The sequence below is a fragment of the Microbacterium sp. FG3 genome, assembly GCF_057809335.1.
Window position 1 is genome coordinate 1 of record NZ_JBMDJT010000018.1, and the last position, 49,696, is coordinate 49,696.

Sequence of the window (49,696 nt, forward strand, 5' to 3'; positions counted from 1 at the left end):
CGCGGCGCGAAGCGCCGCCTCGCTCTCGCGGGACGCGAGAGCGCGAGCACGCGAGGGTACCCGCGAAGCGGGTGCCCGAGCGGCGCAGTCTCAAAAAAGAGAGCTCAATCCTCGATCTTGCGCTTGCGCCAGCGGATGCCGGCGTTGATGAGGCCGTCGAGGTCGCCATCGAAGACGCTGGCGGGGTTGCCCACCTCGTAGCCGGTGCGCAGGTCCTTCACGAGCTGCTGGCCGTAGAGGAAGTACGAGCGCATCTGGTCGCCCCAGCTCGCCGTGATCGTGCCGGCCAGCTCCTTCTTCTTCGCGGCCTCCTCCTCCTTCTGCAGCAGCAGCAGGCGGGTCTGCAGCACGCGCATGGCGGCGGCGCGGTTCTGGATCTGCGACTTCTCGTTCTGCATCGACACGACGATCCCGGTGGGAAGGTGCGTGATGCGCACGGCGGAGTCGGTCGTGTTGACCGACTGGCCGCCGGGTCCGGACGAGCGGAACACGTCGACGCGGATGTCGCCCTCGGGGATGTCGACCTCCTTGGCCTCCTCCATGACGGGGATGACCTCGACGGCGGCGAACGACGTCTGGCGCTTGTCGGCGGATCCGAACGGGCTGATACGGGCGAGACGGTGGGTGCCGGCCTCGACGGAGAGCGTGCCGTAGGCGTAGGGGGCGTCGACCTCGAAGGTGGTCGACTTGATGCCCGCGCCCTCCGCGTAGGAGGTGTCCATGACCTTCACGGGGTAGCCGCGGCGCTCGGCCCAGCGCAGGTACATGCGCATGAGCATCTCGGCGAAGTCGGTGGCGTCGTCGCCGCCGGCGCCGGAGCGGATGGTCACGACAGCCGCGCGGTCGTCGTACTCGCCGTCGAGCAGGGTCTGCACCTCGAGGTCGCCGATGGCCTTCTCGAGCGCGGCGAGCTCGGCGCGCGCCTCCTGGGCGGCGTCGTCGTCCTCCATCTCGTTGGCGAGCTCGACCATCACCTCGAGGTCGTCGAGGCGGCTCTCGAACTTCGAGACCTTCGACAGCTGCGCCTTGGCGTGACTGAGGGCGCTCGTCACCTTCTGCGCGTTGGCCTGGTCGTTCCAGAGTTCCGGATCGGCGGCCTCCTGCTCGAGGCGATCCACGTCCGCGCGCAGCGCGTCGACGTCGACCACCTCTCGGATGTTCGCGAACGTGGTGCGCAGCGCCTGGATGTCGGCGGAGAGATCGAGCTCAATCATGTCCTCACCAGCCTATCGCGCGGCCGCTGTGAGCCCGGCGGCGCGCGTGCGGCCGCGCGCCGGGGCGGGAGTAACGTGGAGCGGGTGACCTCCTCCGCCTTCGACGACGGCGAGAGCGTCCGGCGCACCCTGCTGCGGTTCGCGCCGATGATCTACGGCCCCACCGCCCTGTACTCGGTCGGCCAGGGCGCCATCGTGCCGCTGCTCCCCGTCATCGCCGCGGAGGCCGGCGCGTCCCTCGCGCTGGCGGCGCTCGTCCCCGCGGCGCTCGTGGTGGGTCAGCTGTGCGGCAACATCCCGGCCGGCTGGCTCGTGGATCGGATCGGCGAGCGGCTCACGATGACGGCGGCGGCGATCGGCTCGATCGGCGGGGCGGCCGTCATGCTCTTCGCCGACTCGGTGCCGCTGCTGGCACTCGCGGCGCTGGTCGTCGGCTTCTTCGCCGCCGCGTTCGCCGTGGCCCGGCACACGTTCATGACCACCCGCGTGCCGTACGCGTACCGCGCGCGCTCGCTGTCGCTGCTCGGCGGATCCTTCCGACTCGGCGCGTTCACGGGGCCGTTCGTGGCCGCGGCGCTGCTGGCGGTGTTCGGATCGGAGCGCGCCAGCATCTGGTTCTTCGGCGTCGTGCTCGTCGGCGTGGCCCTGCTCGTGGGCCTCGGGCCCGATCCCGAGGCGCGTCTGACGCGGCCCGCTCCCCCGCGGGCCGACGCCGGCATGGCGGAGGACACGGGCGAGCCCGTGACGGGATCGATCCCCACGTCAGAGCGCGCGGGCGTGTTCCGCACCATGTGGCAGAACCGGGCGGTGCTCTCGCGGCTCGGCGCGGCGGCGGCGTCGCTCGCGGCCGTGCGCGGCGCGCGCCAGACGGTGCTGCCGCTGTGGGGCGTCTCGCTCGGGCTCGACTCGTCGACGATCGCGCTCGTCGTGGGCGTGGCCGGCGCCCTGGACTTCGCGCTGTTCTACGTGAGCGGCCAGGTGATGGACCGCCTCGGCCGCATCTGGGCGGCCGTGCCGTCGACGCTGCTCATGGGCGGCGCGCTCGTGGCGCTCGCCTTCACGCACGACGCGTCGCACGCCACGCTGTGGTTCGGCGTGTTCGCCATCGTGATCGGCGTGGGCAACGGGCTCTCGAGCGGCATCCTGCTCACCGTCGGCGCCGACGTGGCACCCAAGGAGGAGCCGGCGTCGTTCCTCGGCTCGTGGCGCACGCTCACCGACGCGGGCGGCGCCGCCACTCCCCTGGTGTTCTCGGGCCTCACGGCGGCGTTCTCGCTCTCGGTCGCGACGGGAGCGGTCGGGCTCATCGGCCTGCTCGGCGCGCTCGCGTTCCTGCGCTGGCTGCCGCGGTACGCCCCGGATCGCTGATCCGCGCCATCGGCCTCAGTTGAGCGCCGATCAGTTCAGCGCCGTGCGGCTCGTCGCCGTCGCCTCGAGCGGCACCCCGCCGGGGACGAACGGGGAGGTCAGCGGCGGATGCCACGTGTCGGCGACGGTGACGCGCGCCGAGAGGCCGTCGGGCGTGCCGGCCGAGACGAGCGTCGCTCCCCCGCCGGTCAGCTCGATGACGGCCGCGGCCTGCTCGCGCACGTCCTCACCCGTCAGCACCGCCTCCGGCTCGCCCTCGGCCGCGACGATCGCGAAGCCGTCGGCGCCCGCGAGCGCCGCCGCATCGGCGAGGGCGTCGAGGCGCTTCTGCGCCAGGTACAGCGCGGTCGCGTCGACGCACACGACGATCACGGCGAGCCCGAGCAGGGCGTAGCCGAGCGTGAGCAGGAGGGTGCTGCCCTCCTCGTCCCTCGCGAGGCGGCGGCCGCGGAGGAGTGGGGTCAGAGCGCGGATCATCCGGCGCTCCAGAACCGCGAGACCTTCTGCCCGGAGGTGGCCTCGACCGGCACCGTCGCGATGCGATCGAGACCGAGGATCGGCGGGACGAGCGGCAGCGACACCTCGGATCGGACGGTGACGAGCACCGTGGATCCGGCCGCCGGGCAGCCGTCGCCGGCGGGCACGCACTCGATCCGCACGTCCGTGCGTCCGCGGTCCATGCCGTACTCCGCCGAGATCGCCGCGAGCGTGGCGTCCGCGGCGCCCGCCGCGGCACCGTCCCCCTCGGACTGCGCGATGGCCCTGGCCGTGAAGCGCGCCGCGGCCTCCGCGCCGAGCGCGTGGTTCTGCACCGCGCCCGCCGCCACGACGAGGTAGACCAGCGGCACGAGCATGAGCAGGCCGACCGTGATGAACTCGAGCGCCGCCGATCCGCGCTCGTCGCCCGCCAGCCCGCCGCCAGCGCCAGAACTGGCGTCCGCCTCAGTCCAGCGACTCGAGCGGCGCATGCGCGCTCACCTCCAGGGCGCGCGGCAGGCCGAGCAGACCCGCCAGCGGCAGCGTGGCGCGCACCGTGACGACGGCCGATTCCGTGCCTCCGACCACCGCGGTCGTCACTCTCGCCTCGTGGCCGTACGCGTCCCCCACGGCCCGGGCGATCAGCTCGCCGGCGCGGGCGGCGCCCTCGGCCTCAGGCACGTCGGCGAGTGCCGCGTGGTAGGCGCCCTCCACGGCGGCGTCATGCACGACGTTGCGCACGTAGATGGCGAAGCCCAGCTGCAGCACGCCGAGGGTGAGCATCGTGAGCAGCGCGCCGACGAGCACGAACTCGACGACGGCGGACCCCCGCTCGTCGCCGGTCAGCTCGCGCGCGCCGTTCACAGCCCGGAGACGCGCGAGATCGCCTGCTCGAACAGCCCCGACAGGGCCGGACCCGCGAGGGCCCAGATCGCGACGACCAATCCGGCGGTCATCAGCGTGACGAGCACCCAGCCGGGCACGTCCCCCGTCTCGTCCTCGGCGAGCGATCGCCCCGGCGGCGCGATGATGTCGCTCGCCCCGGTCCGGATCCGCTCCTTCCAGACCTTCCAATCCATCCGGTCCTCCCACATGACGTCTCTCCTCTCCCCGCGCGTGGCGGGTCTCACAGTCCGATCCGCAGCATGACGATCCCGGGGAAAACGGCGAAGATGACCGACAGAGGCAGAAGCCCGAACACGAGCGGCACGAGCATGCCGATCTCGCGCCGCCCCGCCTGCTCGATGAGCTGGCGCTTGGCCTCCTCGCGTGCGTCCACCGCCTGCGCCTCCAGCGTCTGCGCCAGCGGCGCCCCGCGGTCGATCGCGGCCACGAGGTGGTCGATCGCCCGGCTCACGGCGGGCACGTCCATGCGCCGCGCCGCCGCCGTGAGCGCGTCGGCCAGGCTCGATCCGGTTCCCGCCTCGACGACGACCCGGCGCAGCTCGGCCGTGAGCTCCCCGGCGCCGACCGACGAGACGCGCCGCACGCTGTCGAGGATCCCCTCACCGGCCGCCAGGCACAGGGCGAGGAACTCCAGCACCGTCGGCAGCTCCTCCGCGATGCGGGCGCCCCGCGCCCTGGCCCTGGCGGTGAGCAGCGCGTCGCAGCCCACGCCGCCCGCGACGCCCGCGAGGAGCGGCAGCAGGGCCGCGGCGGCCGAGAACCGCCCGGCCAGGGCGAGCGCGACCGCGAGCAACCCGCCGCCGGCCGCCCCGCCCAGCGCCCACGCGAGCTGCCGGCCTCGGAAGGCGGTGACGTCCGGTGAGAGGCCCGCACGCACGAGCCGCCGCGCGACGCTCTCGCCGCCGCCCAGCGCGCGGGCGACCGCGGTCCGCACTCGGTCCCACACCGCCGCCGCTCCCCCGGCGAGCGCGGCGCCGGGATCGACGGCACCGTCGTGCAGCGACGTGCCGCCGGGATCGGTCACGTCGCGGATGTACGGGGCGATGCGCCGCGCGAGCGGCACCGCGCCCCACCGCGGCACGAGCGCGAGCAGCGTCCACACCCCGGCGCCGAAGGCCCCGCCGAGGAGCAGGGCGAGGGCCGCGTCCGTCAGCACGGTCACGCGAACCACCTCCTCGGCTCGGGAAGGCGCCCGATCCGCAGCATGAGCCGGTACGCCACCGCCGACACGATCGCACCGGCGAGGATGAGCGCCACGCCCTCGGGGCTCGAGTACGCCGTGGCCCCCTCGGGCCGCATCGCCAGCAGCGCGACGATGACCCACGGCGCCACGACCCCGAGCACGGCCGCGCCCCGCGTCCACGACTGCCGCGACTCCACCTCGCCGCGCAGCGCCGCCTCGGCCCGCACCGAGGCAGACAGCGCGCGCAGCACCGGCACGAGCTCGGTGCCGCCCACCTGGCGCGCCATCCGCAGCGTCTCGACGATCCGGTCGGCCAGCGGATCCGCGAGCGCATGTTTGAGCCGGTCGGCGCTGGAGTCGAAGTGACCCGACGCCGCCATGTCGCGGCCGAACGCGGCGAACGCGCCGCGCAGCGGTGCCGGCGCGGAGTCGGCCAGCGCCGCGACGGCGTCCGGGAGCGACATGCCGGCGCGCACCGACGCGATGAGCAGGTCGCACACATCGGGCCACAGTCCGCGGCGCTCGCGCGCGAGCCGCAGGCGGCGGGAGCGCAGCCACGCCACGGGTGCGAACGCCCCCGCGGCGAGCGCGGCCACCGCCAGCGCGGGCACGCCCGTCACGAGCCAGGCCACGGCCCCGGCGAGAAGCCCCGCACACGCGCACCCGGCGACGAGCACGCGCGGCGGCACGTGGGCGAAGCCGCCGGCCTCCAGCAGGCGCGTCGCCATCCCCTCCGTCGGCACCCGCTCGGCGCGCTCGCCCGCGGGCCACAGCCACGGCGAGACGACGAGCAGGATGCCGGCGGCCAGCACGAGCCCGAGCAGCACGATCATCGCGCCACCGCCGTCTCCGCCGCGGGCCATGCCGGCTCGCGGACGCGCTCGGGCACGCGCCGCGCTCGGTAGACCGGCTCGGTGGCGATCGTCCCGTCCTGGACCTCTCCCGTCACCCGCGCGATCTCACCGATCCGCCGCGATCCGTCGGGCAGCCGCTCGCAGTGCACGACGAGGTCGACGCCGCCGGCGATGGCGGGCAGCAGGAAGTCGCGGTCGATGTTGCGCCCCGCGAGCAGCGGCAGCATCGCCAGCTTCGCGAGGGCATCGGCGGCCGAGTTCGCGTGGATCGTCGCGGCGCACGGCACGCCCGTGTTCAGCGCGAGCACGAGGTCGAGCGCCTCGGCGTCGCGCACCTCGCCGATCACGAGGCGGTCGGGGCGCATGCGCAGCGCCTCCTTCACGAGCCGCCGCAGCGTGATCTCGCCCGTGCCCTCCAGGCTCGGCTGCCGCCCCTGCAGCGCTACGAGGTCGGCGGCTTCCACGCCGAGCTCGAACGTCTCCTCCACCGTCACGATCCGCTGCCCGCGGGCGGCCTCACCCAGCAGGGCCGCGAGCAGCGTCGTCTTGCCCGTGTGCGTGGCGCCCGAGACGAGCACGCTGCGCCCCTCCCGCATGGCCTGCCGCAGCAGCGCGGCGCCGCGCCCGTCGATCGACCCGAGCGCCGCGAGGTCGTCGAGCGTGCGGTGCCCGCCCAGGAAGCGCCGGATGTTCACGGCCCAGTGCCGCCGCGTCACGTCGGGAATCACGACGTGCAGCCGCGACCCGTCGGGCAGCGACGCGTCGACGAGCGGCTGGCTCAGGTCCACGCGGCGCCCAGCCGCATGCAGCATCCGCTCGACGAGATCGCGCACCTGTCCATCCGTGAGGCGCAGCGGCACGCGCTCCGCGATCCCTGCCCTGGCGATGAAGATCCGGTCCGGGGCATTGATCCAGAGCTCCTCCACCCGCGGATCCCGCAGGTACGGATCCAGCGGCCCCCACCCGCTCATCGACGCCAGCACCGCGCGTGTCGCGGCCGCCTCATCGTCGACGGCCGGAAGGCCCCGCGCGATCGCGAGGTCGCTGTGCCGCCGCACCTCGGCGCGCACGGCCCGCTCGGCGGCGACGGCGTCGCGCGACGGATCGATCCCCTCCTCGCGCAGCCGCCGCCGCACGCGATCCATCAGCTCGACGTGCACGGCTTCCACGCCGGCATCCTCGCAAGGACCGGCCAGCGGCGTCGGAAGTTATCCACAACGGCGGGAAGGACCCCGGATCCTCGGGAGAAGCCCCGGAGAGATGTCGCCGCCGCTCAGTAGACTGGGCGGACGGCACGCGGGAGTGGTGAAACCGGTAGACACGCAGGATTTAGGTTCCTGTGCCTTCGGGCGTGTGGGTTCAAGTCCCACCTTCCGCACGGGCGGTCGGGGCAGTCGCCCCGCCGTCGAGATTCCTTCGGACAGGAACGCCTTGCACCCGACAGCACTCATCCCCTGGCTCGACCCCGAGACCATCATCGCCGCGGCGGGACCGTGGGCGCTGCTCGTCGTGTGCCTCATCGTGTTCGCCGAGACGGGCCTGCTGTTCGGGTTCATCCTGCCCGGCGACACCCTGCTCATCATCTCGGGCCTGCTCACGCACACGAATCAGGTGTTCGGCGCGAACATCTGGGTCGTGTCTCTGCTCATCGGCCTGGCCGCGTTCGTCGGCGGCGAGGTCGGGTACGTCATCGGACACAAGGGCGGTCCGGCGCTGTTCGAGCGGCGCGACTCCGGCCTGTTCAGCCGCAAGAACGTGGCGCGTACCAACGCATTCTTCCAGCGCTTCGGCGGGCTCACGATCATCGTGGCGCGCTTCGTGCCGATCGTGCGCACGTTCGCGCCCGTCGCCGCCGGCATCGGACACATGCCGTGGCGGCTGTACACGCTGTACAACTTCATCGGCGCCGTCATCTGGGGCGTGGGCCTCACGCTGCTCGGCTACGTGATCGCCTACATCCCGTGGGTGCGCGACTTCGTCACCGACTACATCGACCTCATCCTGCTCGCCGCCGTCGCCGGCACGGGCCTGTTCGTGCTGTGGCACTACCTCAAGGAGCGCCGCACCGCCAAGCGCGAGGCCGCGCTGGCCGAGACCGGGCCCGAGCCCGAGCTGCTCACCGGCTGATCAGCCGGCCTCGCGCTTCTGGCGCGACTTCTCCACGCTCGCGCGCAGCGCCTCCATGAGGTCGATGACCTCGCCGCCCTCCTCCTCGGCCGTCTCGCCGAACGTCGCCTCCGTGTCGATCGCGTCGCCCTTCTCGAGCTTGGCGTCGATGAGCGTGCGCAGCTCCTTCTGGTACTCGTCGACGAACTCGTCCGGATCGAAGTCGCCCGAGTAGCTCTCGACGAGGCTGGCCGACATGTCCAGCTCCTTCTTGCTCACCTTGGGCGCGTCCTCGAGCGAGGGGAACGACACGTCGCGCACCTCGTCGGCCCACAGCAGCGTCTGCACCATCAGCACGTCGCCGCGCACCCGCAGCGCCGCCAGCCGCGTCTTCTGCCGCAGCGAGAACCGCACGATCGCCGTGCGGTCGGTGCGCTGCAGCGTCTCGCGCAGCAGCACGTACGCCTTGGGCGACTTCGAGTCGGGCTCGAGGAAGTACGCCTTGTCGAAGGTGATCGGATCGACCTGCTCGGTCGGCACGAACTCGACCACGTCGATCTCGCGGCTGCGCTCCGAGGGCAGCGACTTGAGGTCCTCGTCCGTGAGTACCACCGTGCGGTCGCCGTCGTCGTACGCCCGGTCGATGTCGGCGTAGGCCACCACCTCGCCGCACACCTCGCACTTGCGCTGGTAGCGGATGCGCCCGCCGTCCTTGTTGTGCACCTGGTGCAGGGGCACGTCGTGATCCTCGGTCGCGGCATATACCTTGACCGGCACATTGACGAGCCCGAAGGTGAGCGCGCCCTTCCAGATGGATCGCATGACCCCAGTGAACACCCCGCGCCGCGGGCGCACCAGACCTTGACACCCGCCCGTACGCTGGTCGCATGGCGGCGAGCGACGGTGCGGCGCAGACGGTGCGCGTGGGCTCGCGCCGCGTGCGGCTGACCAACCTCGGCAAGATCATCTATCCCGAGACGGGCACGACCAAGGGCGACGTCATCGGCTACTACTCGCGCATCGCGCCGCTGCTGCTGCCGCACGTCGCCGGGCGCCCCGTCACCCGCAAGCGCTGGGTGGACGGCGTCGGCACGGCGGACGATCCGCTGCCGTCGTTCTTCGCGAAGGACCTCGAGGCGGGCGCGCCCGACTGGATGCCGCGCCAGGCGATCGCGCACTCCAGCGGCGCCAAGGAGTATCCCCTCGTCGAGGAGACCGCCGCGCTCGTCTACCTCGCGCAGGTCGCGAGCCTCGAGCTGCACGTGCCGCAGTGGCGGTTCGACGACCGCGGCGAGCGCCGGCACCCCGACCGGCTCGTGCTCGACCTCGACCCCGGCCCCGGCGTGGGGCTGGCCGAGTGCGCCGAGGTCGCCCGCCACGCGCGGGCGATCCTGTCGGGCATGGGGCTCGATCCCCTCCCCGTCACGAGCGGCAGCAAGGGCATCCACCTCTACGCCGCCCTGCCCGGCGAGCAGTCCAGCGACGCGATCTCGGCCGTGGCCCGCGAGCTCGCACGGGCGCTGGAGGCGGATCATCCGGATCTCGTCGTCAGCACCATGAGCAAGGCGGCCCGCCCCGGCAAGGTGTTCGTCGACTGGAGCCAGAACAACGGCAAGAAGACGACGATCGCGCCCTACTCGCTGCGCGGCCGGGAGCGGCCCTGGGTGGCCGCGCCGCGCACGTGGGAGGAGCTGGACGACCCCGACCTGCGTCACCTGCTGCTCGACGAGGTGCTCGAGCGCGCGGAGCGGATCGGCGATCCCCTCGCCGCGCTCGCGCCGCGCGACGGGGGGCCGCTCGCCTCGTACATCGCCAAGCGCCGCGCCGAGCACACGCCCGAGCCCGTGCCGGGCTCGCCGCACCCGGACGAGCCCGGTGGCGGCAACCGCTTCGTCATCCAGGAGCACCACGCCACCCGCCTTCACTGGGACGTGCGCCTGGAGCACGACGGCGTGCTCGTGAACTGGGCCGTGCCCAAGGGCATCCCGGCCACGACGTCGAAGAACAACCTCGCGGTGCAGACCGAGAACCACCCGATCGAGTACCTCGACTTCCACGGCGTGATCCCGAAGGGCCAGTACGGCGCGGGCATCATGACGATCTGGGATGCCGGCACCTACGAGACCCACAAGTGGCGCGACGACGAGATCATCGTCACGCTCACGGGTCGCGAGGGCGGCCCGCTCGGCGGCCCCGTGCGCGTCGCCCTCATCCGCACCGACGGCGAGGGCGAGAAGTCCACGTGGCTCATGCACCGCACCAAGACCGACGCGCAGGGCGCACCCCAGCCCGACGGCGTCGCGGCCGAGCCGTGGACCGATCCGCCGCTCGACGAGCCGGCCGATCCGCCGCCCGACGACCGCTTCACGCCCATGCTCGCCGTCTCGGGCACGACCGCCGCCGCGCGCGACCTGATCCGGCGCGGCGAGCCGTGGATCGAGTTCAAGTGGGACGGCGTGCGCGCGGTGGCGCACTGGTCGGGCGGCGTGCTGCGGCTGCGGGCGCGGTCGGGCACCGACATCACGCTGCGCTACCCCGAGCTGTCCAACCCGGGGGCGGCGCACATCGAGGCGGACGAGGCGGTGCTCGACGGCGAGATCGTGGCACTCGACGCCGCGGGGCGCCCGAGCTTCGCGCGCCTGCAGGAGCGCATGCACCTCACCCGTGCCATGGACATCCAGCGGATCGCGCCGCGCGTGCCCGTGCGGCTGTACCTCTTCGACGCGCTCGAGGTGGACGGCCGCGACCTCGCGGGCCGGCCCCTCGCCGAGCGTCGCGAGGCGCTCGAGCGCATCGCGGGCGACGCGGGCGCGGCGATCGACCTGCCGCCGGTGGCCGATGACCTCGACGCGGCGCTGGAGACCGCAAGGCGACTCGACCTGGAGGGCGTCGTCGTGAAGGACCCGTGCTCCCCCTACCGCCGCGGCGTGCGCAGCGAGGAGTGGCTCAAGCTCAAGCTCACCCGCACGCAGTCGGTCGTGATCGGCGGCATCAACCCCGGGCAGGGCAACCGGGAGGGGACGATCGGATCGCTGCTGCTGGGCATTCCCGACGGCGACCGGCTGCGCTATGTGGGCAAGGTCGGCACGGGCTTCGGCGACCGCGAGCTGCGCGGGCTGCAGGAGCTGCTGCGGCCGGCCGACGAGAGCCCCTTCGCCGAGGTGCCGGGTCCGCAGGCGCGCGCGGCGCGGTGGGTGGAGCCCGCGCACGTGGCCGAGGTGGAGTTCTCGGAGTGGACGCCCGGCGGCAGCCTGCGCCACCCCCGCTGGCGGGGGCTGCGGCCCGACCTCACGCCGGGGGACGTCGTCGTGGAGTGACGGGCCCTACAGGGCGGCGAGGAGGGGGCCGAGCTCGCGGAAGGCGCGGGCGCGGTGCGAGACGGCGTTCTTCTCGTCCGCCGTCCACTCGCCCACCGAGCGCTCCTCGCCGTCCTGTCCGTCCGGGATGAAGATCGGGTCGTAGCCGAAGCCGCCCTCGCCGCGCGGCGCCTCCGCGAGGCGACCGGGCCAGATCCCCTCGACCGTGTGCTCGATCCCGTTCGGCGTGACGAGCGCGATCGTGGAGTTGTAGTGAGCGGTGCGGTGCGGATCGCGGATGTCGGCGAGCTGGTCGAGCAGCAGCGCGAGGTTGGCGCGGTCGTCCTTCGCGTGGCCGGCCCAGTACGCGCTGAACACGCCGGGCGATCCGCCGAGCACGTGCACGCAGATGCCCGAGTCGTCGGCCAGCGCCGGCAGGCCGGTGTGCGCCGAGGCGGTGCGGGCCTTGATGAGGGCGTTCTCGGCGAACGACGTGCCGTCCTCCACGGGCTCGGGCCCGTCGTAGGCGACGACCTCGAGGTCGGGGCGGATCGTCGCGACGATCGACTGGAACTCCGCGACCTTGTGCGCGTTGTGCGTGGCGAGGACGACGCGGCTCACGGGCGCTCCTCCGCCAGCACCGCCTTCTGGATCGCGGTGAGGTCGGCGCAGCCCTTCGCGCCGAGCTCGAGCAGCGCGTCGAGCTCCGCCTTGTCGAAGGGCGCGCCCTCGGCCGTGCCCTGCACCTCGATGAACTTCCCCGTGCCCGTCATGACGATGTTCATGTCGGTCTCGGCGCGCGAGTCCTCGACGTACGGCAGGTCGAGCATCGGCCGGCCGCCGACGATCCCCACCGAGATGGCCGCGACCGAGTCGCGCAGCGGCGTGGCCTTCTTGCCGATGAAGCCCTTCTCGCGGCCCCACTCGATCGCGTCGACGAGGGCGACGTACGCGCCCGTGATCGAGGCCGTGCGCGTGCCGCCGTCGGCCTGCAGCACGTCGCAGTCGATCACGATCGTGTTCTCGCCCAGCGCCTTCGTGTCGACGACGGCGCGCAGGGCGCGGCCGATCAGGCGCGAGATCTCGTGCGTGCGGCCGCCGATGCGGCCCTTCACGCTCTCACGGTCGCTGCGGTCGTTCGTGGCGCGCGGCAGCATGGCGTACTCGGCCGTGACCCAGCCGCGGCCCTTGCCGGTGAGCCAGCGCGGCACGCCGTTCGTGAACGAGGCGGTCACGAGCACCTTCGTCTGCCCGAAGGAGATGAGCGCCGACCCCTCGGCCTGCGTGCTCCAGCCGCGCTCGATGGTCACGGGGCGGAGCTGGTCGAGGGCGCGGCCGTCCACGCGCGGTGAGTCGGTCATGTCTTCCTAACGGATCGGGGGCAGGTCGATGGCGCCGGTGCGCACGAGGCGCACGTCGCGCACCTCGCGGCCCAGCAGGCGGTTGGCGAGCGTCGTGAACGTCTCGGTGTCGGCGCCGGTCGCCTCGTACACGTGGTGCGGGCGGGCCTCGGGCCCCGCGAGCAGATCGCGGCCGACGAGCTCGCGGTAGACGTCCTTCGCCGTCTCGCTGTCGCTGGAGACGAGCGAGACCTCGGGGCCCATCACGTAGCTGATGGCGCCCTCGAGGAACGGGTAGTGGGTGCAGCCGAGCACGAGCGTGTCCACGCGCGCCTCGCGCAGCGGCCGGAGGTACTCCTCGGCCACGGCGAGCAGCTCGGGGCTGTCGGTGACGCCGGCCTCGACGAACTCGACGAAGCGCGGGCAGGCCGCGGTGAACACCTCCACGCCCGGCGCGATGCCGAGCATGTCCTGGTACGCGCCCGATCCGATCGTGCCCTCCGTGCCGATCACGCCGATCCGGCCGCTGCGGCTCGTCGCGATCGCGGTGCGCACGGCCGGTCCGATCACCTCGATCACGGGCACGTCGTAGCGCTCTCGGGCGTCGCGCAGCATCGCCGCCGACGCCGTGTTGCAGGCGATGACGAGCATCTTGACGCCCTGCTCGACGAGCGTGTCGAGCACCTCGAGCGAATAGCGGCGCACGTCGGCGATCGGCTTGGGCCCGTAGGGCGAGTGCAGCGTGTCGCCGATGTAGAGCAGCGACTCGCGCGGCAGCTGGTCGCCGATCGCCCTGGCGACCGTGAGACCGCCCACCCCGGAGTCGAAGATCCCGATCGGCGCGTCATCCATCGCATCCAGCGTACGCGAGGCCGGGCGCCCGCCCGCCGATAGAGTGACCCTATGAGCGCCTCCACGGCCCTGCTGACCGACCGCTACGAGCTCACGATGATCGATGCGGCCCTGCGCGACGGCACCGCCTCGCGCCGTTGCATGTTCGAGCTGTTCGCCCGGCGCCTCTCCGGCGGCCGCCGCTTCGGCGTCGTCGCCGGCACGGGCCGCCTGCTCGGCCTGCTGCGCGACTTCCGCTTCGGTGACGACGAGCTGCGCTACCTGCGGGACGAGAGGGTCGTCAGCGCCGAGACGCTCGCGTACCTCGAGAGCTACCGGTTCACGGGATCGATCACCGGCTACCGCGAGGGCGAGCTGTACTTCCCCGGATCGCCCATCCTCACGGTGGAGGGCACATTCGCCGACGCGGTGATCCTCGAGACCCTCGCGCTCAGCGTGCTCAACCACGACTCCGCCGTCGCCACCGCGGCCGCCCGCATGAGCATCGCGGCCGGCGAGCGCCCGCTCGCCGAGATGGGCGCCAGGCGCGCGGCTGAGGAGTCGGCCGTCGCCGCCGCGCGGGCGGCCTACATCGCCGGATTCCGCGCCACGAGCAACCTCGAGGCGGGCCGCCGCTGGGGCATCCCCACCATGGGCACCGCCGCGCACTCGTGGACGCTGCTGCACGACAGCGAGGAGGACGCCTTCCGCGCGCAGATCGCGGCGCTCGGATCGGGCACCGCCCTGCTCGTCGACACCTACGACATCGAGAAGGGCGTCGAGACGGCCGTCCGCATCGCCGGCACCGGGCTCGGCGGGGTGCGCATCGACTCCGGCGACCTGCCGATCGTCGCCGCCGAGGTCCGCGCGCAGCTCGACCGGCTCGGCGCCACCGAGACCCGCATCACGGTCACGAGCGACCTCGACGAGTACGCGATCGCGGCACTCGCGGCCTCCCCGGTCGACGCGTACGGCGTGGGGACGTCGGTGGTGACGGGATCCGGATACCCGACGGCGGGCATGGTCTACAAGCTCGTGGCGCGCCAGGGCACCGACGGCGGCTGGGTCGCCGTGGCGAAGAAGGCGCAGGACAAGGGATCGCAGGGCGGACTGAAGACCGCTTTCCGGCGCCTGGAACGCGGCGTCGCGTTCGAGGAGCGCGTGGAGATCGCCGACGGCTTCGAGCAGGCGCCCACGCCCGCCGACTACCCCGACGCGCGCCCGCTGCAGGTGCCGCTCGTCGTCGACGGCGAGATCGACGCGGCGCACGAGGGCCCGGCCGGCGTCGAGGCCGCCCGCGCCCACCACCTGCGGGTGCGCGAGGAGATGCCGATCCGCGCGCTCGCGCTGAGCAAGTCGGACCCCGCCATCCCCACCGTCTTCGTCGACGCGGGCGCGTGATCCGGATGGCCCCGCCCGAGGGCGGAGCGGCTCGCGGTCAGCTGTTCAGCGACTCGTAGATCTCCTTGCACTGCGGGCAGACGGGGAACTTCTCCGGGTCGCGGCCCGGCGTCCACTTCTTGCCGCACAGCGCACGCACGGGCTTGCCGGTGATCGCCGACTCGAGGATCTTGTCCTTCTTGACGTAGTGCGAGAAGCGCTCGTGGTCGCCGGGCTCGACGTGCTCCTCCTCGAGGAGTCGCTCGAGCTCGCGGTCGAGGAGCCCGGTGCCACCCTGCCCGGGGCTGTCCAGAGGTGTGCTCATACCCCGATTCTAGTTGCCGGGCGTCAGGTCGTCGCGGCGAACTCCATGATCTGGTACGAGCGCCGGCTCCACAGCAGCGAGCCCGCGGCGACGCCGAGCACGAGCACGCCGACGCCCGTGCCCACGCCCGCCCACTGCGCGTCGGCGGCGAGCGCGATGTCGTCGGTCAGCGCGCGCCACGCGAGCCACAGCGTCGGCGCCGAGAGCACGAGCGCACCGAGCATCACGAGCGCCTGCGCGACGACGCCGCTCGAGCCGGTCCGCTGCGGCTGGCGGAACGGGCTGTCGCCCGGGCGCGGCACGGGGTAGGGCGCAAGCACCGACGAGACGCTCGACAGCCCCAGGCCCGTCAGGAAGAGGCTCGCGGCGACACCCGCGAGCGCCGGCAGCAGCGCCCACCGCCCGTAGAACGCCGTGGCGAGCGGGATGGCGACGGCCAGCAGCGCGATGCCGGCCATGAGCACGGGAACGAGGCGTCCGACGCGATCGGCGAGCCCGCTGACGCCCGCCGTGATGTGCATCCAGATGGCCGAGGAGTCGTAGGCGACGTCGTTGTGCGAGACCCACCCCAGGAACAGCGCCATGATCGGCACGGGGATGAGGGCCGCGTAGTTCGCCGGCACGCCCGCCACCAGCAGCGGCACGATCGGCAGCAGCCCGACGACGGGGATGATCCCGAGGTTGACGAGGTGGCGGCTGTCACCGAACCAGTACATGATGCTGCGCGCCGCGATCGCGCCGCCCGGCGTCGCCGGCATGACGGCGAACCAGCCGAGGCCGCCGCGCTCGCGGTCGTCGAGCGGCGGATCGACGGTGACGAGCATGCGGTGCACCGACCACACCCACACCGCGGCCGCGGCCGCGAGGGTCAGCAGCGCCACGCCCGCGGCCAGCCCCGCCGTCGGCACCTGCCCGAGCGCCACGGCCCCCGGCAGGCCGGAGGCGGCGCCCACCGGCGTGAGGGCCAGCACCTCGACCACGGCCTGCAGCTGGCTGGGCACGCGCCCGCGCCACTCCAGCGACGCGAAGAAGACGGCGACGGGCAGCACGACCACGATGATGCCGAGCACGAACAGGCTCGACAGCTCGCGCGTGCGGCGGCCGCGCAGCACGAGGGCGCCGAACGCCATGCTCAGCCGCGCGAGCACGATGCACGTCGCCGCGTGCACGAGCGCCGCGAGGATCGCGACGACGGCCGGCACCCCGAGGCGCGTCCAGGTGATCGCGGTGCAGACCTCGACGGCCAGGAGCGCGAGAGTCGGCAGGCTCACGAGCGACGCGAGCGCGAGGGGGCCCGTCAGCTGCCGCGCGTCGAGACCGAGCACGGCGAAGCGACGCGGATCGAGCGGGTCGTCCGCGGCGCTCATGACGGGCGCCAGCGCGAAGCCCACGAGCACACCCGTGCCGGCGAGGGTGAGCACGGCGTCCGCCACGGCGGGGCCGTCCTCGGCGAGGCTCAGGATGCCGGCGCACGCGAGCACGACGGCGGCGAGCAGCACGAGGACGCCCGCGATCCGCGAGGCGACGGCGCCCGGGGCGCGCAGGCCCCCGAGGAGCAGGGCGAGTCTCAGTCGGAGGACGCGTGCAGCCATTCGAGCCCCTCCATGCTCGCGCCACCGGCCGAGAGCTCCACGAAGCGCTGCTCCAGCGAGATCTCGCCCTTGACCTCGTCGACGGTTCCCTCCGCCAGCACGTTGCCCGACACCACCACGGCCACGCGGCTGCAGACGCTCTCGACGAGGTCCATGCCGTGGCTCGACAGCACCACCGTGCCGCCGTGCTCCACGTACGCCGAGAGGATCTCGAGGATGCTGGCCGACGAGACGGGGTCCACCGCCTCGAACGGCTCGTCGAGCACGAGCATGCGCGGCGAGTGGATCATGGCGCCCGCCAGCATCACCTTCTTCGTCATGCCCGCCGAGTAGTCGGCCACGACGCGGCCCAGCGCGTCGGCGAAGTCGAAGGCGCGCGCGAGGTCGGCGGTGCGCTTGGCGACGACCGACGGCTTGAGGCCCCGCAGCACGCCGAAGTAGTACAGCAGCTGGCGCCCGGTGAGCCGGTCGAACGTGCGCACACGGTCGGGCAGCACGCCGATCAGCGCCTTCGCCTGGCGCGGACGACGCACCATGTCGACGCCGAACACCTCGATGCTGCCCTCGTCCGGCTTGAGCAGCCCGGAGATCATCGACAGCGTGGTCGTCTTGCCCGCGCCGTTCGGCCCGACGATCCCGTAGAACGATCCGGCCGGCACGGTCATGTCGACGCCGTAGACGGCATCGGATCCGCCGTACGCCTTCACGAGCCCTCGCACGCGCAGCGCGTCGGCGGGCGACGTCGGCGCGTCGGCGGGGCCGCCCGTCTCGACGGGCGCCGACGTCGCGGCGGCGACGGCGGCCGGGATCGGCGGCAGCGGCGGCGTGGCCGGCTCGGGGGCGCGCTCCTCCGCCCGAGGCTCGGGCTCGACCGGCGTCGCCTCGGCGGGCGCGGCCTCGGCCGGCTCCGACTCGGCGGCCTCCGACTCGGATGTCGGCACGGGCTGCGCCTCTGGCGCCGGCTCGGCCGTGGGTTCGGGCCTCGGCTCAGCCGTGGGTTCGGGTTCGGGCGTCGTCGCCGTGGCGGGCTCGGCGTCGGCCGGCGCGGCCGGGGGCACATCGGCCGCCGGCGCGGCGCGCTTGAAGATCGCGGGCGCCTCGTCGATGCTCGCCACGACGGCTCGCACCTGCGGCCCCGCCGTGGGCACGGGCTGCGTGGCGATGTCCTTGTACTCCGCGTCGCGGGCAGCCGACTTCCTCGCCATCGGCTCGCTCTCCGCCGCGGCGGGCTTCGGCGCCTCGGCGGGCTTCGCGGCGCCGGCGGGCTTCGCCGTACGGGGCTTCGCCGCACCGGCGGGCTTCGCGGAGTCCGTGCCCTTGGCAGCTCCCGCGGTCTTCCGCGCGGCCGTGCTGCCGGCGCGCGCGGAGGTGCTCCCGCGCCCCGCGGCCTTCGTGCGGGAGGCGGCGGACCCCGCGGCCCTCGGGGCGCGCGGCTTCCGCGCCGCCGTGCCGGAGCCCGGTGCCGATGCGTCCTTCGCGCCCCCCGCGTCCTTCGCGGCGCCCGCGTCCTCCGTCGGCTCCGCCGTCGATGCGGCGCGACCCTTCGCCGGGGTGCGCGCCTTCGAGGCGGCCGTCGATCCCGTGCGGGCGGATGCGGTTCGGGAGGCGGACGTGGACGAGCGTGCGCCGGTCTTGCGGGCGGTGGTGCCGGTCTTCCGCGCGGCCGGCTTCTTCGCGGCGGCGTCCGCCGTCTCGGACGGCGACTCGCCCGCCTCGGTCGCGCCGGATGCGCGCGCGGACGACGACGCGCGCGCGGACGATGACGCGGCGGGCCGCTTCCGCGGCGCCGCAGGTCGCTTGCGGGCCGCGCTCGGCGCGGTCTCCTCGGCGGCCGGCGCCTCCTGGGGCGGTCCACCGTCCGGCGTCGCTGCTGATTCGTCGCGTGGGGAGGGCGTCACCCTCTCAACGTACCCAGCACCGCCTGAATGCGCGCGGCGGGCGCGCCCGCTGTGCGGAATGGGCGATCGCGCAACGATCCGGTCGCGGACGGCGCGCTATTGTGCCCCTTCCCAGTGATTCTCGCTACCATCTGGTTCATTCGTCACGGTGAACTCATCATGAATACGTCGTGAACGCCGAATGAGAGCATGAGGATATGAGCATTCAGACCGTCATCCTGGCCGCCGGCATGGGCACGCGCCTCGGCCGTGCGCTGCCCAAGTCGCTGACCGAGCTGAGCGACGGTCGTTCCATCATGCAGCAGCAGCACGAGAACATCCGCGCCGCCTTCGGCGACGACGCCCGCATCACCACCGTCGTCGGCTACCGCGCCGAGGACATCGTCGAGCGCTTCCCGCAGGCCAACTACGTCTACAACGAGCGCTACGACCAGACCAACACCTCGAAGAGCCTGCTGCGCGCGCTGCAGGCCACCGGCAAGAGCGGCGTGCTCTGGATGAACGGCGATGTCGTCTTCGATCCGCGCGTGCTCGGCCGCGCCGCCGCCCTCATCGAGGCCGACACGTCGTTCGTCGCGGTGAACACCGCGAAGGTGAGCGACGAGGAGGTCAAGTACACCGTCTCCGCCACGGGCCACATCGACGAGCTCTCGAAGACCGTCGTCGGCGGCATCGGCGAGGCCGTGGGCATCAACTACATCTCGCGCGCCGACAAGCGCTCGCTCATCCGCCACCTGCAGCGCGTCGACGACCAGGACTACTTCGAGCGCGGCATCGAGCTCGCCATCGCCGAGGAGGGCATCCGGGTGCTCCCCATGGACATCTCGGACTTCTACGCCGTCGAGGTCGACTTCGCCGAGGACCTGGCGCGAGCCAACCAGTTCGTCTGATCGACGACGTAGGATCTCCCCGTGCCCGACAAGGTCGCGAAGATCCACTCCCTGCCGGACGACGCTCCGTGGCAGGGTGAGACGCCCGCGGCCGATCTTCCGGCGCACGTCCGCGCGCTCGACCGGGTCATGTCCATCCACCGCCCGGTGGTGCTCGCGCACCTGCGATCCATCCGCCTGCGCCACCCCGACGCCACGCCCGAGCAGATCGTGCGCGTGCTGGAGCGCCGGTATCTCGCGGCCGTGACGACCGGGGGCGCCGCCGTCGGCGCCACGGCCGTCGTCCCCGGCGTGGGAACGGGCATCACGCTCGCGCTGTCGGGAGCCGAGACGGCCGGGTTCCTCGAGGCCACCACGCTGTTCGCGCAATCGCTCGCCGAGGTGCACGGCATCGCCGTGGAGGATCGCGACCGCGCCCGCGCGCTCGTGATGACGCTGATGATGGGCAAGGAGGGCGTCGACCTGCTGCGCCAGCTGGCGGCGCAGGCCTCGGGCAAGGGCATCGGGCGGGGCGCCTACTGGGGAGACCTCATCACGAAGTCGCTGCCCAAGACCGTCACGCGGCAGGTCGCCGACCGCCTGAAGACGGCGTTCCTGCGGCACTTCGCGCGCGTGGGCGCGGGCTCGTTCATCGGCAAGGCGCTGCCCTTCGGCGTCGGCGCGGCCGTGGGCGGCGCGGGCAACCACGTGCTGGGCCGCCGGGTCGTGGCGGCCTCGCGCCGCGCGTTCGGCCCCGCACCCGCCACCCTGCCCGACGCCCTCGAGCCGCGTGAGGGCGCCGAGCGGATCGAGCACCGCGTGGGCGGCGCGGTCGGCCGCATCGGATCGGCCGTGGCCGGCGCCGCGGGCACCGCCTCGCGCGGTGTCGCGGTGGCGGGGCGCGGGCTCGTCGCCCTCGGCCGCGGTGCCGGCGGCGTCGCGCGCCGCATCGTGCCGGGCGGCCGAGGCCCGCGCGACGAGGCGGGCGCGGCGGCGGCGGATGCCGCCGACGACGCAGGCCCCGCGGGCGGCGATCCCGGCGCTTCCTCCACAGCACGCTGAGCGGCGCGCCTCGTCCACAGCTCGGCCGCTGAGCCCCTCGTGGGCGTCCCGCGCGTCGGAGGACCTGCCTAGCGTCGCCCTCATGTTCCCGCTCCCCCGGCGCCGCCGGCCTCCCGGCCGAGGTGCGTACCCCGTGCCGTGGCACATCGACCGTGCCGATCCGGCGCACCCGATCGTGCGCCACCGCGGCCGCGATCCCGCCGATGCCGTCCGCGTCTTCCTGTGCGACGAGCACGGGCGCGCGCGCACCGAGCGCTGGGGCCGCGTGCGGCCCGGCGAGGCACTGCAGCTGTGCCTGTGCGATGTGGATCGCGCCAGCGCCGTCACCACCCTCGCGTGGTTCGACGCCGACGCCGAGTACCTGTGGCGCTTCACCGTGTGAACCGTCCGGCGCTCCCCTCGCGTCGGGCCGTCCCTGTGCGACAGGCCGGGGCGCCGACGCTCAGAGCTCCGAGACGAAGCTGCGGCGCCGCCGCGTCGCGCGCTGCGTGTGGCCGTACGGCAGACGCCCCTCCTGCAGCTCCTCCGCCGCGATCCCCTGCACGAGGAGGCCAGGATCGACCTCGAGCGCGACGGCGATCTGCACGAGCGTCATGAGCGTCGGGTTCGCCTGACCCCGTTCCACGCGCTGCAGATGGGTGAGGTCGAGATCCGCGCATTCGGCGAGCGCCTTCGCGCTGAGGCCGGCGCGGTGGCGCAGCTCCGCCACGCGCGCGCCCACCTTTTTCGCCGCGAGGGAGTGCGGTTCGCCCATGCCACCAGCATTCAGACCGCGACGCGCGGCACGGGCGCTCATATGCCCCAGATTATACGCCACCCCTTCGCTCCATCCCTGTATCCGCGGCGATGTCAAGCCCGATGACGCCGCCGGGGAGCGCCCGTAGCATTCGGGGCATGAGTATCGGAACCGGAGTAGTGCTGTTCATCCTCGGCGCCATCCTGGCGTTCGGGCTGGAGCTGGACGTGCCGTGGCTGAACGACGACTTCGTCGGCTACCTGCTGATGGGTGCCGGTGTCGTCGTGTTCGTCGTGGGTCTCGTCCTGCTGCTGCGCCGCCGCTCCTCGATCGAGCGGACCCGCACCGTCGGCGACACGGGTGGCGCCTCGCGCGTGACCGAGCGACGCACCGACGCCGACCCGCTGTGAGCGACGGTCCCCGTCGTCCGGGTGGAGCGCCCCCTCCCCGGATGGCGGGGTCCACCTCGCCACGTGCGGAAGGCGCGAGGCACCCGGATCGATTGGCGAACCCACCGGGAAGCTGATAGAGTCGATCCTCGGTTCGGAAAGCCGAAAGGCCCCGGATCCGGAACGCACCTCTAGCTCAATCGGCAGAGCAACTGACTCTTAATCAGTGGGTTCAGGGTTCAAGTCCCTGGGGGTGCACCACACGGAAATCCCCGATCAGACCCGAAAGGGTCGCCGGGGATTCGCGTTTCCACGGCGGGGTGACGCGATCCGCGCCCCCTCTCTCCGGCAGAGGGCTGCGCAGTGGAGCCGTCTCGCGGCGGAACGTTCCCGGACCGTGATATCGCGCCGGGTAGCCTTGAGCGGTGGACTCCCCCGATCCCGACTCCCCCGCCGCGTTCGATCCGAGCGACGACCTCGCGCTCGCCCTGCGCCTGGCGGACGCCGCCGATGCGCAGACGCTCGCGCGCTTCGACGCGGTCGACCTGGATGTGCGGCGCAAGGCGGATCGCACCCACGTGACCGAGGCCGATCTCGCCGCCGAGCGGGCGATCCGCGAGCTGCTGGCGGCCGAGCGGCCCGGCGACGGCATCTTCGGCGAGGAGTACGGCGAGGGCGACGCCGCCGCTCGCCGCTGGATCGTCGATCCCATCGACGGCACGGCCAACTACCTGCGCGGCGTCCCCGCCTGGGGCACCATGATCGCGCTCGAGGTCGACGGCGCCGTGCGCCTGGGCGTCGTGAGCATGCCCGCCATGGGGCGCCGCTGGTGGGCCGCCGAGGGAGCGGGCGCCTGGACGAGCGCGCCCGACGGCGCCCGCCGCATCGGCGTCTCGCGGGTCGACGCGCTCGAGGACGCCTCCATCAGCTTCCAGAGCCTCGCTCAGTGGCGCGACGCGGGCCGACTCGACGCGCTGCTCGCGCTGCAGTCGCGCGTCTGGCGCGATCGCGCCTACGGCGACGTCTGGTCGTACATGCTGCTGGCCGAGGGCCGGATCGAGTTCGTCGGCGAGTTCGACGTCAAGGAGTACGACATCGCCGCCGCCGCCGCGATCGTGCGCGAGGCGGGCGGCCGGTTCACCTCCTTCGAGGGCGACGAGACGATCGCCTCCGGGTCGGCGCTCGCCAGCAACGGCCTGCTGCACGACGCGATCCTGGGCGTGCTGCGGGGAGCGAGCACATGAGCCGCCGCCGAGCCGCGGCCGCACGCCGCGCCCTGCCCGTGCTCGTCGGCGTCGCGGCCGTCGCGATCGCGCTCGCGGGCTGCGCGCAGGACGCCCCGACCGCCCCCGCGCCGTCGACGCCGCCGCCGGCCACCGAGCAGCCGCAGGGCGCGGATCCGCAGGGCGACGAGCAGGGCGGGCAGCAGACGCCCGAGCCCGCTGCCGATCCGACGTGCGAGACGATCATCCCCGCCGAAGTCGTGGATCAGTTCGAGAGCGTGGGGTGGAGCGCCGAGCCGGAGGAGTTCCGGATCGGCGCGACCGTGGTGCCGGAGGGGATCCAGTGCGTGTGGGGCGACTACAGCGTCGCCACCGATCACGTGCAGATCTTCGGCTGGGCGCCCCTCGACGCCGAGACCGCGGCCACCCTGCAGGCCGAGCTGGAGACGCAGGGCTGGATCCGCGAGGAGCAGGACGGGGCCGTGTTCCTCACCGAGGACCCGGCCTACGCCATCGCCACGGACGACCAGGGCTACGGCATGACCTACGGCTTCGGCGACGGCTGGGTCACGCTCGCCGACACCAAGCAGAGCCTCGTGCTCGTCTCGTGGCCGCCCGCCTGAGGCGCACAACGACCGGCGCGACGGCCCGTGTCATGCCATCCTGAAGGCGATGCCTGACGCGATCGTGGTGGGGGCCGGCCCGAACGGGCTCGCGGCCGCGGTGACGCTCGCGCGCGCGGGCCTCGCGGTCGAGGTGCACGAGCGCGCCGACGCGGTGGGCGGCGCGGCCCGCACCCGCGAGGCCGACGGCTACCGGCACGACATGGGCGCCGCCGTGCACCCGATGGCGCTGGGCTCGCCGTTCTTCCGGGCGTTCGGGCTGGCCGAGCGCGTCGCGTTCGCGGTGCCGGACGTCTCGTACGCACACCCGCTGCCGGGTGGACGCACGGGAGCGGCCTTCCGCTCGCTCGATGCGACCGTCGACGCCCTCGGGAACGACGGCCGCGCGTGGCGTCGCACGCTCGGCCCGCTCGTGGACCGGATCGACGAGGTCTCGGAGGCCAGCGGCGGCGTGCTGCTGCCCCGCTTCGGCGCCCTGCGCGGTTTCGCCGCGCTCGGCGTGGCCGCCGCGCCCCACCTGCTCGGTCTGACGGGCACCCTCTTCCGCGGCGCGACCGCCCCTGCCCTGCTCGCCGGGGTCTTCGCGCACGGCGTCACGCCGATCCCCCGACTGGCGTCGGTCGGCGCCGGCCTCACACTCGCCGCGCACGCGCATGCGCGGGGGTGGCCGATCCCGCACGGCGGCTCGCAGGCGATCGCCGACGCGCTCGCCGCGGATCTGCTCGCGCACGGCGGCGTCATCCGCACGGGCTCGCCGGTCGACGACCTGCGCGACCTTCCGCCCGCCCGCGCGATCCTGCTCGACCTCGTGCCGCGCGACGTGCTGCGCGTCGCCGCGCCCCGGCTGCCCGCTCGCTATGGGCGCGCACTGCGCCGCTGGCGGCACGGCGCCGCCGCCTACAAGGTGGACTTCGCGCTGTCCGCCCCGATCCCGTGGCGCGACGACGCCGTGCGGCGGGCCGGCACCGTGCATCTGGGCGGGACGCTCCGCGAGATCGCGCGCGCCGAGGCCGCCGTGGCGGCCGGCCGCCTGCCCGAGCGGCCCTTCGTGCTGCTCTCCCAGCCCTCGCTGTTCGATGCAGGGCGCGCGCCCGCCGGCCACCACACGGCGTGGGCCTATGCCCACGTGCCGCATGGCTGGGACGGCGACGGGGCCGCCCTCATCGACCGCGCGATCGAGGAGCACGCGCCCGGCTTCCGCGACGTCGTCCTCGCGCGCACCGCCACCGGCCCCGGCGCCCTGGAGGCACTCGATCCGAACCTCGTCGGCGGCGACATCGGCGGCGGCGCCATGACGACGCTGCAGACGCTCGCGCGCCCCGTGGCCGGCTACGCCCCCTGGCGCACGCCCGTGCCGGGCCTGTACCTGTGCTCGTCGTCGACCGCCCCGGGCGGAGGGGTGCACGGCATGAGCGGCTGGAACGCCGCCCGCCTGGCCCTGCGCGACGTGTTCGACCTCCCCGCGCCCGATCTGGGCCCGCGACCGCAGGAAGGGTGAGACCGATGGAACTCGACGCTCCCCGCAAGCCCGGAGTGGCACGGATCGTGCTCGGCATCCTCGCGATCTGCCCCCTGTCCCCCGCGGTCGGCATCATGCCGTTCGTGATCTTCGTGTTCGGCGGTGGCGGCTGGGACGCGTTCGTGGCGCAGAACGGCGCCGCGCTGGTCGTCTTCCCGATCATCGGGGTGGCCGTGCTCGTCGCCGGCATCGTGATGATCGTGACCGGCGTGCGCAATCGCCGCGCCTGGGACCGTGCGCACCGGCCGGCCTGGCGGGCCTGAAACGACGAAGAGACCGCCCCGGAGGGCGGTCTCTTCGATGACACAGGTGCGATGCGGTCTGTGGAGCTGGGGGGAATCGAACCCCCGTCCAGCGCTGAGTCTCTGGGGCTTCTCCGGGCGCAGTCTGTGGAGGCGTTCTGCTCGGCTCCGACCTTCAGCACAGACACATAGGTCGACGAGCCCAGTCGAGGAAGAGTCCCGCGTGACGTCCCGACACCGTCACGCAGCAAGATCCCTAGATGACGCCAGAATCCGTGTCGGGATCACCCACGGTCTGACGGACTATCGGGCTCGCTTAGGCAGCGAGGGCGAAGTCAGTGCGCTTAGCGTTGGCACTTATTGTTTTTGCAGGGGGCGTTTACGAGATAACCCTGCATCCTCGGCCCGCTTCTCGCAGATTCACAAGCACTGTCGAAACCGATCAGCCCCGTGGATCCTTCTCGCGAAGGGAACCGCATATCGCACGCTGTGGAGTTGTCACCGCACCGAGGTGCGCTGCCGGCGCCTCTCGGCGCGTGTGCCCCGGCGAGCCGGGTCTCGGATACATCCGAGCATCACAGACTACAACGCATCGCGCCACCGCGCCATTCCGACGGATTCCGGATCGGGTCCCTGGACACCGGAGGGCGATCGCACGCCGGTGCGCGGGATCGCCGGGGCCCTGCGATACCCTCGGCCCAGCGGCACGCGACGAAGGGAGCCCGACGTGGGCGATGTCATCATCTCGGTGCGGGGCACGGCCCAGCGCCGGGTCACGCCGGAGCTCGCGGTGGTGAGCGTGCAGGTGCGCGCCGACGGGGCGGACCGCGCGACGGTCACCCGTCGGGTGGCGCAGTCCTCCGACGTCGTGCGCACTCGCCTGACCTCGCTGGAGGAGGGCGAGCGGCTCGTCCGCTGGTCGAGCGAGCGCGCGTACTTCTGGTCGAACCGACCGTGGAACAAGGACGGCAGGCAGCTTCCCCCCGTCCACCACGGCACGGTGGCGTTCCGCGCGACGTTCGACGACTTCGCCGAGCTCTCGGGCTGGATCGGCGAGCTCGCCGAGATGGACGAGATCCAGGTCGACGGGGTCAGCTGGCGGCTCGCCGACGACACGCGCTCGCGCGTCGAGCGGGAGACGGCGGCCGAGGCCGTGGGCGTCGCCCTCGAGCGGGCGAGGGCGTATGCCGACGCCCTCGGGTACGGCGAGGTGACCCCGGTCGAGATCGCCGACAACGACATGCTCTCGCGCGACGCGCCGCAGCCCTTCGCGAGCGCGATGATGGCGCGCGGCGCCGCGGCCGCTGCTCCCCCGCCGGTCGAGCTGGAGCCCGAGGACATCGTCGTCTCGGCCACCGTCGAGGGTCGATTCTCGGCGCGGTCATGAGCGGGATCGGCGGCGCCTCGCCGATCGCCGATCGGCTGGCGCGGATGATCCGCATCCCCACCGTCAGCGCGGATCACGCCGACCGCGGACGCTCCCGCTTCGAGGAGTTCGCGTCGCTGCTGGAGGAGCTCTACCCGCTCGCGCACACGCGCCTCGAGCGCGAGCGGATCGGCGAGCTCGGGCTGCTGTACCGGTGGCGCGGCGCGAGCGATCGCGATCCGCTCGTGCTCATGGCGCACGTCGACGTCGTTCCCGCCCGAGAGGGCGAGGGATGGAGCGTGCCGCCGTTCGAGGGCCGCGTCGCCGACGGACGGGTGTGGGGCCGCGGCGCGCTGGACGACAAGGGCCCGCTGCTCGTCGTCCTCGAGGCGGTCGAGCACCTGCTGGCGGCGGGCTTCTCCCCCGCCCGCGACGTCTATCTGTCGTTCGGCGGCGACGAGGAGGTCTTCGGCGGCGCGGCCGAGGAGATCGCGCGCACGCTGGCCGAGCGCGGCGTCGCCCCGTGGCTCGTGCTCGACGAGGGCGGCGCCGTCGTCGACGCGCCGCTGCCCTTCGTGCCGGGGCGAGCGGCCATGATCGGCCTCGGCGAGAAGGGCATCGTGACGCTGCGCCTGCGGGTGCGGGGCGACGGCGGGCACGCGTCGGCCCCGCGCGGCGACACCGCGATCTCGCGCCTGGCGCGCGCGGTCGAGCGCCTCGACGCGGCGACCTTCCCGCCCCGCGCGCCGGCGACCGTCGCGCGCATGCTCGGCGTGCTCGGCGCCCGCGCGACCGGTCCTGCCGGGCTCGGCGTGCGCCTGCTGGCCCGGTTCCCGCGCCTGGCCGGCCCGGTCCTCGCCCGCATGGGCGCCGAGCCGGCGGCGCTCGTGCGCACGACGATCGCCGCGACCAGGCAGTCCGGCGGCAGCGCCGACAACGTGCTGCCCGCCGAGGCGACCGCCACGTTCAACCTGCGCCTCGTTCCCGGCGACACGGTCGGCTCCGTCATCGGGCGCGTGCGCCGTCGGATCCGCGATCCCCGCGTGACGGTCGAGCTGGTGGACGGCAGCGACCCGTCGCCCGAGTCCCCCGCCGACGGTCCCGCCTTCGACGCGCTGCGCGCCGCCGCCGAAGCGGCGTTCCCCGACGCTCTCGTCGTGCCGTACCTCATGATGCAGGCCAGCGACGCCCGTCACTTCCACCGGCGCTGGCCGGCGGTGTACCGCTTCGCGCCGCTGGAGATGTCGGCGACCCAGCGGGCCTCGATCCACGGCCCCGACGAGCACGTCGAGATCGCCTCGCTCGAGCGCGGCCGCGACTTCCACGTCGCCCTCATCCGGGGGCTGTCGTGAGCGCCGCCCGCACGCGGCTGGGACCGCTCGTCGGCATCGTCGGCTTCCTCGCGTTCGTGGAGTTCACGAGCGGCATCATCCAGGGCTACTACACGCCCATGCTCACGGACATCGCGCGGCACCTGGGCGTGCACGACGCCGACGTGAACTGGCTCGAGGGCTCGCAGCTCATGCTCTCGGCGCTCGTGGTGCCCGCGTTCGCGAAGCTCGGCGACATGATCGGGCACAAGCGCATGCTGCTCATCTCGACGGCGCTGACCGCCGCCGCCTCGCTCGCGCTGCCGTTCACCGACGCGTTCGGCGTGTTCCTCGTCGCGTGGGCCCTGCAGGGCTTCTACGTGGTGTGGCTGCCGCTCGAGGTGGCGCTCATCTGGTCGCGGGCGCGAGCGGTCGTGGCGCGCACGGGCGAGGGATCCGCGTCCGTGCTCACGGCGCGGGCGGCCGGCATCCTCGTGACCGCGCTCGAGGGCGGCGCCATCGTCGGCGCGCTCGCGGGCGGCGCGCTCGTCGACGCGATCCCGCTGTGGATCGTGCTGCTCGTCCCCGCCGTCGCCGTCGTGGCGTGCTTCTTCGTCATCCTCTTCGGCGTCACGGAATCGCCGTACCCGGCCGGCGGGCGCTTCGACACCACCGGCCTCGTGCTCGTCTCGCTCGCCCTCCTCGCGATCACGGGCGGGCTGAGTCTGCTGCGGCTGGGCGGCGTGGGCGACGCCCTCGCCTGGGGCGTGCTGGCCGTCGGCGCCCTGCTGCTCGTGCCGTTCGCGCGGTGGGAGCTGCGCCAGGACGACCCGCTGATCGACGTGCGCATGTTCCGCGACCCCGCCCTGTGGCCGGTCTTCCTCACCGCCGGCCTGTTCGGGGTGAGCGTGCTCGGCGCCCAGGCGCCCCTGTCGACCTTCGCGCGGACCGATCCGGAGGTCTACGGCTACGGGCTCGGCACCGCCGGATTCACGACCTCGCTGCTGATCGGGTTCTACCTGATCGCCATGATCATGGGCGCGCTGACCTACCCGCTGGTCGCGCGCCTCATCACGCCGCGCACCGCCCTCGTGCTGGCGGCACTGTGCGTGGGCGTCGGCTTCCTGCTGTTCCTGCCCTCCCACGCCACGTACCTGCAGGTCACGGCCAACATGCTCCTGGTGGGCCTCGGCTCGGGCGCCCTCGTCGCGGCACTGCCCGCCGCGGCGGCGGCCGCCGCACCGCACACGCAGACCGGCGTCGCGACGGGACTGACCAATTCCGTCAAGACCGTCGGCGGCGCGGTGGCCTCGTGCGTCTTCGGCATCGCGCTGCTGAACGGAGCCACCGGCGCCGCCGGGGGCACGGCCGGTTCGTTCGCCGGCTATGTGACCGTGTGGCTCGTGTGCGGCGTGACCGCCCTCGCGGCGGCCGGCGCGCTGCTCCTCGTGCCCCGGCAGGCGTTCACCGACGCGCGGGCCGACGTCCCCGTCGCCTGAGCACCGACACCGGGTCGGAACGCCGAGGGCCCGGATCCGTGTGGATCCGGGCCCTCGTGCGAGGCTGCGTTGCGCGTCAGCGGGCGAAGTTGCCGCGGTAGTACTCGTACACCCAGCCGACGATCGAGACGGCCAGCAGCGCGACCGCGAACGGCAGCAGGAAGATGCCGACCGCGAGCGACAGCGCGCCGAGCGCCGCGGCGCCCGCGAGCATGATGGGCCACCACGACCACGGGCTGAACTCGCCCAGCTCGGTCTCGCCGTCGTCGATGTCGGCGTCGAGGCGGTCCTCCGGCAGCTCCACGCCCTTCTGGCCGCGGTGCACGAGCTGCACGTAGAAGGCGACGAGCGCCGACATGAACGCCGAGAACAGCAGCGCCGTGCCGCCCGTCCAGTCCACCGCCTGGTACCAGGGCAGGCCGCGCGGGTTGTCGAGCAGGTCCCAGATCGCGTAGACCGAGAACGCGAGGGCGAAGAAGGCTGTCAGCAGCCACCAGATGACGACGTTGGAGCGCATGGCCTTACTTCACCTCTCCGTCGGACAGATCCACCGTGGGCGCGTCGGGCGCGTCCTTCGCCGGGCCCACGCCCACCGGGACGGGCGCCTCGCCGTGGTTCAGGTCGAACGCGGGGCGCTCGCTGCGGATGCGCGGGATCGACGTGAAGTTGTGGCGCGGCGGCGGGCAGCTGGTGGCCCATTCGAGCGATCCGCCGTAGCCCCACGGGTCGTTGACCGTGACCTTCGGCGCCTTGCGGGCGGTGATCCACACGTTCAGGAAGAACGGGATGAGCGAGGCGCCCAGGATGACCGCACCGATGGTGGACAGCTGGTTCTGCCAGGTCCAGCCGTCGGCCTCCGAGTAGTCGGCGTAGCGGCGCACCATGCCGTCCACGCCCAGCCAGTGCTGGATGAGGAAGGTCATGTGGAAGCCGATGAACAGCATCCAGAAGTGCACGTAGCCGAGCCGCTCGTTCAGCATGCGACCCGTCCACTTCGGCCACCAGAAGTAGAACCCGGCGAACATCGCGAACACGACCGTGCCGAACACCACGTAGTGGAAGTGCGCCACCACGAAGTACGAGTCGGACAGCTGGAAGTCCAGCGGCGGCGACGACAGGATGACGCCGGTCAGACCGCCGAAGACGAACGACACGAGGAAGCCGAGCGCGAACACCATGGGCGTCTCGAACGTGATCGAGCCGCGCCACATCGTGCCGATCCAGTTGAAGATCTTCACGCCCGTCGGCACCGCGATGAGCATCGTCATGAGCGCGAAGAACGGCAGCAGCACCGCGCCCGTGACGTACATGTGGTGCGCCCAGACCGACACCGACAGCGCGGCGATCGCGATGGTCGCGTACACGAGCGTCTTGTAGCCGAAGATCGGTTTGCGGCTGAAGACCGGGAAGATCTCCGACACGATGCCGAAGAACGGCAGCGCGATGATGTACACCTCGGGGTGGCCGAAGAACCAGAACAGGTGCTGCCACAGCAGCACGCCGCCGTTGGCCGGGTCGTAGATGTGCGCGCCGAGGACGCGGTCGGCGGCGGCCGCGAGGATCGCGGCGGCGAGCACGGGGAACGCGATGAGGATGAGCAGGCTCGTGATGAGCGTGTTCCACGTGAAGATCGGCATGCGCCACATCGTCATGCCGGGCGCACGCATCGTGATGATCGTCGTGATGAAATTCACCGCGCCGAAGATGGTTCCGAAGCCCGAGATGCCGAGGCCCAGCATCCACATGTTGCCGCCGAACCCTGGTGTGAACGACGCATTGGCGAGCGGCTGATACGCGAACCAGCCGAACGACGCGGCGCCCTGCGGGGTGAGGAAGCCGGCCACGGCGATGAGCGAGCCGAACGCGAACAGCCAGAAGGCGAAGGCGTTCAGGCGCGGGAACGCCACGTCGGGCGCGCCGATCTGCAGCGGCAGGATGACGTTGGCGAAGCCCGCGAACAGCGGCGTCGCGAACATCAGCAGCATCACGGTGCCGTGCATCGTGAACAGCTGGTTGTACTGCTCCTTGGTCGGGATGATCTGCATGCCCGGCGCGAACAGCTCGGCGCGGATCAGCAGTGCCATGACGCCGCCGAGGCAGAAGAACAGCATCGACGCGATGAGGTACATGTACCCGATCGTCTTGTGGTCGGTGGAGGTGATCCACTTGACCACGATGTTGCCCTTCTGCTCGACGCGGGATCCGCTGAGCAGGGCGGCCTGTCGGGCCGGCAGGACGGGAGTCTGCTCCTGAAGGGTGCTCGTCGCCATGGTGCTCAGTGGCTCTCTTCCTCGTCGTCGCTCTGCGCGCCGGTGCCCGGCGCGTTGCCCAGGCGGTCGTACGCCTCGTTGATGTCGCCGGTCTGGCCCTTGGCCTCGAGCTCGTCGAGGTACGCCTCGTACTCGGCCTCGCTCACGACCTCGACGTTGAACAGCATCATCGAGTGGTACTCGCCGCACAGCTCGGCGCACTTGCCGGCGTACGTGCCCTCGCGGGTGGGAATGAAGGACCACGAGTTGTCGTGGCCGATGTACATGTCCTTCTTGTACAGGAAGTCGATGATCCAGAACGAGTGGATGACATCACGCGACTCGAGGTCGATCGTCACCTTCTTGTCGACCGGCAGCACGAGCGTCGGCAGCTGCTCCTGATCGATGTTGCCGTTCGCGTCGGGCTGCGCCTGGATGCCCATCGTCCACACGGCGTCGGAGTTGTCCTCCTCGTCGCCGTCGTACTGGAAGTCCCACGCCCACTGCTTGGCGATCGCGGTGATCTCCACGTCGACCTCGTCCTCGGCCCAGGGCGTCTCGACCTTGGTCTGCTCGCGCGCCGTGAAGGCGAACAGGCCGAGCACCAGGATGAGCGGCACCGTCGTGAAGAAGATCTCGATCGGCATGTTGTACCGCAGCTGCACCGGCAGGCCCGTCTGGCCCTTGCGTCGGCGGTAGACGATCATCGCCCAGAGCATGAGGCCCCAGGTGATGAGGCCCACGACGAGCGCGGCGATCCACGACCCGACCCAGAGCGAGGCGATTCCCTCGGTCTGGTTGGTGGTGGCAGGCCCGTCCTCCACGAAGCCGGGGAGGTAGCCGTGCAGCTCCGTGGGCGAGCACGCGGCGAGCGTGGCGACGGTGGCTGCGGCGACGGGGATCGCTGCCCAGCGGATGCGGCGTTTCGAGGGCACGAATTCACCTTTCGAACGTGGATGGGGCACCTGCCAGTCTAGGGCAAGCGCACACGGGATTCCGGCCACACTCCCAGCGGGGCGCCCTCGCGCGTGGCGTGCTGCGGGTACGCCGAACGGCCCCGCAGCGGTGGTGGCGGGGCCGTTCGCAGGGCGGATCAGTGGAAGCTGTCGCCGCAGGCGCAGGAGCCCGAGGCGTTGGGGTTGTCGATCGTGAACCCCTGCTCCGAGATCGTGTCCTTGAAGTCGATCTTCGCGCCGTCGAGGTACGGCACCGACATGTTGTCGACGATCACCTCGACGCCGTCGAAGTCGACGGTCTCGTCGCCCTCGAGGTAGCGCTCGTCGAAGTAGAGCTGGTAGATGAGGCCGGAGCAGCCGCCGGGCTGCACGGCGACGCGCAGGCGCAGGTCGTCGCGGCCCTCCTGCTCGAGCAGGCTCTTCACCTTGGCGGCGGCCGCCTCGGTGAGGCCCACGCCGTGGGCGGGGGCGGCGGTGTCGGCGGTCAGGGTCGTGTCGGTCATGACGCTCTCCTCCTATCGGGCCCCGCCGACGGACGGCACGGGGCGAGCTTGTTCGATTCTAACCGCGGCGGCGGCGGATGGCGCCGCGCGGCCGCCGTCTTGCTCGGCGGCTCAGGCCTCGCGGGCGTTCATGCGCCCGAGCAGCAGCGTCTCGCTGATCACGGCGTGTCGGAACGTGTCGAGGTGCAGCGACTCGTTCGGGCTGTGCGCGCGCGAGTGCGGGTCCTCCACGCCCGTCACGAGGATCTGCGCGCCCGGGTAGCGCTGCACGAGATCGGCGATGAACGGGATCGATCCGCCCACGCCGTAGTCCACGGGATCCTTGCCGTAGCCGTCGCGCATCGCGTCGCGCGCCGCCTGCACGGCCCATCCGCTCGTGTCGACGAGGAAGCCGTCGCCGCAGTCGACCTCGCCGAAGGTGAGCTGCGCGCCGAAGGCGTTGTGCGCCTCGAGGTGCGCCTTGATGGCCTCGTAGGCGGCCCGCGCGTCCTGTCCCGGCGCCACGCGGGCGCTCACGACCACGGTCACCTCGGGCGAGAGCGTGTTCGACGCGGCGGCGACGCTCGTGTGGTCGATGCCGGTGACCGTGATCGACGGCTTGTTCCAGATGCGCGACAGGATCGTGCCGTCGCCGATCGGGCGCACGCCCTCGAGCAGCCCCGTCTCCTCGCGCAACGTGTCCTCGCCGTACTCGGGTGTCTCGGCATCGCGCGCCGTGAGGCCCTCGACCGCCACCGCGCCGTTCTCGTCCCACAGGGAGGAGAGCATCTTGATGGTCGCGAGCATCGCGTCGGGCACCGCTCCCCCGAACATGCCCGAGTGCGAGGCGTGATCGAGCGTGCGCACCGTGAGGTGGAACTTCGCGTTGCCGCGCAGCGACACCGTGACGGCCGGCGTCTCGGAGTCCCAGTTGCCGGAGTCGGCGACGACGATGACGTCCGAGCGCATCGCCTCGGCGTTGTCCTCGAGGAACTGCGTGAACGAGCGCGAGCCGAACTCCTCCTCGCCCTCGATGTAGAGGACGATCCCGAGGTCGAGGTCGTCGCCGTAGGTCTCGCGCAGGGCGCGCAGCGAGGCGATGTGCGCCATCACCCCGGCCTTGTCGTCGGCGGCGCCGCGCCCGTAGAGGCGGCCGTCGCGCACGGTCGGCTCGAACGGCGGCGTCTCCCAGAGCGCGTCGTCTCCCGGGGGCTGCACGTCGTGGTGGGCGTAGAGCATGACGGTCGGGCGGCCGTTGCGGGCCGCGCGCGTGGCGAGCACACCGGGCTGGCCCACCTCGTCCGTGCCGGGGATGGCCGCGCGGTGGATGCGCACCTCGTCGAAGACGCCGGTCTCGCGCGCGAGCCGGGCGATCTCGTCGGCGCTGCGCACGAGCTGATCCTGATCGAAGGCGGGCCACGCGATGCCGGGGATGCGCACGAGGCGCCCGAGGTCGGCGAGCGCCGCGGGGATCCCTCCTTCCGCCGATTCGACGAGCTGCTGGTCCGGGGTGGGCGTGGAGGTCATGCGGGTATCCTAGATCGGCATGCCGTGCCCCTCCGCGCGCGGCCCCCGAACGATCCGAGGTGCTCCCCGTGGCCAACACCCCCGCGTCCGCCGGCGACGACGCGTCGATGACGACCGTCGGCAAGGGCCGTCCCACCCCGTCCCGCGCCGAGCGCGAGGCCGCCAACCGCCGCCCGCTCGTCGCCAACACGAAGGAGGCGCGCAAGCGCGCCCGCGCCGAGCTGCGCGAGCGCCAGGACCGCGCCCGCGTCGGCATGGCCAACGGCGAGGAGCGCTACCTGCAGCCCCGCGACAAGGGCCCGCAGCGCCGCTGGGTGCGCGACTACACCGACGCCGGCTGGCACCTCGGCGAGCTGCTCATGCCGGCCCTCATCATCGTGCTGATCGTCACGATGTTCCTGCCGATCCAGTTCCAGTACTACGGCATGATCGGCCTCTGGGTGTTCGTGCTCTTCACGGTCGGCGACATGGTGATCCTCTCGAACACCGTCAAGAAGAAGGCCGCCGAGAAGTTCGGCAAGGACCGGCGCGAGAAGGGCCTCGGCTGGTACGCCGCGATGCGCTCCGTGCAGATGCGCTGGATGCGCCTGCCGAAGCCGCAGGTGAAGCGCGGCGAGTACCCGGCCTGAGTCATCCGTGTCACGTGTCTCGCACGCTGCGGGCACGCCTGACGGCGCGCCCTGGCGGGCTCGGGAGGGCGCTCCGCGCCATCCGGCGTGACGGCGGGCGCACTCGCGCCCGCACGCTCCGGGGCCGCTTCGCGGCGCCGTCGCAGGGCTCGGTGCATGTCCGCAAGTCTGTGCTGAGTCCGGGCGGACGCACGCGCGGACTTGGCACAGACTTGCGGACTTAAGGGCGGGCGAGGGCGCGGTTGATCTCGCGGGCCCAGAGCGGGCCGCGGTAGAGGAACGCCGTGTAGCCCTGCGTGAGGGTCGCGCCCGCGGCCAGGCGCTCGCGCACGTCCTCGGCGGTCTCGATGCCGCCGACCGAGACGACGCAGAACGCCGGATCGGGTGCCGCGGCCCGGATGAGGCGCAGCACCTCGAGCGCGCGCGCCTTGAGGGGCGCGCCCGAGAGCCCGCCGGCACCGGCGGCCTCGACGACGCCCGCGTCGGTGAGCAGTCCCTCGCGCGCGATCGTCGTGTTCGTCGCGATGATGCCCGCCAGGCCCAGATCCACCGCGAGTCGGGTCACGGCCGTGACCTCGTCGTCCGGGAGGTCGGGCGCGATCTTGACGAGCAGCGGGGTCCGGCCCGCGGCCGCCTTGACGGCCTGGAGCAGGGGGCGCAGCGTCTCGACGGCCTGCAGCCCGCGCAGGCCCGGGGTGTTGGGCGAGGAGACGTTCACCGCGAGGTAGTCGGCGAGCGGCGCGAGCATCGTCGCGCTGGCGACGTAGTCCGCCGTCGCGTGCTCGACGTCGACGACGCGGCTCTTGCCGATGTTGGCCCCGACGACCGCTCGCCCGCGGCGCAGTCGCGCAAGGCGCCGGGCGGCGGCCCGGGCGCCCCGGTTGTTGAAGCCCATGCGGTTCACGACGGCGCGGTCGGGAACGAGGCGGAACAGACGCGGGCGGGGGTTGCCGTCCTGCGGGATCGCGGTGACCGTGCCGATCTCGACGTGGCCGAAGCCGAGGGCATCGAGGCCGCGCACGCCGACCGCGTTCTTGTCGAACCCGGCGGCGACGCCGAACGGCGACGGGAACCGCACGCCGAGCGCGTCGACGGCCAGGGACGGATCGGGCCGGGTGAAGGAGCGCACGATCGGCGCGAGCGGGCGGGAGCCGAGCACGCGGATCACGGCCATGGCCAGGTGGTGGGCCGTCTCGGGGTCGAGGCGCGACAGGAACGCGCGGAACAGCAGCGGGTACACGCGTCAGGCCCCCGCGCCCTGGTCGGCCCCGCCCGCGGTGTGCGCGCCGACTCCGGCGTGATCGGCGCGCAGGTCGGCGATGGCCGCCTCGAAGTCCTCGAGCGATTCGAACGCCTGGTAGACGCTCGCGTACCGCAGGTAGGCGACCTCGTCGAGCTCGCGGAGCGGGCCGAGCGTGGCCAGGCCGATCTCGTTCGCGTCGATCTGGCTCAGGCCCGTCTGCCGCACGGCCTCCTCCACCTTCTGGGCGAGCACGGCCAGATCGGCGTCCGTCACGGGACGCCCCTGGCACGCCTTGCGCACGCCCGCCATCACCTTGTCGCGGCTGAACGGCTCGACCGCGCCGGAGCGCTTGATGACGTTGAGCGACGCGGTCTCGATCGTCGAGAAGCGCTTGCCGCACTGCGGGCACTGGCGCCGACGGCGGATGGAGAGGCCGTCATCGCTCGTGCGGGAGTCGATGACGCGGGAGTCGGCGTGGCGGCAGAAGGGACAGTGCATAGCCGGGCCAGCTTACGCGGCGGAGCCTGCGACGTCGCCGGACGCGAAGCGCGCCACGACGGCGTCGCCGTGGCCGGGAAGCGCCTCGGACGCCGCGAGCGCGACGATGCGGTCGCTCACCTCGGCGAGGGCGTCGCGGTCGTACTCGATGACCTGCTGCGGACGCAGGAACGTCTGCGCGCCCAGGCCCGCCGCGTAGCGGGCCTGGCCGCCCGTCGGCAGCACGTGATTCGATCCCGCGAGGTAGTCGCCGAGGCTCACCGGCGCATAGGGGCCGAGGAACAGCGCGCCCGCGCTCGTGTAGCGCGACGCCGCCTCGGCGGCGTCGGCGAGGTGCAGCTCGAGGTGCTCCGGCGCGTACGCGTTGCTGAACGCCTCGGCCGCGGCCGCATCGTCGACGAGCACGATGGCCGACTGCTCCCCCGCCAGCGCGGCGGCGACCCGCTCGCGGTGCCGGGTGGCCGCGGCGACCTGCTCCACCGCCGCATCGACGGCGCGCGCGAGGTCCGCGGACGCGGTCACGAGCACCGCCGAGGCCTGCTCGTCGTGCTCGGCCTGGCTCACGAGGTCGTACGCGATCAGGCGCGCGTCGGCCGTGTCGTCGGCGACGATGAGGATCTCGGTGGCACCGGCCTCGGAGTCGACTCCCACGACGCCGGCGACGGCACGCTTGGCCGCCGCGACGAAGTTGTTGCCGGGACCGGTGACGGTGTCGACGGGCTCGAGGCCGAGCGTCGCGACGCCGTGCGCGAGCGCGCCGATCGCCCCGGCGCCGCCCATCGCGTAGACCTCGGTGACGCCGAGCAGGCCGGCCGCGGCGAGGATCGTCGGGTGCACGCGACCCTCGGCGTCGGCCTGCGGCGGCGAGGCGAGCGCGATGCTGCGCACGCCCGCGACCTGCGCGGGCACGACGTTCATGACCACGCTGGACGGGTACACGGCCTTGCCGCCCGGCACGTACACGCCGACGCGCCCGACGGGCTGCCAGCGCTGTGTGACGCGCGCGCCGGGCGCGAGCTCGGTGACGCGCGTGGGCGGGATCTGCGCGGCCGAGGCCTCGCGCACGCGGCGGATCGACTCCTCGAGCGCGGCGTGGACCTCGGGGTCGAGCCCGGCGACGGCGTCGGCGATGTGCTCGGCCGGCACCCGCACCGCGTGGCCCGTCACGCCGTCGAAGCGCTCGGCCTGCTCGCGCAGCGACTGCTCGCCCCGCGCGCGGACGTCCTCGACGATCTCGGCGGCCGCCTGCAGCGCCGCCGCCCGCGCCGCGGTGGCGCGCGGGACGGCGGCGAGCAGATCGGCCGTGTTCAGGCGACGGCCGCGCAGATCGATCGTGCGCATCAGGTGGTGCTCCTCGCGGGTCAGCCGCGCGTGACGCCGCTGGTGTCGAGCAGGTAGCCGACGCGTCCGTCGTCGTGGCGCACCACGAAGACGTCGCCGCGCTCCTCGAGTACGAGCGCCCATGCGGTCGGGCCGATGCGGAACAGCGGCGTGCCGTTCTCGTCCACGACGTCGCGCTCCACCGGCGCGAGCGCCCAGAACGGCTGGTTGTTCGTGACGGGCAGCGATGCGGGACTGCCCTGCGCGTGCCCATCGGCCGGCGCCTGCTCGCCCGCCTCCGGGGCCGGCGCGGGCTCCTCGGTGGCGGCCACGGAGGCCACGGCCTGCGCCGTCTCATCGGAAGCGCTCTCGCCGTTGCCTCGGATCACGGTCTCGGCGTCCAGCGGGTCCACCGGCTCGCTCGCGGGCTCGCCGCTCGTGCGGCGGTACGACGGCGCCTCGTCCTCGGCCGGCGCGAGCCCGAGGCTCGCCTCGATGTCGGATCCAGCGTGAGCGCGCGCGGAACGAGCGGCATCGGCGTCGGCCGGCGCCTCCGTCACCTCGTCGATCTCGGGCTGCGAGGCCGTCGGGGCGACGTACGGGTTGCCGCCGTGCGGCGCGCCCGGCGCGGGCTGACCCTGCTCGTGCGCCTGCGGCGGCGTGCCCTGCTGCGGCGGGTAGGGCTGCTGAGCATAGGGCTGGGGCGCGCCGGAGGGCTGCCCGTACTGCTGGCCCTGCTGGTCCTGGCCGGGCTGCCCATAGGGCTGCTGGCCGAACTGCGGGCCGTGGGGCTGCGGGGGCTGCTGCTCCTGGCCGGGCTGCCCGTAGGGCTGCTGACCATAGGGCTGCTGACCGAACTGCTGGTCCTGGCCCGGCTGGCCATAGGGCTGCGGGGCATACGGCTGACCCTGGGGCGGGTACTGGCCGTGGGGCTGCTGGCCATAGGGGTAGGCGCCGGGCTGCTGCTGCCCGTACGGGTAGCCGCCCTGCTGCTGCCCGGGGGCGCCGTAGCCGGGCCACGCGCCCTGCTGCCCCTGCTCCGGCTTGGGCGCGCGCGGCTTCTGCACGACGGGGCGCGCGGGACGCGCGGCGCGCGGGGCGGGCACCTCCTCGCGACCGTCGAAGTCGGCGCGGAACGGCGGCACGAGCGGGGCGAGCACGGTGAAGAACACGCCGACGAGCGCGACGAACGCCGAGACCCAGGCGGCCCAGCCGGCCGACAGCACGGCCTCGCCCGGCCCGAAGAACGACATCAGCTCTCCGAGCTGGGCGCCGAGCACGCTGATGAACAGCAGCGAGTGCCACGCGACGATCGCGTACGAGACGAACGCGACGGAGGCGAACTGGTCCACCGAGAGCGATCCGAGGCGGAGCTTCACGCCGGGCGCGAGGCGGCGCACGACCAGCAGCGCGGTCGCGGCGATCAGCGCCAGCAGCGCCGCGATCTGCACGAGCCCCTGGCCCCACATGGGCGCGTAGTCGCCGTCGATGACGCTGAAGAACGACAGGATCAGCAGGACGAGACCCGTCCCGATGACGATCCATTCGCGCAGCGTGAACTTCCACAGGCCGGGCACGCCGCCTGCGGCGACCTCACTGTTCTCGGACACGGGTCTCCCTCTGATCGTCGAGCGTTCCGTCTTCGATCCTAACCGCCACCGCCGACGCGTCGACGGGGAGGACTACCCGAGGCACTGCGGCCCGAGCAGCGACTTGAGGTCGCCGAACAGGTCGGCCGTGATCCGCACCGGCAGCGGCACCTCGAACACCTTGGCCGAGCTGCCGCGGTGCATCTTCAGCCGCACCTCCGTGTCGCCGGCGTGGCGCTGCAGCACCTCGGAGAGCTCGAGGACGAGCCGCTCCGTGGCGCGCTGCTCCGGCAGCAGCAGCGTCAGCGGCCCGGACGCCTCGAGTCCGCCGACGTCGGGGACGAAGGCCGACTGCGCGTGCAGGTTGAGGCCGTCGTCACGCCGCGACACGCGGCCGCGCACGACGAGGAGCGAGTCCTGCTGCAGGATCGGCTGGAACTCGGTGTAGGTCTTGCCCATGAACATCACGGTGACCTCGCCCTCGAAGTCCTCGACCGTGATCATGCCGTAGGGGTTGCCGCTCGACTTGGCCACGCGATGCTGCGCGCTCGTCACGAGACCCGCCACCGTCACCTGGTCGCCGTCCTGCAGATCCTCCGAGGCGATGAGGTCGTGGATCGTGATGCTGCGGTGCTTCGCGAGCGGCACCTCGAGCCCGGCGAGGGGGTGATCCGAGACGTAGAGGCCGAGCATCTCGCGCTCGAACGCCAGCTTGTCCTTCTTCGTGAACTCCGGGCGCTCCGGCACCTTCTGCGCCGTCTCGGGCTCGTCCCACAGGCTGTCGAAGTCGAAGCCGATCGCCCCCTGCGCCTCGTTCCGCTTGCGATCGACCGAGGCCTCGACCGCCTGCTCGTGGACCTCCAGCAGGGCGCGCCGCGTCGAGCCCATCGAGTCGAAGGCGCCCGCCTTGATGAGCGACTCGACCGTGCGCTTGTTGGCCACGTGCATCGGCACGCGGCTCAGGAAGTCGTGGAAGCTCGTGTACGGCCCGTCCTTGCGTGCCGCGACGATGCCGTCGACCACGTTCGATCCGACGTTGCGGATGGCGCCGAGGCCGAAGCGGATGTCGTCGCCGACGGCCGAGAAGAAGCCGATCGACTCCGACACATCCGGCTGCAGCACCCGGATGCCCATGCGGCGGCACTCGTTGAGGTACATCGCGAGCTTGTCGCGCGAGTCGCCGACGCTCGTGAGCACCGCGGCCATGTACTCGGCCGGATAGTGGGCCTTGAGGTACGCGGTCCAGTACGACACCACGCCGTATGCGGCGGAGTGCGCTTTGTTGAACGCGTAGTCCGAGAACGGCAGCAGGATGTCCCACAGCGCCTTGATGGCGCCCTCGGAGTAGCCGCGCTCCTTCATGCCGCCCGAGAAGCCCGCGTACTGCTTGTCGAGCTCCGACTTCTTCTTCTTGCCCATCGCGCGGCGCAGGATGTCGGCCTGTCCGAGGCTGAACCCCGCCACCTTCTGCGCGATGGCCATGACCTGCTCCTGATAGATGATCAGGCCGTAGGTCGTGTCGAGGATGTCGCGCAGCGGCTCCTCGAGCTCGGGATGGATCGGGGTGATCTCCTGGAGCCCGTTCTTGCGCAGCGCGTAGTTCGTGTGCGAGTTGGCACCCATGGGGCCCGGCCGATACAGGGCGATGACGGCCGAGATGTCCTCGAAGTTGTCCGGCTTCATGAGGCGCAGCAGCGAGCGCATCGGCCCGCCGTCGAGCTGGAACACGCCGAGGGTGTCGCCGCGCGACAGCAGCGCGTAGGCCTCGCGGTCGTCGAGCGAGAGGTGCTCGAGGTCGACCTCCTCGCCGCGGTTGGCCCGGATGTTGTCGAGCGCGTCGGAAAGGATCGTGAGGTTGCGCAGCCCCAGGAAGTCCATCTTGATGAGGCCGAGGGCCTCGCACGCGGGGTAGTCGAACTGCGTGACGATCTGGCCGTCCTGCTCCCGCTTCATGATCGGGATGATGTCGATGAGCGGCTCGCTCGACATGATCACGCCCGCCGCGTGCACGCCCCACTGCCGCTTCAGTCCCTCGAGGCCGACCGCGCGGTCGTAGACCGTCTTGGCCTCGGGGTCGCTCTCGATGAGCGCGCGGAACTCGCTGGCCTCCTTGTAGCGGGGGTGCTCGGGGTTGAACATGCCGTCGAGCGGCATGTCCTTGCCCATGACGGCGGGGGGCATCGCCTTCGTCAGCCGCTCCCCCATGCTGAACGGGAAGCCGAGCACGCGGCCGGCGTCCTTGAGCGCCTGCTTCGACTTGATGGTGCCGTACGTCACGATCTGCGCCACGCGCTCGTCGCCGTACTTGTCGGTGACGTAGTCGATCACCTCGCCGCGGCGGCGGTCGTCGAAGTCGACGTCGAAGTCGGGCATCGAGACGCGGTCCGGATTGAGGAAGCGCTCGAAGATGAGGCCGTGCTCGAGCGGGTCGAGGTCGGTGATCCGCATGGCGTACGCGACCATCGACCCGGCGCCCGAACCGCGGCCCGGGCCGACACGGATGCCGTTGTCCTTGGCCCAGTTGATGAAGTCGGCGACGACGAGGAAGTAGCCGGGGAAGCCCATCTGCAGGATGATCCCGGTCTCGTAGTCCGCCTGCTGCCGCACGCGGTCTGGCACGCCGTTCGGGTAGCGGTAGTGGAGGCCCTTCTCGACCTCCTTGATGAGCCAGCTCTCCTCGGTCTCCCCGTCGGGCACGGGGAACTTCGGCATGTAGTTGGCGCTCGTGTCGAACTCGACGTCGCACCGCTCGGCGATGAGCAGCGTGTTGTCGCACGCCTCCGGGTGATCGCGGAACAGCTGACGCATCTCGGCGGCCGTCTTGACGTAGTAGCCGTCGCCGTCGAACTTGAACCGGTTCGGGTCGTCGAGCGTCGATCCGGACTGGACGCACAGCAGCGCCGCGTGGGCGTCGGCCTCGTGCTGGTGCGTGTAGTGCGAGTCGTTGGTGGCCACGAGCGGGATGCCCAGGTCCTTCGCGAGGCGCAGCAGATCGGTCATCACGCGGCGCTCGATGTCGAGGCCGTGATCCATGATCTCGGCGAAGTAGTTCTCCTTGCCGAAGATGTCCTGGAACTCGGCGGCCGCCTGGCGCGCGGCGTCGTACTGGCCGAGACGCAACTTGGTCTGCACCTCGCCGGAGGGGCAGCCGGTCGTCGCGATCAGGCCCTTGCCGTAGGTCTGCAGCAGCTCGCGGTCCATGCGCGGCTTGAAGTAGTACCCCTCGATGCTCGACAGCGAGCTCAGCCGGAACAGGTTGTGCATGCCGGGGGTGTTCTCGGCCCACATCGTCATGTGGGTGTACGCGCCGCTGCCCGAGACGTCGTCGCTCTTCTGGTCGGGGCTTCCCCACGCCACGCGCGTCTTGTCGGTGCGGTGCGTGCCGGGGGTGACGTACGCCTCGAGGCCGATGATCGGCTTCACACCCGCGGACTGCGCGGCCCGGTAGAACTCGAACGCCGCGAACGTGTTGCCGTGGTCGGTGACGGCGATCGCCGGCATGCCGTAATCGGCCGCCGCCTGCGTCATCGCCCCGAGCTTCGCCGCCCCGTCCAGCATCGAGTACTCGCTGTGGACATGCAGGTGAACGAAGGAGTCGGAGGCCATGGATCGAGTCTAGGTTCGACCTCCGACACCGCGGCTCAGCGGCGCAGGTCGAGGCGCATGACGACGCGGGGGAACCCGCCCGAGACCGACGTCGTGTCGGCGGCCTTCGTGAGGCCCGCGCGCTCGAACATGTCGCGGAAGCCCACGAACGCCATCGTCTGGTCCACCCGCTCGCCGCGGTTGTCGACCGGGTAGCCCTCCAGCGCGGGGGCGCCGCGCTCGCGGGCGAAGGCGATGGCGCCCCGGAGCAGGCGGTCGAGGACGCCCTTGCGCCGGTGCCCGGGGCGCACGCGGAAGCACCACGCGGTCCAGACAGGCAGATCGTCGACGTGCGGGATCGTGCGGCTGCGGGCGAACTGGGTGTCGGCGCGCGGCGCGACACCGGCCCAGCCGACCGGCTCGTCGCCGTCGTAGGCGAGCACGCCCGGCGGCAGATCCGATTCGCACATGGCGCGCACGAACTCGGCCCTGGCCGGCCCGACCAGTTCGCGGTTGAGCTTCGCCGGAACCCGGTGACTCAGACACCAGCACACGTTCGCGTCGGGGCGCTTGGGCCCCACCAGCGCGCGCACGCCCTCGAAGTCGGTCGCCGGGCGCGTCGTGATGACCATGCCGCCATCATGCCCGCCGCCTGCGACATCCGGAACGGGCCGCCGACGCTCGCGCGCGGTGCTACTCGCCGCGGAGGATGTCGAGGGCGTCCTGGAGGTCGGCGGGGTACGGCGATGCGAACTCGACGCGGTCGCCCGTGGCGGGGTGGTCGAAGGCGAGGCGGTGGGCGTGCAGCCACTGGCGCGTCAGTCCCAGGCGCGCCGACATGGTCGGGTCGGCGCCGTAGAGCGGATCGCCGACGCACGGATGCCGGTGGGCGGCCATGTGCACGCGGATCTGGTGCGTGCGGCCCGTCTCCAGATGGATCTCGAGCAGCGAGGCGCCCGGGAAGGCCTCGATCGTCTCGTAGTGGGTCACGGAGTCCTTGCCGTCGGGCGTGACGGCGAACTTCCACGAGTGGCTGGGGTGTCGCCCGATCGGCGCGTCGATCGTGCCGACCAGCGGATCCGGATGCCCCTGCACCACGGCGTGGTAGACCTTGTCGACCGTGCGCTCCTTGAAGGCGCGCTTGAGCAGCGTGTACGCGCGTTCGGTCTTGGCGACCACCATGAGCCCGCTCGTGCCCACGTCGAGGCGATGCACGATCCCCTGCCGCTCGGCGGCGCCGCTCGTGGCGACCTGCACCCCAGCTGCGAGGAGCGCGCCGAGCACGGTCGGGCCCTCCCAGCCGAGCGACGGATGGGCGGCGACGCCCACCGGCTTGTCGACCACGACGATGTCGTCGTCCTGGTGGACGATCCCGAGCTCGGGCACCTCGACCGCGACGACGCGCGGCTCCTCCTTCGGCCGCCACTCGACGTCGAGCCACGAGCCCGCCGTGACGCGATCCGACTTCGCGACGACCGCGCCGTCGAGCTGCACGCCACCGGCCTCGACGACCTCCGCCGCGAAGGTCCGCGAGAAGCCGAGCATCTTGGCCAGGGCCGCGTCGACGCGCGTGCCGTCCAGCCCGTCGGGGACGGGAAGCCTGCGGGACTCCATCAGTCCCGGTCTCCCGCGGCGTCCGCCGGAACCCGATCGACCGCGTCGTCCCGATCCGTCGCGGCGCGATCGGCCGCGGCGGGGGCCGACGCGTCGCCCTCGACCGTCTCGACCGCCGGGCGCGCGGCGGCCTCGCCGGCGTCGTCGCCGCCGTCGTCGGCCGTGGGAGCGCCGCCGCCGTCCGCCGCCTTCTCGCCGCGCGTGCCGTCGAGCTCCAGCCCGATCACGAGCAGCAGCGCGACGGCCGCCATGCCGCCGACGATGAAGATGTCGGCGACGTTGTAGATCGCCGGGTGCGGCGCCCAGAACCACATCCAGGGCGTGAGGATGAAGTCGACCACGTGCCCGACGGCGAAGCCGGGATCGCGGAACAGTCGGTCGGCGAGGTTGCCGAGCACTCCCCCCAGCAGCAGCCCGAGCACGACGGCCCACAGCCGGGAGTGCACCCGCGTGGCGGCGACGTAGACGATCGCGGCCGCGACGACCGCCATCGCGATCGTGAAGATCCAGGTGACGCCCTCACCCAGCGAGAACGCGGCGCCGGGGTTGAAGACGAGGACGAACTGCAGGGCGTCGCCGACCACCGGCACCGTGGTGCCGGGCTCCAGCGACTGCAGGACGAGGTGCTTGGAGAACTGGTCGGCGGCCAGCACCGTCACCGCGAGGATCGCGATGAGGGCGCCGGCCGCCGCCGTGCGAAGGGGGGCTCGGCCGCTCAACGGGCCGGGCTCAGAGACCGATCGCCGAGACCGGCGTCGACGACGACGCGGTGCTCGAGCTCTCGAGGTCCTTCAGCTTCGTCTCGAAGAACGAACGCATCTCGGCGCGGTAGTCGCGCTCGAAACCGCGCAGCTCCGTGATGCGCGACTCGAGCGACTTGCGCTCGTTCTCGAGGCGCACGCGGATCTCCTGCTGCTTGCGCTCGGCGTCGGCGATGATCTCGCCGGCCTGCGAGCGTGCGTCCGCGACGAGCTTCTCGGCCTCGGCCTTGCCCTCGGCGACGTGCTCGTCGTGCAGGCGCTGCGCGCGCTCGATGATGCTCACGGCGCTCGTCGCGGCGTTCGCCTGCGGCGCCTCGGCGGGCCCGGCCGGCTGCGGCGTCTCGACGGGCTTCGGAGCCTCGGCCGCGGGGGCCGCGGGCGTCGCGCCCGACTCGAGCTCGGCGACGCGCGCCTTCAGGCGCTCGTTCTCCTCGAGCGCCTTGCGCCACTCGACGACGATCTCGTCCAGGAAGTCGTCGACCTCATCCGGGTCGAACCCCTCCTTGAACCGGACGTGCTGGAACTGCTTGGTGACGACGTCATCCGGGGTGAGTGCCATGGGGAGGGACCTCTTTCGATCAGAGACAGTCGGAGGGCCGCGGGGTCGAGCCCGCGGCTTCAGTCTCGAGCAAGCATAACCGGACCATGCCGGGAGCCGTACCCCAGACGCGAATCCGAGAACGGGTTCAGACGCCGGCGAGGACGCTCGTGACGGAGAGCAGGATGATGCACAGGAACATCGTGATCGCGAACGCGAAGTCGATCGCGACACCGCCCACCCGCAGGGGCGGGATGAACCGGCGCAGGAAGCGGATCGGGGGGTCCGTGACCGTGTACACCGCCTCCGCGATCACGAGCATGGCGCCCTTGGGGCGCCACTCGCGGTTGAACAGCGGGATGTAGTCCAGGATCAGCCGCCCGAACAGCACGAGCATGTACAGCAGGACGAGGAGGTTCAGCAGCGTGAAGACGAGCGCGATCACGAGATGAGCCTATCCCGGGCGCGACCGGATGCCCGGCGCGCCCGCCCGGAGGCGACGGCGCTCAGAGCGCGTCGTCGCCGGTGATGGCGCCGTCGCCCGAGACCGCGATGTTCTCGGGGCTGAGCAGGAACACCTTGCTGGTGACGCGCTCGATGCGGCCGTAGAGGCCGAGCGAGAGACCGCTCGCGAAGTCGATGAGGCGGCGCGCGTCGGCGTCGCTCATCTGCGAGAGGTTCATGATCACCGGGATGCCGTCGCGGAAGTGCTCGGCGATCGTCTGCGCGTCGCGGTACTGCTTGGGGTGGACCGTGACGATCTCGGTGACGGGCGCCGACGCGGGCTGGCGCACCACGGCGGGGCGGCGGATCGGCGTCACGGGGGCGGGCACCTCCTCGTCGCGGGCGTGGCGATCCTCGCGCGCGGCGCGCACGGGTGCCTGCGGCTCGGCGGCCTCGTCGTACTCCTCCTCGTCCGCCAGGCCGAGGTAGACCATCGTCTTCTTGAGCGGGTTCGCCATCGCGTCCTCCGTAAGGTGCTCGTTGTCTTCGAGGCTAAGCCCGGTCGGGCCGCGCCCCCGTGATTGCCGTGCCGATGCGCAGGTGTGTCGCGCCGGCGGCGATCGCCTCCGCGAAGTCCGCCGTCATCCCGGCCGAGAGCCACGTGGCCTCCGGCGCGAGCCGGCGCACCCGCTCGGCGTATCCCGCGAGCCGCGCGAACGCCGCGGCGGGGTGCTCGTCGAGCGGTGCCACCGCCATGACGCCGCGCAGACGCAGCGTGGACAGCCCCAGGATGTGCTCGGCGAGCGGTTCGACGCCCTCGGGCGCCACGCCGCCCCTGCCGGGATCGTCGGTGAGGTTGATCTGCAGCAGCACGTCGAGGGTGGGCATGCCCTCGCCCGCCGCCTCGAGCGCATCCGCCAGCCTCTCGCGGTCCACCGAGTGGACGACCGAGGCGGCACGGCGGATGGCCTTCGCCTTCTTCGTCTGCGCCTGGCCGATGAAGTGCCAGCGGAGATCCGCGAGGTCCGCGCACTCCTCGGTCTTGCCCGTCAGCTCCTGCTGCCGGTTCTCCCCCACGTCGCGCACGCCGAGCGCATGCAGCTCGCGCACGAGGGCGGCCGGATGGAACTTGGTGACGACGATGCGCGTCAGCTCGTCCGGATCCCTCCCGGCCGCCCTCGCGGCGTCGGCGATGCGCTCGTCGACGTCTGCGAGGCGGGCGGCGAGATCCGGCACGGTCACTTCAGGAAGTCGGGGATGTCGAGGTCCTCGTCGAACGCCGAGTCGAAGCCGCTCGCGTCGGGCACCACGGGCGCCGCCGCGACGGAGACGCTCTCGCGCTCGTCCTTCGGCGCCGCGCCCTCGGCGCGCTCGGCCGGATCGGCGGCAGCCGCCGCGGCCGGGACCGCGGGGGCGGCGGGGCGGGCCGCGAGCGACGGCACGTCGAGCCGCGTCTGCGGCTCGCCGCCGTCGAAGCCGGCCGCGATGACCGTGACGCGCACCTCGTCGCCGAGGGTGTCGTCGATGACGGTTCCGAAGATGATGTTGGCCTCGGGGTGGGCGGCCTCCTTGACGAGCTGCGCGGCGTCGTTGATCTCGAAGATGCCGAGGTTCGATCCGCCCTGGATCGACAGCAGCACGCCGTGCGCGCCCTCGATCGAGGCCTCGAGCAGCGGCGACTCGACCGCCAGCTCGGCTGCCTTGATGGCGCGATCGGCCCCGCGGGCGGAGCCGATGCCCATGAGCGCGGATCCGGCGCCCTGCATGACGCTCTTGACGTCGGCGAAGTCGAGGTTGATGAGACCGGGGGTCGTGATGAGGTCGGTGATGCCCTGCACACCGGCAAGGAGCACCTGGTCGGCCGTGGCGAAGGCCTCGACCATCGAGATGCCGCGGTCGCTGATCTCGAGGAGGCGGTCGTTCGGCACGACGATGAGCGTGTCGACCTCCTCCTTCAGCGCAGCCACGCCCGTCTCGGCCTGCTGCTGACGGCGGCGACCCTCGAAGGAGAACGGCTTGGTCACGACGCCGATGGTGAGCGCGCCGATGGACTTGGCGATGCGCGCGACCACGGGCGCGCCGCCCGTGCCGGTGCCGCCGCCCTCGCCCGCCGTGACGAAGACCATGTCGGCGCCCGCGAGGGCCTGCTCGATCTCCTCGGCGTGATCCTCGGCCGCGCGACGCCCCACCTCCGGGTCGGCGCCCGCGCCGAGGCCGCGCGTGAGCTCGCGGCCCACGTCGAGCTTGACGTCGGCGTCGCTCATGAGCAGCGCCTGCGCGTCGGTGTTGACGGCGATGAACTCGACCCCGCGCAGGCCCAGCTCGATCATGCGGTTGACGGCGTTGACGCCACCGCCGCCGACGCCGACGACCTTGATCACGGCGAGGTAGTTCTGGTTCTGGCTCATGCCGGCCTCCGATTGTGCGAACCCTGGCTCTCATCCCGAGCGGTCAACCTTCACGTTCAACCTGAACGTTAAAGAATTGCCCGGTATGTATTTCCCTTCTCCGAAGGTAAGCGGGCCAGCGGATCGCGTTCGGATTGGACCGGGGCGTGTCGCGCTTCCCACCCGGATTGCGTGCCGCGCGCCGACGCGGTTGCGGTGGTCGCTTCATCTCCGCGGCTCCGCCGCTCCGTTCAGCAACCGAGGGG

At 72.5% G+C, this 49,696-nt stretch carries 51 protein-coding genes, 2 tRNA genes and 1 other RNA gene; 19 read left to right on the plus strand and 35 right to left on the minus strand.

What is annotated here, in order from left to right; all coding sequences use genetic code 11:
* Positions 1 to 104 precede the first annotated feature (104 nt).
* On the minus strand, positions 105 to 1,214 hold the full coding sequence (gene prfB, locus ACODR5_RS07720) for a peptide chain release factor 2 (RefSeq protein ID WP_449854495.1): 1,110 nt from the start codon (positions 1,212 to 1,214) through the stop codon (positions 105 to 107).
* Between the two features lie 147 nt (positions 1,215 to 1,361).
* Here prfB and ACODR5_RS07725 point away from each other — a divergent pair, with 147 nt between their 5' ends.
* Positions 1,362 to 2,582, plus strand: a complete 1,221-nt coding sequence (locus ACODR5_RS07725) for an MFS transporter (protein WP_488983260.1) — start codon at positions 1,362 to 1,364, stop codon at positions 2,580 to 2,582.
* 30 nt (positions 2,583 to 2,612) lie between these two features.
* On the opposite strand, the gene ACODR5_RS07730 is transcribed toward ACODR5_RS07725, so the two are convergent.
* Genes ACODR5_RS07730 through ACODR5_RS07760 form a run of 7 tightly spaced genes read right to left on the minus strand, consistent with a single transcriptional unit; the run spans position 2,613 to position 7,147 of the window.
* A complete protein-coding gene (locus ACODR5_RS07730) occupies positions 2,613 to 3,059 on the minus strand; it encodes a pilus assembly protein TadG-related protein (RefSeq protein ID WP_488983240.1) in 447 nt (148 codons plus the stop codon).
* Complete coding sequence (locus ACODR5_RS07735) at positions 3,056 to 3,550, minus strand: TadE family protein (protein WP_460816522.1); 495 nt, start codon at positions 3,548 to 3,550, stop codon at positions 3,056 to 3,058. Before ACODR5_RS07735 ends, ACODR5_RS07730 begins: the two co-directional genes overlap by 4 nt.
* Positions 3,525 to 3,923: a TadE/TadG family type IV pilus assembly protein gene (locus tag ACODR5_RS07740; protein WP_449854498.1), complete on the minus strand. Its 399-nt coding sequence runs from the start codon at positions 3,921 to 3,923 to the stop codon at positions 3,525 to 3,527. The genes ACODR5_RS07735 and ACODR5_RS07740 overlap by 26 nt, the downstream gene beginning before the upstream one ends.
* Positions 3,920 to 4,138, minus strand: coding sequence for a hypothetical protein (locus ACODR5_RS07745; protein ID WP_460816524.1), 219 nt, complete (start codon positions 4,136 to 4,138; stop codon positions 3,920 to 3,922). Before ACODR5_RS07745 ends, ACODR5_RS07740 begins: the two co-directional genes overlap by 4 nt.
* A 47-nt stretch (positions 4,139 to 4,185) precedes the next feature.
* The gene (locus ACODR5_RS07750) at positions 4,186 to 5,127 is read right to left on the minus strand and encodes a type II secretion system F family protein (RefSeq protein WP_488983241.1); all 942 of its coding nucleotides are present in this window, start codon (positions 5,125 to 5,127) and stop codon (positions 4,186 to 4,188) included.
* Entirely contained in the window at positions 5,124 to 5,981 is an 858-nt protein-coding gene (locus ACODR5_RS07755) for a type II secretion system F family protein (protein WP_488983242.1), read from the minus strand. Before ACODR5_RS07755 ends, ACODR5_RS07750 begins: the two co-directional genes overlap by 4 nt.
* On the minus strand, positions 5,978 to 7,147 hold the full coding sequence (locus tag ACODR5_RS07760) for a TadA family conjugal transfer-associated ATPase (RefSeq protein ID WP_488983261.1): 1,170 nt from the start codon (positions 7,145 to 7,147) through the stop codon (positions 5,978 to 5,980). Before ACODR5_RS07760 ends, ACODR5_RS07755 begins: the two co-directional genes overlap by 4 nt.
* A gap of 151 nt (positions 7,148 to 7,298) precedes the next feature.
* Between ACODR5_RS07760 and ACODR5_RS07765 the strand changes: the two genes are divergently transcribed.
* Both ACODR5_RS07765 and ACODR5_RS07770 read left to right on the plus strand, forming a co-directional pair.
* Positions 7,299 to 7,380 (plus strand) — tRNA-Leu (locus tag ACODR5_RS07765).
* 53 nt (positions 7,381 to 7,433) lie between these two features.
* A complete protein-coding gene (locus ACODR5_RS07770; protein ID WP_488983243.1) occupies positions 7,434 to 8,129 on the plus strand; it encodes a DedA family protein in 696 nt (231 codons plus the stop codon).
* Here the strand turns inward: ACODR5_RS07770 and ku are convergent, their stop codons facing one another.
* Positions 8,130 to 8,930, minus strand: a complete 801-nt coding sequence (gene ku / locus ACODR5_RS07775; protein WP_460816531.1) for a non-homologous end joining protein Ku — start codon at positions 8,928 to 8,930, stop codon at positions 8,130 to 8,132. It abuts the gene before it with no gap.
* Between the two features lie 65 nt (positions 8,931 to 8,995).
* Between ku and ACODR5_RS07780 the strand changes: the two genes are divergently transcribed.
* Complete coding sequence (locus ACODR5_RS07780) at positions 8,996 to 11,425, plus strand: ATP-dependent DNA ligase (protein WP_488983244.1); 2,430 nt, start codon at positions 8,996 to 8,998, stop codon at positions 11,423 to 11,425.
* A gap of 6 nt (positions 11,426 to 11,431) precedes the next feature.
* Here the strand turns inward: ACODR5_RS07780 and rdgB are convergent, their stop codons facing one another.
* The 3 genes from rdgB to murI are packed head-to-tail and all read right to left on the minus strand — an operon-like array spanning position 11,432 to position 13,596.
* Positions 11,432 to 12,025 carry an RdgB/HAM1 family non-canonical purine NTP pyrophosphatase gene (rdgB, locus tag ACODR5_RS07785; protein WP_460816535.1) on the minus strand — a complete coding sequence of 198 codons (594 nt, stop codon included), beginning with the start codon at positions 12,023 to 12,025 and terminating at the stop codon, positions 11,432 to 11,434.
* Positions 12,022 to 12,765, minus strand: a complete 744-nt coding sequence (gene rph / locus ACODR5_RS07790) for a ribonuclease PH (protein ID WP_488983245.1) — start codon at positions 12,763 to 12,765, stop codon at positions 12,022 to 12,024. Before rph ends, rdgB begins: the two co-directional genes overlap by 4 nt.
* A 6-nt stretch (positions 12,766 to 12,771) precedes the next feature.
* Positions 12,772 to 13,596, minus strand: a complete 825-nt coding sequence (murI, locus tag ACODR5_RS07795; RefSeq protein WP_449854506.1) for a glutamate racemase — start codon at positions 13,594 to 13,596, stop codon at positions 12,772 to 12,774.
* A 51-nt stretch (positions 13,597 to 13,647) separates the two neighbouring features.
* Here murI and ACODR5_RS07800 point away from each other — a divergent pair, with 51 nt between their 5' ends.
* Positions 13,648 to 14,976, plus strand: coding sequence for a nicotinate phosphoribosyltransferase (locus tag ACODR5_RS07800; protein WP_488983246.1), 1,329 nt, complete (start codon positions 13,648 to 13,650; stop codon positions 14,974 to 14,976).
* A gap of 37 nt (positions 14,977 to 15,013) precedes the next feature.
* Here the strand turns inward: ACODR5_RS07800 and ACODR5_RS07805 are convergent, their stop codons facing one another.
* The 3 genes from ACODR5_RS07805 to ACODR5_RS07815 are packed head-to-tail and all read right to left on the minus strand — an operon-like array spanning position 15,014 to position 18,077.
* Positions 15,014 to 15,280, minus strand: a complete 267-nt coding sequence (locus ACODR5_RS07805) for a DUF3039 domain-containing protein (protein ID WP_449854508.1) — start codon at positions 15,278 to 15,280, stop codon at positions 15,014 to 15,016.
* A 23-nt stretch (positions 15,281 to 15,303) separates the two neighbouring features.
* The gene (locus ACODR5_RS07810) at positions 15,304 to 16,872 is read right to left on the minus strand and encodes a hypothetical protein (protein WP_488983247.1); all 1,569 of its coding nucleotides are present in this window, start codon (positions 16,870 to 16,872) and stop codon (positions 15,304 to 15,306) included.
* On the minus strand, positions 16,848 to 18,077 hold the full coding sequence (locus tag ACODR5_RS07815) for an ATP-binding cassette domain-containing protein (protein WP_488983248.1): 1,230 nt from the start codon (positions 18,075 to 18,077) through the stop codon (positions 16,848 to 16,850). Before ACODR5_RS07815 ends, ACODR5_RS07810 begins: the two co-directional genes overlap by 25 nt.
* Here ACODR5_RS07815 and ACODR5_RS07820 point away from each other — a divergent pair.
* From ACODR5_RS07820 to ACODR5_RS07835, 4 genes are all read left to right on the plus strand, one after another.
* Positions 18,034 to 18,888, plus strand: coding sequence for a hypothetical protein (locus tag ACODR5_RS07820; protein WP_488983249.1), 855 nt, complete (start codon positions 18,034 to 18,036; stop codon positions 18,886 to 18,888). The two genes, ACODR5_RS07815 and ACODR5_RS07820, sit on opposite strands and share 44 nt — an antisense overlap.
* A gap of 79 nt (positions 18,889 to 18,967) precedes the next feature.
* Entirely contained in the window at positions 18,968 to 19,660 is a 693-nt protein-coding gene (locus tag ACODR5_RS07825) for a phosphocholine cytidylyltransferase family protein (protein WP_460816546.1), read from the plus strand.
* Between the two features lie 21 nt (positions 19,661 to 19,681).
* A complete protein-coding gene (locus ACODR5_RS07830) occupies positions 19,682 to 20,701 on the plus strand; it encodes a hypothetical protein (protein WP_488983250.1) in 1,020 nt (339 codons plus the stop codon).
* An 82-nt stretch (positions 20,702 to 20,783) separates the two neighbouring features.
* Positions 20,784 to 21,083, plus strand: a complete 300-nt coding sequence (locus ACODR5_RS07835; RefSeq protein ID WP_449854514.1) for a hypothetical protein — start codon at positions 20,784 to 20,786, stop codon at positions 21,081 to 21,083.
* A 60-nt stretch (positions 21,084 to 21,143) separates the two neighbouring features.
* Here ACODR5_RS07835 and ACODR5_RS07840 read toward each other — a convergent pair whose 3' ends face one another.
* Complete coding sequence (locus ACODR5_RS07840) at positions 21,144 to 21,455, minus strand: helix-turn-helix domain-containing protein (protein WP_449854515.1); 312 nt, start codon at positions 21,453 to 21,455, stop codon at positions 21,144 to 21,146.
* A gap of 140 nt (positions 21,456 to 21,595) precedes the next feature.
* Between ACODR5_RS07840 and ACODR5_RS07845 the strand changes: the two genes are divergently transcribed.
* From ACODR5_RS07845 to ACODR5_RS07870, 6 genes are all read left to right on the plus strand, one after another.
* The gene (locus ACODR5_RS07845) at positions 21,596 to 21,847 is read left to right on the plus strand and encodes a DUF6458 family protein (RefSeq protein ID WP_449854516.1); all 252 of its coding nucleotides are present in this window, start codon (positions 21,596 to 21,598) and stop codon (positions 21,845 to 21,847) included.
* Between the two features lie 164 nt (positions 21,848 to 22,011).
* Positions 22,012 to 22,087 (plus strand) — tRNA-Lys (locus ACODR5_RS07850).
* A 164-nt stretch (positions 22,088 to 22,251) separates the two neighbouring features.
* The gene (locus tag ACODR5_RS07855) at positions 22,252 to 23,070 is read left to right on the plus strand and encodes an inositol monophosphatase family protein (protein ID WP_449854517.1); all 819 of its coding nucleotides are present in this window, start codon (positions 22,252 to 22,254) and stop codon (positions 23,068 to 23,070) included.
* The gene (locus tag ACODR5_RS07860) at positions 23,067 to 23,672 is read left to right on the plus strand and encodes a hypothetical protein (RefSeq protein ID WP_449854518.1); all 606 of its coding nucleotides are present in this window, start codon (positions 23,067 to 23,069) and stop codon (positions 23,670 to 23,672) included. Before ACODR5_RS07855 ends, ACODR5_RS07860 begins: the two co-directional genes overlap by 4 nt.
* Before the next feature lie 49 nt (positions 23,673 to 23,721).
* Entirely contained in the window at positions 23,722 to 25,170 is a 1,449-nt protein-coding gene (locus tag ACODR5_RS07865) for a phytoene desaturase family protein (protein WP_449854530.1), read from the plus strand.
* A 5-nt stretch (positions 25,171 to 25,175) separates the two neighbouring features.
* On the plus strand, positions 25,176 to 25,454 hold the full coding sequence (locus ACODR5_RS07870) for a hypothetical protein (protein ID WP_449854531.1): 279 nt from the start codon (positions 25,176 to 25,178) through the stop codon (positions 25,452 to 25,454).
* Positions 25,455 to 25,512: 58 nt separating this feature from the next.
* On the opposite strand, the gene ssrA is transcribed toward ACODR5_RS07870, so the two are convergent.
* Positions 25,513 to 25,883, minus strand: a transfer-messenger RNA (tmRNA) gene (gene ssrA, locus ACODR5_RS07875).
* A 277-nt stretch (positions 25,884 to 26,160) separates the two neighbouring features.
* On the opposite strand from ssrA, the gene ACODR5_RS07880 reads away from it, so the two are divergent.
* Genes ACODR5_RS07880 through ACODR5_RS07890 form a run of 3 tightly spaced genes read left to right on the plus strand, consistent with a single transcriptional unit; the run spans position 26,161 to position 29,608 of the window.
* Positions 26,161 to 26,820, plus strand: coding sequence for an SIMPL domain-containing protein (locus tag ACODR5_RS07880; protein ID WP_449854532.1), 660 nt, complete (start codon positions 26,161 to 26,163; stop codon positions 26,818 to 26,820).
* Positions 26,817 to 28,151 (plus strand): M20/M25/M40 family metallo-hydrolase, encoded by a 1,335-nt coding sequence (locus tag ACODR5_RS07885; RefSeq protein WP_449854533.1) that lies wholly within the window; start codon positions 26,817 to 26,819, stop codon positions 28,149 to 28,151. The genes ACODR5_RS07880 and ACODR5_RS07885 overlap by 4 nt, the downstream gene beginning before the upstream one ends.
* Positions 28,148 to 29,608 (plus strand): MFS transporter, encoded by a 1,461-nt coding sequence (locus ACODR5_RS07890; protein WP_460816575.1) that lies wholly within the window; start codon positions 28,148 to 28,150, stop codon positions 29,606 to 29,608. Before ACODR5_RS07885 ends, ACODR5_RS07890 begins: the two co-directional genes overlap by 4 nt.
* Before the next feature lie 76 nt (positions 29,609 to 29,684).
* Here ACODR5_RS07890 and ctaF read toward each other — a convergent pair whose 3' ends face one another.
* From ctaF to ACODR5_RS07915, 5 genes are all read right to left on the minus strand, one after another.
* Positions 29,685 to 30,125, minus strand: coding sequence for an aa3-type cytochrome oxidase subunit IV (gene ctaF, locus ACODR5_RS07895; RefSeq protein WP_449854535.1), 441 nt, complete (start codon positions 30,123 to 30,125; stop codon positions 29,685 to 29,687).
* A 4-nt stretch (positions 30,126 to 30,129) separates the two neighbouring features.
* Complete coding sequence (gene ctaD, locus ACODR5_RS07900) at positions 30,130 to 31,878, minus strand: aa3-type cytochrome oxidase subunit I (RefSeq protein ID WP_460816577.1); 1,749 nt, start codon at positions 31,876 to 31,878, stop codon at positions 30,130 to 30,132.
* 5 nt (positions 31,879 to 31,883) lie between these two features.
* Entirely contained in the window at positions 31,884 to 32,792 is a 909-nt protein-coding gene (ctaC, locus tag ACODR5_RS07905) for an aa3-type cytochrome oxidase subunit II (protein WP_449854537.1), read from the minus strand.
* Between the two features lie 158 nt (positions 32,793 to 32,950).
* On the minus strand, positions 32,951 to 33,316 hold the full coding sequence (gene erpA, locus ACODR5_RS07910) for an iron-sulfur cluster insertion protein ErpA (protein WP_449854538.1): 366 nt from the start codon (positions 33,314 to 33,316) through the stop codon (positions 32,951 to 32,953).
* A 111-nt stretch (positions 33,317 to 33,427) separates the two neighbouring features.
* Positions 33,428 to 34,822, minus strand: coding sequence for a dipeptidase (locus tag ACODR5_RS07915; RefSeq protein ID WP_449854539.1), 1,395 nt, complete (start codon positions 34,820 to 34,822; stop codon positions 33,428 to 33,430).
* A gap of 68 nt (positions 34,823 to 34,890) precedes the next feature.
* On the opposite strand from ACODR5_RS07915, the gene ACODR5_RS07920 reads away from it, so the two are divergent.
* Positions 34,891 to 35,451, plus strand: a complete 561-nt coding sequence (locus ACODR5_RS07920) for a DUF3043 domain-containing protein (protein WP_460816578.1) — start codon at positions 34,891 to 34,893, stop codon at positions 35,449 to 35,451.
* 220 nt (positions 35,452 to 35,671) lie between these two features.
* Here the strand turns inward: ACODR5_RS07920 and ACODR5_RS07925 are convergent, their stop codons facing one another.
* From ACODR5_RS07925 to ftsZ, 13 genes are all read right to left on the minus strand, one after another.
* Entirely contained in the window at positions 35,672 to 36,691 is a 1,020-nt protein-coding gene (locus tag ACODR5_RS07925; RefSeq protein WP_488983251.1) for a quinone-dependent dihydroorotate dehydrogenase, read from the minus strand.
* Positions 36,692 to 36,694: 3 nt separating this feature from the next.
* Complete coding sequence (gene nrdR / locus ACODR5_RS07930) at positions 36,695 to 37,192, minus strand: transcriptional regulator NrdR (RefSeq protein ID WP_449854542.1); 498 nt, start codon at positions 37,190 to 37,192, stop codon at positions 36,695 to 36,697.
* A gap of 12 nt (positions 37,193 to 37,204) precedes the next feature.
* Complete coding sequence (gene hisD, locus ACODR5_RS07935) at positions 37,205 to 38,533, minus strand: histidinol dehydrogenase (RefSeq protein WP_488983252.1); 1,329 nt, start codon at positions 38,531 to 38,533, stop codon at positions 37,205 to 37,207.
* Between the two features lie 20 nt (positions 38,534 to 38,553).
* A complete protein-coding gene (locus ACODR5_RS07940) occupies positions 38,554 to 40,122 on the minus strand; it encodes a hypothetical protein (protein ID WP_488983253.1) in 1,569 nt (522 codons plus the stop codon).
* Positions 40,123 to 40,194: 72 nt separating this feature from the next.
* Positions 40,195 to 43,707, minus strand: a complete 3,513-nt coding sequence (dnaE, locus tag ACODR5_RS07945) for a DNA polymerase III subunit alpha (protein ID WP_488983254.1) — start codon at positions 43,705 to 43,707, stop codon at positions 40,195 to 40,197.
* A 35-nt stretch (positions 43,708 to 43,742) separates the two neighbouring features.
* On the minus strand, positions 43,743 to 44,318 hold the full coding sequence (locus ACODR5_RS07950; protein ID WP_488983255.1) for a GNAT family N-acetyltransferase: 576 nt from the start codon (positions 44,316 to 44,318) through the stop codon (positions 43,743 to 43,745).
* A gap of 61 nt (positions 44,319 to 44,379) precedes the next feature.
* Positions 44,380 to 45,300, minus strand: coding sequence for an RluA family pseudouridine synthase (locus ACODR5_RS07955; protein ID WP_488983256.1), 921 nt, complete (start codon positions 45,298 to 45,300; stop codon positions 44,380 to 44,382).
* Positions 45,300 to 46,019, minus strand: coding sequence for a signal peptidase II (gene lspA, locus ACODR5_RS07960; protein ID WP_488983257.1), 720 nt, complete (start codon positions 46,017 to 46,019; stop codon positions 45,300 to 45,302). Before lspA ends, ACODR5_RS07955 begins: the two co-directional genes overlap by 1 nt.
* 10 nt (positions 46,020 to 46,029) lie before the next feature.
* Entirely contained in the window at positions 46,030 to 46,620 is a 591-nt protein-coding gene (locus ACODR5_RS07965) for a DivIVA domain-containing protein (RefSeq protein ID WP_488983258.1), read from the minus strand.
* Between the two features lie 127 nt (positions 46,621 to 46,747).
* Positions 46,748 to 46,996 (minus strand): YggT family protein, encoded by a 249-nt coding sequence (locus ACODR5_RS07970; RefSeq protein WP_449854554.1) that lies wholly within the window; start codon positions 46,994 to 46,996, stop codon positions 46,748 to 46,750.
* 109 nt (positions 46,997 to 47,105) lie between these two features.
* Complete coding sequence (locus tag ACODR5_RS07975) at positions 47,106 to 47,561, minus strand: cell division protein SepF (RefSeq protein WP_488983259.1); 456 nt, start codon at positions 47,559 to 47,561, stop codon at positions 47,106 to 47,108.
* Between the two features lie 34 nt (positions 47,562 to 47,595).
* Positions 47,596 to 48,279, minus strand: coding sequence for a YggS family pyridoxal phosphate-dependent enzyme (locus ACODR5_RS07980; protein WP_488983262.1), 684 nt, complete (start codon positions 48,277 to 48,279; stop codon positions 47,596 to 47,598).
* Between the two features lie 2 nt (positions 48,280 to 48,281).
* A complete protein-coding gene (gene ftsZ, locus ACODR5_RS07985) occupies positions 48,282 to 49,451 on the minus strand; it encodes a cell division protein FtsZ (protein ID WP_460816592.1) in 1,170 nt (389 codons plus the stop codon).
* Positions 49,452 to 49,696: the final 245 nt, after the last annotated feature.

What these genes read in the sequence shown, in the direction of transcription:
- prfB (WP_449854495.1), bottom strand. Translation starts at nt 1,214, where the DNA reads ATGATTGAGCTCGATCTCTCCGCCGACATCCAGGCGCTGCGCACCACG.
- ACODR5_RS07725 (WP_488983260.1), top strand. Translation starts at nt 1,362, where the DNA reads ATGATCTACGGCCCCACCGCCCTGTACTCGGTCGGCCAGGGCGCCATC.
- ACODR5_RS07730 (WP_488983240.1), bottom strand. Translation starts at nt 3,059, where the DNA reads ATGATCCGCGCTCTGACCCCACTCCTCCGCGGCCGCCGCCTCGCGAGG.
- ACODR5_RS07735 (WP_460816522.1), bottom strand. Translation starts at nt 3,550, where the DNA reads ATGCGCCGCTCGAGTCGCTGGACTGAGGCGGACGCCAGTTCTGGCGCT.
- ACODR5_RS07745 (WP_460816524.1), bottom strand. Translation starts at nt 4,138, where the DNA reads ATGGATTGGAAGGTCTGGAAGGAGCGGATCCGGACCGGGGCGAGCGAC.
- ACODR5_RS07755 (WP_488983242.1), bottom strand. Translation starts at nt 5,981, where the DNA reads ATGATCGTGCTGCTCGGGCTCGTGCTGGCCGCCGGCATCCTGCTCGTC.
- ACODR5_RS07760 (WP_488983261.1), bottom strand. Translation starts at nt 7,147, where the DNA reads ATGGATCGCGTGCGGCGGCGGCTGCGCGAGGAGGGGATCGATCCGTCG.
- ku (WP_460816531.1), bottom strand. Translation starts at nt 8,930, where the DNA reads ATGCGATCCATCTGGAAGGGCGCGCTCACCTTCGGGCTCGTCAATGTG.
- ACODR5_RS07780 (WP_488983244.1), top strand. Translation starts at nt 8,996, where the DNA reads ATGGCGGCGAGCGACGGTGCGGCGCAGACGGTGCGCGTGGGCTCGCGC.
- rph (WP_488983245.1), bottom strand. Translation starts at nt 12,765, where the DNA reads ATGACCGACTCACCGCGCGTGGACGGCCGCGCCCTCGACCAGCTCCGC.
- murI (WP_449854506.1), bottom strand. Translation starts at nt 13,596, where the DNA reads ATGGATGACGCGCCGATCGGGATCTTCGACTCCGGGGTGGGCGGTCTC.
- ACODR5_RS07800 (WP_488983246.1), top strand. Translation starts at nt 13,648, where the DNA reads ATGAGCGCCTCCACGGCCCTGCTGACCGACCGCTACGAGCTCACGATG.
- ACODR5_RS07805 (WP_449854508.1), bottom strand. Translation starts at nt 15,280, where the DNA reads ATGAGCACACCTCTGGACAGCCCCGGGCAGGGTGGCACCGGGCTCCTC.
- ACODR5_RS07810 (WP_488983247.1), bottom strand. Translation starts at nt 16,872, where the DNA reads ATGGCTGCACGCGTCCTCCGACTGAGACTCGCCCTGCTCCTCGGGGGC.
- ACODR5_RS07820 (WP_488983249.1), top strand. Translation starts at nt 18,034, where the DNA reads ATGTCCTTGTACTCCGCGTCGCGGGCAGCCGACTTCCTCGCCATCGGC.
- ACODR5_RS07815 (WP_488983248.1), bottom strand. Translation starts at nt 18,077, where the DNA reads ATGGCGAGGAAGTCGGCTGCCCGCGACGCGGAGTACAAGGACATCGCC.
- ACODR5_RS07825 (WP_460816546.1), top strand. Translation starts at nt 18,968, where the DNA reads ATGAGCATTCAGACCGTCATCCTGGCCGCCGGCATGGGCACGCGCCTC.
- ACODR5_RS07835 (WP_449854514.1), top strand. Translation starts at nt 20,784, where the DNA reads ATGTTCCCGCTCCCCCGGCGCCGCCGGCCTCCCGGCCGAGGTGCGTAC.
- ACODR5_RS07840 (WP_449854515.1), bottom strand. Translation starts at nt 21,455, where the DNA reads ATGGGCGAACCGCACTCCCTCGCGGCGAAAAAGGTGGGCGCGCGCGTG.
- ACODR5_RS07845 (WP_449854516.1), top strand. Translation starts at nt 21,596, where the DNA reads ATGAGTATCGGAACCGGAGTAGTGCTGTTCATCCTCGGCGCCATCCTG.
- ACODR5_RS07860 (WP_449854518.1), top strand. Translation starts at nt 23,067, where the DNA reads ATGAGCCGCCGCCGAGCCGCGGCCGCACGCCGCGCCCTGCCCGTGCTC.
- ACODR5_RS07865 (WP_449854530.1), top strand. Translation starts at nt 23,722, where the DNA reads ATGCCTGACGCGATCGTGGTGGGGGCCGGCCCGAACGGGCTCGCGGCC.
- ACODR5_RS07870 (WP_449854531.1), top strand. Translation starts at nt 25,176, where the DNA reads ATGGAACTCGACGCTCCCCGCAAGCCCGGAGTGGCACGGATCGTGCTC.
- ACODR5_RS07885 (WP_449854533.1), top strand. Translation starts at nt 26,817, where the DNA reads ATGAGCGGGATCGGCGGCGCCTCGCCGATCGCCGATCGGCTGGCGCGG.
- ctaF (WP_449854535.1), bottom strand. Translation starts at nt 30,125, where the DNA reads ATGCGCTCCAACGTCGTCATCTGGTGGCTGCTGACAGCCTTCTTCGCC.
- ctaD (WP_460816577.1), bottom strand. Translation starts at nt 31,878, where the DNA reads ATGGCGACGAGCACCCTTCAGGAGCAGACTCCCGTCCTGCCGGCCCGA.
- erpA (WP_449854538.1), bottom strand. Translation starts at nt 33,316, where the DNA reads ATGACCGACACGACCCTGACCGCCGACACCGCCGCCCCCGCCCACGGC.
- ACODR5_RS07915 (WP_449854539.1), bottom strand. Translation starts at nt 34,822, where the DNA reads ATGACCTCCACGCCCACCCCGGACCAGCAGCTCGTCGAATCGGCGGAA.
- nrdR (WP_449854542.1), bottom strand. Translation starts at nt 37,192, where the DNA reads ATGCACTGTCCCTTCTGCCGCCACGCCGACTCCCGCGTCATCGACTCC.
- hisD (WP_488983252.1), bottom strand. Translation starts at nt 38,533, where the DNA reads ATGCGCACGATCGATCTGCGCGGCCGTCGCCTGAACACGGCCGATCTG.
- dnaE (WP_488983254.1), bottom strand. Translation starts at nt 43,707, where the DNA reads ATGGCCTCCGACTCCTTCGTTCACCTGCATGTCCACAGCGAGTACTCG.
- ACODR5_RS07950 (WP_488983255.1), bottom strand. Translation starts at nt 44,318, where the DNA reads ATGGTCATCACGACGCGCCCGGCGACCGACTTCGAGGGCGTGCGCGCG.
- ACODR5_RS07955 (WP_488983256.1), bottom strand. Translation starts at nt 45,300, where the DNA reads ATGGAGTCCCGCAGGCTTCCCGTCCCCGACGGGCTGGACGGCACGCGC.
- ACODR5_RS07965 (WP_488983258.1), bottom strand. Translation starts at nt 46,620, where the DNA reads ATGGCACTCACCCCGGATGACGTCGTCACCAAGCAGTTCCAGCACGTC.
- ACODR5_RS07970 (WP_449854554.1), bottom strand. Translation starts at nt 46,996, where the DNA reads ATGCTCGTGCTGTTCGGGCGGCTGATCCTGGACTACATCCCGCTGTTC.
- ACODR5_RS07975 (WP_488983259.1), bottom strand. Translation starts at nt 47,561, where the DNA reads ATGGCGAACCCGCTCAAGAAGACGATGGTCTACCTCGGCCTGGCGGAC.
- ftsZ (WP_460816592.1), bottom strand. Translation starts at nt 49,451, where the DNA reads ATGAGCCAGAACCAGAACTACCTCGCCGTGATCAAGGTCGTCGGCGTC.